The 56126-nt window shown below is 75.2% G+C and carries 52 protein-coding genes and 1 pseudogene (2 of these 53 cut by a window edge); 27 read left to right on the forward strand and 26 right to left on the reverse strand.

All coding sequences use genetic code 11. The features are described from left to right. Positions 1 to 244 carry the 5' end (the start) of an HAD family hydrolase gene (locus AAG589_RS01290; protein WP_430565443.1) on the reverse strand. The gene continues 599 nt to the left of window position 1, outside the view, so 244 of the gene's 843 nt are visible here — the first part of the coding sequence; the start codon lies at positions 242 to 244; the stop codon falls past the left edge of the window. Positions 245 to 339: 95 nt separating this feature from the next. Between AAG589_RS01290 and AAG589_RS01295 the strand changes: the two genes are divergently transcribed. Next, positions 340 to 984, forward strand: coding sequence for a maleylpyruvate isomerase family mycothiol-dependent enzyme (locus AAG589_RS01295; protein ID WP_430565444.1), 645 nt, complete (start codon positions 340 to 342; stop codon positions 982 to 984). Between the two features lie 17 nt (positions 985 to 1001). On the opposite strand, the gene AAG589_RS01300 is transcribed toward AAG589_RS01295, so the two are convergent. The 3 genes from AAG589_RS01300 to AAG589_RS01310 all read right to left on the reverse strand — a co-directional run bounded on the left by AAG589_RS01300 (position 1002) and on the right by AAG589_RS01310 (position 4472). Further along, positions 1002 to 2618: a UxaA family hydrolase gene (locus tag AAG589_RS01300; protein WP_430565445.1), complete on the reverse strand. Its 1617-nt coding sequence runs from the start codon at positions 2616 to 2618 to the stop codon at positions 1002 to 1004. Then, positions 2615 to 3643 carry a LacI family DNA-binding transcriptional regulator gene (locus AAG589_RS01305; protein WP_430565446.1) on the reverse strand — a complete coding sequence of 343 codons (1029 nt, stop codon included), beginning with the start codon at positions 3641 to 3643 and terminating at the stop codon, positions 2615 to 2617. The genes AAG589_RS01300 and AAG589_RS01305 overlap by 4 nt, the downstream gene beginning before the upstream one ends. Before the next feature lie 118 nt (positions 3644 to 3761). Continuing rightward, positions 3762 to 4472 (reverse strand): rhamnogalacturonan acetylesterase, encoded by a 711-nt coding sequence (locus tag AAG589_RS01310; RefSeq protein ID WP_430565447.1) that lies wholly within the window; start codon positions 4470 to 4472, stop codon positions 3762 to 3764. A gap of 148 nt (positions 4473 to 4620) precedes the next feature. Between AAG589_RS01310 and AAG589_RS01315 the strand changes: the two genes are divergently transcribed. From AAG589_RS01315 to pntB, 3 genes are read left to right on the forward strand one after another with little or no spacing between them, the layout of a single operon-like run. Next, positions 4621 to 5043: a pyridoxamine 5'-phosphate oxidase family protein gene (locus tag AAG589_RS01315; RefSeq protein ID WP_430565448.1), complete on the forward strand. Its 423-nt coding sequence runs from the start codon at positions 4621 to 4623 to the stop codon at positions 5041 to 5043. A gap of 10 nt (positions 5044 to 5053) precedes the next feature. After that, positions 5054 to 6619 carry a Re/Si-specific NAD(P)(+) transhydrogenase subunit alpha gene (locus AAG589_RS01320; RefSeq protein WP_430565449.1) on the forward strand — a complete coding sequence of 522 codons (1566 nt, stop codon included), beginning with the start codon at positions 5054 to 5056 and terminating at the stop codon, positions 6617 to 6619. Continuing rightward, positions 6616 to 8013: a Re/Si-specific NAD(P)(+) transhydrogenase subunit beta gene (gene pntB / locus AAG589_RS01325; protein WP_430565450.1), complete on the forward strand. Its 1398-nt coding sequence runs from the start codon at positions 6616 to 6618 to the stop codon at positions 8011 to 8013. Before AAG589_RS01320 ends, pntB begins: the two co-directional genes overlap by 4 nt. A 30-nt stretch (positions 8014 to 8043) precedes the next feature. Here pntB and mqo read toward each other — a convergent pair. The 6 genes and pseudogenes from mqo to AAG589_RS01355 all read right to left on the reverse strand — a co-directional run. Further along, a pseudogene (gene mqo, locus AAG589_RS01330) lies at positions 8044 to 9624 on the reverse strand (malate dehydrogenase (quinone)); the annotation flags it as partial. Between the two features lie 88 nt (positions 9625 to 9712). Further along, the gene (locus AAG589_RS01335) at positions 9713 to 10432 is read right to left on the reverse strand and encodes a maleylpyruvate isomerase family mycothiol-dependent enzyme (RefSeq protein ID WP_430565451.1); all 720 of its coding nucleotides are present in this window, start codon (positions 10430 to 10432) and stop codon (positions 9713 to 9715) included. After that, complete coding sequence (locus AAG589_RS01340) at positions 10429 to 11103, reverse strand: pyridoxine/pyridoxamine 5'-phosphate oxidase (protein ID WP_430565452.1); 675 nt, start codon at positions 11101 to 11103, stop codon at positions 10429 to 10431. Before AAG589_RS01340 ends, AAG589_RS01335 begins: the two co-directional genes overlap by 4 nt. Further along, the gene (locus AAG589_RS01345) at positions 11100 to 11669 is read right to left on the reverse strand and encodes a TetR/AcrR family transcriptional regulator (RefSeq protein ID WP_430565453.1); all 570 of its coding nucleotides are present in this window, start codon (positions 11667 to 11669) and stop codon (positions 11100 to 11102) included. The genes AAG589_RS01340 and AAG589_RS01345 overlap by 4 nt, the downstream gene beginning before the upstream one ends. Before the next feature lie 20 nt (positions 11670 to 11689). Then, positions 11690 to 12133 carry a DUF2809 domain-containing protein gene (locus tag AAG589_RS01350; protein ID WP_430565454.1) on the reverse strand — a complete coding sequence of 148 codons (444 nt, stop codon included), beginning with the start codon at positions 12131 to 12133 and terminating at the stop codon, positions 11690 to 11692. An 11-nt stretch (positions 12134 to 12144) separates the two neighbouring features. Further along, on the reverse strand, positions 12145 to 13386 hold the full coding sequence (locus AAG589_RS01355; protein WP_430565455.1) for a GNAT family N-acetyltransferase: 1242 nt from the start codon (positions 13384 to 13386) through the stop codon (positions 12145 to 12147). Positions 13387 to 13465: 79 nt separating this feature from the next. On the opposite strand from AAG589_RS01355, the gene AAG589_RS01360 reads away from it, so the two are divergent. After that, positions 13466 to 14827, forward strand: a complete 1362-nt coding sequence (locus tag AAG589_RS01360; RefSeq protein ID WP_430565456.1) for an MFS transporter — start codon at positions 13466 to 13468, stop codon at positions 14825 to 14827. Here AAG589_RS01360 and AAG589_RS01365 read toward each other — a convergent pair. Both AAG589_RS01365 and AAG589_RS01370 read right to left on the reverse strand, forming a co-directional pair. After that, entirely contained in the window at positions 14811 to 15275 is a 465-nt protein-coding gene (locus tag AAG589_RS01365; protein ID WP_430565457.1) for a GNAT family N-acetyltransferase, read from the reverse strand. The genes AAG589_RS01360 and AAG589_RS01365 overlap by 17 nt on opposite strands. Positions 15276 to 15303: 28 nt before the next feature. Next, on the reverse strand, positions 15304 to 17055 hold the full coding sequence (locus tag AAG589_RS01370) for an HNH endonuclease signature motif containing protein (protein ID WP_430565458.1): 1752 nt from the start codon (positions 17053 to 17055) through the stop codon (positions 15304 to 15306). A gap of 288 nt (positions 17056 to 17343) precedes the next feature. Between AAG589_RS01370 and AAG589_RS01375 the strand changes: the two genes are divergently transcribed. Both AAG589_RS01375 and AAG589_RS01380 read left to right on the forward strand, forming a co-directional pair. Continuing rightward, a complete protein-coding gene (locus tag AAG589_RS01375) occupies positions 17344 to 18357 on the forward strand; it encodes an NAD-dependent epimerase/dehydratase family protein (protein WP_430565459.1) in 1014 nt (337 codons plus the stop codon). A gap of 171 nt (positions 18358 to 18528) precedes the next feature. Beyond that, entirely contained in the window at positions 18529 to 19296 is a 768-nt protein-coding gene (locus tag AAG589_RS01380; protein WP_430565460.1) for an SDR family NAD(P)-dependent oxidoreductase, read from the forward strand. Between the two features lie 76 nt (positions 19297 to 19372). Here the strand turns inward: AAG589_RS01380 and AAG589_RS01385 are convergent, their stop codons facing one another. Genes AAG589_RS01385 through AAG589_RS01395 form a run of 3 tightly spaced genes read right to left on the reverse strand, consistent with a single transcriptional unit; the run spans position 19373 to position 21074 of the window. Beyond that, on the reverse strand, positions 19373 to 19873 hold the full coding sequence (locus AAG589_RS01385; protein WP_430565461.1) for an SRPBCC family protein: 501 nt from the start codon (positions 19871 to 19873) through the stop codon (positions 19373 to 19375). After that, positions 19870 to 20235 (reverse strand): ArsR/SmtB family transcription factor, encoded by a 366-nt coding sequence (locus AAG589_RS01390; protein WP_430565462.1) that lies wholly within the window; start codon positions 20233 to 20235, stop codon positions 19870 to 19872. Before AAG589_RS01390 ends, AAG589_RS01385 begins: the two co-directional genes overlap by 4 nt. A gap of 44 nt (positions 20236 to 20279) precedes the next feature. Next, a complete protein-coding gene (locus AAG589_RS01395; RefSeq protein ID WP_430565463.1) occupies positions 20280 to 21074 on the reverse strand; it encodes a DUF2599 domain-containing protein in 795 nt (264 codons plus the stop codon). A gap of 71 nt (positions 21075 to 21145) precedes the next feature. Here AAG589_RS01395 and AAG589_RS01400 point away from each other — a divergent pair, with 71 nt between their 5' ends. After that, positions 21146 to 22015 carry a siderophore-interacting protein gene (locus AAG589_RS01400; protein ID WP_430565464.1) on the forward strand — a complete coding sequence of 290 codons (870 nt, stop codon included), beginning with the start codon at positions 21146 to 21148 and terminating at the stop codon, positions 22013 to 22015. Between the two features lie 30 nt (positions 22016 to 22045). On the opposite strand, the gene AAG589_RS01405 is transcribed toward AAG589_RS01400, so the two are convergent. From AAG589_RS01405 to AAG589_RS01415, 3 genes are all read right to left on the reverse strand, one after another. Beyond that, a complete protein-coding gene (locus AAG589_RS01405) occupies positions 22046 to 23194 on the reverse strand; it encodes an aminopeptidase P family protein (protein ID WP_430565465.1) in 1149 nt (382 codons plus the stop codon). Positions 23195 to 23258: 64 nt separating this feature from the next. After that, positions 23259 to 24182: an NADP-dependent oxidoreductase gene (locus AAG589_RS01410; RefSeq protein WP_430565466.1), complete on the reverse strand. Its 924-nt coding sequence runs from the start codon at positions 24180 to 24182 to the stop codon at positions 23259 to 23261. Positions 24183 to 24234: 52 nt separating this feature from the next. Further along, entirely contained in the window at positions 24235 to 25218 is a 984-nt protein-coding gene (locus tag AAG589_RS01415; protein ID WP_430565467.1) for a GlxA family transcriptional regulator, read from the reverse strand. Between the two features lie 119 nt (positions 25219 to 25337). On the opposite strand from AAG589_RS01415, the gene AAG589_RS01420 reads away from it, so the two are divergent. Beyond that, positions 25338 to 25940: a cysteine hydrolase family protein gene (locus AAG589_RS01420; protein ID WP_430565468.1), complete on the forward strand. Its 603-nt coding sequence runs from the start codon at positions 25338 to 25340 to the stop codon at positions 25938 to 25940. 7 nt (positions 25941 to 25947) lie between these two features. On the opposite strand, the gene AAG589_RS01425 is transcribed toward AAG589_RS01420, so the two are convergent. Together AAG589_RS01425 and AAG589_RS01430 are read right to left on the reverse strand one after the other, a co-directional pair. After that, positions 25948 to 27162, reverse strand: a complete 1215-nt coding sequence (locus AAG589_RS01425) for an amidohydrolase (protein WP_430565469.1) — start codon at positions 27160 to 27162, stop codon at positions 25948 to 25950. After that, on the reverse strand, positions 27159 to 28382 hold the full coding sequence (locus AAG589_RS01430) for a YncE family protein (RefSeq protein WP_430565470.1): 1224 nt from the start codon (positions 28380 to 28382) through the stop codon (positions 27159 to 27161). Before AAG589_RS01430 ends, AAG589_RS01425 begins: the two co-directional genes overlap by 4 nt. A gap of 50 nt (positions 28383 to 28432) precedes the next feature. Between AAG589_RS01430 and AAG589_RS01435 the strand changes: the two genes are divergently transcribed. The 3 genes from AAG589_RS01435 to AAG589_RS01445 all read left to right on the forward strand — a co-directional run bounded on the left by AAG589_RS01435 (position 28433) and on the right by AAG589_RS01445 (position 31010). Then, entirely contained in the window at positions 28433 to 29077 is a 645-nt protein-coding gene (locus AAG589_RS01435; protein ID WP_430565471.1) for a GntR family transcriptional regulator, read from the forward strand. A gap of 122 nt (positions 29078 to 29199) precedes the next feature. Then, positions 29200 to 30384 carry a sensor histidine kinase gene (locus tag AAG589_RS01440; protein ID WP_430565472.1) on the forward strand — a complete coding sequence of 395 codons (1185 nt, stop codon included), beginning with the start codon at positions 29200 to 29202 and terminating at the stop codon, positions 30382 to 30384. After that, entirely contained in the window at positions 30381 to 31010 is a 630-nt protein-coding gene (locus AAG589_RS01445) for a response regulator transcription factor (RefSeq protein ID WP_430565473.1), read from the forward strand. Before AAG589_RS01440 ends, AAG589_RS01445 begins: the two co-directional genes overlap by 4 nt. A 4-nt stretch (positions 31011 to 31014) precedes the next feature. Here AAG589_RS01445 and AAG589_RS01450 read toward each other — a convergent pair whose 3' ends face one another. After that, positions 31015 to 33576 (reverse strand): ATP-dependent DNA ligase, encoded by a 2562-nt coding sequence (locus AAG589_RS01450; protein ID WP_430565474.1) that lies wholly within the window; start codon positions 33574 to 33576, stop codon positions 31015 to 31017. 20 nt (positions 33577 to 33596) lie between these two features. After that, positions 33597 to 34016: a VOC family protein gene (locus AAG589_RS01455; protein WP_430565475.1), complete on the reverse strand. Its 420-nt coding sequence runs from the start codon at positions 34014 to 34016 to the stop codon at positions 33597 to 33599. A 50-nt stretch (positions 34017 to 34066) separates the two neighbouring features. Between AAG589_RS01455 and AAG589_RS01460 the strand changes: the two genes are divergently transcribed. Continuing rightward, positions 34067 to 34843: an SDR family NAD(P)-dependent oxidoreductase gene (locus tag AAG589_RS01460; protein WP_430565476.1), complete on the forward strand. Its 777-nt coding sequence runs from the start codon at positions 34067 to 34069 to the stop codon at positions 34841 to 34843. A 20-nt stretch (positions 34844 to 34863) separates the two neighbouring features. Here the strand turns inward: AAG589_RS01460 and AAG589_RS01465 are convergent, their stop codons facing one another. Next, positions 34864 to 35355, reverse strand: a complete 492-nt coding sequence (locus AAG589_RS01465; RefSeq protein WP_430565477.1) for a DinB family protein — start codon at positions 35353 to 35355, stop codon at positions 34864 to 34866. Positions 35356 to 35482: 127 nt separating this feature from the next. Here AAG589_RS01465 and AAG589_RS01470 point away from each other — a divergent pair, with 127 nt between their 5' ends. Further along, entirely contained in the window at positions 35483 to 35761 is a 279-nt protein-coding gene (locus tag AAG589_RS01470; protein ID WP_430565478.1) for a glutaredoxin family protein, read from the forward strand. A 4-nt stretch (positions 35762 to 35765) separates the two neighbouring features. Here the strand turns inward: AAG589_RS01470 and AAG589_RS01475 are convergent, their stop codons facing one another. Then, positions 35766 to 36617: an ABC transporter permease gene (locus AAG589_RS01475; RefSeq protein WP_430565479.1), complete on the reverse strand. Its 852-nt coding sequence runs from the start codon at positions 36615 to 36617 to the stop codon at positions 35766 to 35768. Then, the gene (locus AAG589_RS01480; RefSeq protein ID WP_430565480.1) at positions 36614 to 37576 is read right to left on the reverse strand and encodes an ABC transporter ATP-binding protein; all 963 of its coding nucleotides are present in this window, start codon (positions 37574 to 37576) and stop codon (positions 36614 to 36616) included. Before AAG589_RS01480 ends, AAG589_RS01475 begins: the two co-directional genes overlap by 4 nt. A gap of 112 nt (positions 37577 to 37688) precedes the next feature. Here AAG589_RS01480 and AAG589_RS01485 point away from each other — a divergent pair, with 112 nt between their 5' ends. The 4 genes from AAG589_RS01485 to ku are packed head-to-tail and all read left to right on the forward strand — an operon-like array spanning position 37689 to position 40810. Continuing rightward, positions 37689 to 38819 (forward strand): sensor histidine kinase, encoded by a 1131-nt coding sequence (locus AAG589_RS01485; protein WP_430565481.1) that lies wholly within the window; start codon positions 37689 to 37691, stop codon positions 38817 to 38819. Then, entirely contained in the window at positions 38816 to 39496 is a 681-nt protein-coding gene (locus tag AAG589_RS01490; RefSeq protein ID WP_430565482.1) for a response regulator transcription factor, read from the forward strand. The genes AAG589_RS01485 and AAG589_RS01490 overlap by 4 nt, the downstream gene beginning before the upstream one ends. A gap of 40 nt (positions 39497 to 39536) precedes the next feature. Then, a complete protein-coding gene (locus AAG589_RS01495) occupies positions 39537 to 39758 on the forward strand; it encodes an SCO4848 family membrane protein (RefSeq protein WP_429732194.1) in 222 nt (73 codons plus the stop codon). A 50-nt stretch (positions 39759 to 39808) separates the two neighbouring features. Next, complete coding sequence (gene ku, locus AAG589_RS01500) at positions 39809 to 40810, forward strand: non-homologous end joining protein Ku (RefSeq protein ID WP_430565483.1); 1002 nt, start codon at positions 39809 to 39811, stop codon at positions 40808 to 40810. Positions 40811 to 40854: 44 nt separating this feature from the next. Here the strand turns inward: ku and AAG589_RS01505 are convergent, their stop codons facing one another. After that, the gene (locus AAG589_RS01505) at positions 40855 to 41409 is read right to left on the reverse strand and encodes a TetR/AcrR family transcriptional regulator (protein ID WP_430565484.1); all 555 of its coding nucleotides are present in this window, start codon (positions 41407 to 41409) and stop codon (positions 40855 to 40857) included. A 113-nt stretch (positions 41410 to 41522) separates the two neighbouring features. Here AAG589_RS01505 and AAG589_RS01510 point away from each other — a divergent pair, with 113 nt between their 5' ends. The 9 genes from AAG589_RS01510 to AAG589_RS01550 form a co-directional block, all read left to right on the forward strand. Further along, complete coding sequence (locus AAG589_RS01510) at positions 41523 to 43079, forward strand: MFS transporter (RefSeq protein ID WP_430565485.1); 1557 nt, start codon at positions 41523 to 41525, stop codon at positions 43077 to 43079. Positions 43080 to 43170: 91 nt separating this feature from the next. Next, on the forward strand, positions 43171 to 44928 hold the full coding sequence (locus tag AAG589_RS01515) for a metallophosphoesterase family protein (protein WP_430565486.1): 1758 nt from the start codon (positions 43171 to 43173) through the stop codon (positions 44926 to 44928). Positions 44929 to 44948: 20 nt separating this feature from the next. Further along, on the forward strand, positions 44949 to 45659 hold the full coding sequence (locus AAG589_RS01520; RefSeq protein ID WP_430565487.1) for a metal-dependent transcriptional regulator: 711 nt from the start codon (positions 44949 to 44951) through the stop codon (positions 45657 to 45659). 90 nt (positions 45660 to 45749) lie between these two features. Further along, positions 45750 to 46958, forward strand: coding sequence for an MFS transporter (locus AAG589_RS01525; RefSeq protein WP_430565488.1), 1209 nt, complete (start codon positions 45750 to 45752; stop codon positions 46956 to 46958). Positions 46959 to 47018: 60 nt separating this feature from the next. Next, entirely contained in the window at positions 47019 to 47678 is a 660-nt protein-coding gene (locus AAG589_RS01530; protein ID WP_430565489.1) for a vitamin K epoxide reductase family protein, read from the forward strand. A gap of 57 nt (positions 47679 to 47735) precedes the next feature. Continuing rightward, positions 47736 to 50705: a leucine--tRNA ligase gene (gene leuS, locus AAG589_RS01535; protein ID WP_430565490.1), complete on the forward strand. Its 2970-nt coding sequence runs from the start codon at positions 47736 to 47738 to the stop codon at positions 50703 to 50705. A 1-nt stretch (position 50706) separates the two neighbouring features. Beyond that, a complete protein-coding gene (locus AAG589_RS01540) occupies positions 50707 to 52287 on the forward strand; it encodes a DUF3375 family protein (RefSeq protein WP_430565491.1) in 1581 nt (526 codons plus the stop codon). Further along, on the forward strand, positions 52284 to 53081 hold the full coding sequence (locus tag AAG589_RS01545; RefSeq protein ID WP_430565492.1) for a DUF4194 domain-containing protein: 798 nt from the start codon (positions 52284 to 52286) through the stop codon (positions 53079 to 53081). Before AAG589_RS01540 ends, AAG589_RS01545 begins: the two co-directional genes overlap by 4 nt. Then, a protein-coding gene (locus AAG589_RS01550) for an ATP-binding protein (protein ID WP_430565493.1) crosses the window boundary here: on the forward strand, positions 53078 to 56126 show its 5' portion. Its footprint extends 365 nt past the window's final position; the window shows 3049 of its 3414 coding nt (coding positions 1-3049); its start codon is at positions 53078 to 53080; the stop codon falls past the right edge of the window. Before AAG589_RS01545 ends, AAG589_RS01550 begins: the two co-directional genes overlap by 4 nt.

Genomic DNA, 56126 nt, shown 5'->3' on the forward strand with positions numbered 1-56126 from the left:
CCACCGCGCCGTCGAGCCGCACGAAGGCTCCCGCCGTCGCCACGACGCCGTCGAAGCCCGCCGTCAGCAGCGACGGGGGAAGCATCGACTCCGGCCGACCCGTGCACAGCAGCACCCGGTGGCCGGCCCGCCGGGCGGCCCGCACGGCCTCCTCGTGCGCGGGCGGCACCACGCCGTGGTCCGCGTAGGTGCCGTCCACGTCCAGGAACGCGACCCGCGCCCCGTCACTCTTCGAACCCGACACGTGGGCAGTCCTCCAGCTCGTGGGCGTCGTGGGCACCGTCGAGCCTAACCGTGCCGCGGCCGTGCACTGTCGGTGTCCCGTGCTTGGCTGCGGGCGTGACGACGAGCACCGAGCGCGCCCGGACCTGGTCGATGATCCACACGGAGCGTGCGGCGCTCGCCGAAGAGCTCACCGTCCTCGACGACGCCGCGTGGCACGCGCCGTCGTTGTGCGGCGCGTGGTCGGTCCAGGACGTCGTCGCGCACCTCACGGCAGGCGCGAGCACCGGCCGGTGGGCGTGGCTGCGCAGCATCGTCGGGGCGCGGTTCGACGCCGACGTGCACAACGCGCGGAGGCTCGCCGAGCACCGGGGAGGCACGCCGGCCGAGACGCTCGAACGCTTTCGCGCCGTGGTGACCAGCACCGTCGCCCCGAGCGGGCACACGGCCGCGTGGCTGGGCGAGGTCGTGGTGCACGGGCAGGATGTCCGTACCCCGCTCGGCATCCGGCGCGTCCCGCCCGTGGCCGCGACCACCGAGGTCGCGCGCTTCTTCGTCGCGCGCGACTTCACCGTCTCCGGCCGTGCCGTCGCGCGCGGCCTGCGGCTGGAGGGGACCGACGGCCCCTTCGCGCACGGCGACGGGCCGCTGGTCCGGGGCAGCACCCTGGCGCTCGTCATGGTGCTGGCGGGTCGGAGCGCACTCTGCGACGAGCTGTCGGGCGACGGGCTGCCGCGGGTCCGCGAACGGGTCGAGGCCTGAGCCGGCTCAGCGCGGCGTCACGTGACCGCGCCGAGCTGCCAGGGCACGAACTCGTCGGCGCCCAGGTCGAGCTCCTCCGAGACGGTCTGCTCGCCGGACGCGACGGCGAGGATCTTCTCGAACAGCTCCTCGCCGACGGCCTCGACGGACAGCCCGGTCTCGACGATCCGGCCGGCGTCGAGGTCCATGTCCTCGCTCATGCGGCGGTAGGTGTCGGAGTTGGTGGCCACCTTGATCGACGGTGACGGCTTGCAGCCCAGCACCGAGCCTCGCCCCGTGGTGAAGACGACGACGTTCGCGCCGCCGGCGACGATGCCGGTGACGGACACCGGGTCGTAGCCGGGGGTGTCCATGAACGTCATACCGCGCTCGGTGACGGGCTCGGCGTACTCGTGCACCGCCACGAGGTCGGCGGTGCCGGCCTTGGCGACGGCGCCGAGGGACTTCTCGAGGATGGTCGTCAGGCCGCCGGCCTTGTTGCCGGGCGACGGGTTGTTGTCCAGGGTGCCGCCGCCGGCCGCTGCGTAGCCCTGCCACCAGTCGAGCCGGTCGAGCAGGCGCCGGCCGACCTCCTCGGAGACGGCGCGGCGCAGCAGCAGGTGCTCCGCCCCGAACACCTCGGGCGTCTCGGCGAGGATCGACGTGCCGCCCTGCGCCACGAGCAGGTCGGACGCGTGCCCCAGCGCCGGGTTGGCGGTGATCCCCGAGAACCCGTCGGAGCCGCCGCAGTTCAGCCCCAGCACGAGCTCCGAGGCCGGCGCCTCCTCGCGGCGCAGCGCGTCGATCTCCGGCAGCATCTCGGTGATCGCGGCGACGCCCGCGCGGACGGTGGCGCGGATGCCGCCGGTGTCCTGGATGGTCAGCGTGCGCACGGGCAGGTCGTCGCGCAGCTCGAGCCCGTCGAGCACCGACGTGGCCGGCAGCATCTCGCAGCCGAGCCCGACGACGAGCAGGCCCGCCATGTTCACGTGGCTCGCGTACCCGCGCAGCGTGCGCAGCGTGACCTGCGCGCCCTCGGACGTGGGCACCAGCCCGCAGCCGGTGTCGTGGGTGAGCGCGACGACACCGTCCACGTGCGGGTACGCGTCGAGCACGGGGCCGCGGAACTGGTCGGCGATCATGCGGGCGGTGGACGCCGAGCAGTTCACCGACGTGAGGATGCCGACGTAGTTGCGGGTGCCCCAGCGGCCGTCCGACCGGCGGTAGCCCTGGAACGTCCGGCGCGCGGTCGGGGCGGGCAGCGTGGTGCGGGCCGTGCCGAACTCGTACTCGCGGGCGGCGTCGTCCATGCCCAGGTTGTGCGTGTGGACGTGGTCGCCGGGCGCCACGTCCCGCTTCGTCCGCCCGATGGACTGGCCGTACTTGCGCACCTCCGTGCCCGTGGCGACGGGCCGCACCGCGAGCTTGTGCCCGCGCGGCAGCGTCGAGCGCGTGGTCGCCTCGGAGCCGTCGGGCAGCCGCACCGTGGTGCCGGCGGGCACCTGGCGCGTCGTGACGGCGACGTCGTCGGCCGGCCGCAGCAGCAGCGCGACGTCGGCGAGGTCGACGACGCCCGGCAGCGGCGGCTCGGCCGTCGCGCCGGGGGCGGGAGCCGCCGCGAGCGGCAGCAGCGGGTGGTGCGGGGCGGTGCTCATCGGATCGCGACCTCGGGATCTGTGACGGAGGGACGGGAGTCGGGAAGGGCGGGTGCCGCCGGCGCGGTGGACGCGCGCACCACCAGCTCGACGGGCAGGCGGCGGTGCTCGGGCGCGGGGGAGCCGCCGGCCAGCAGGTCGACGGCGACCCGGCCGGCCCGAGCGAGCGGCACGGCGACGGTGGTCAGGGCGGGCGTGACGAGCGCCGCAGCGGCGACGTCGTCGAACCCGACGACCGAGACGTCGTCGGGCGTCGCGACGCCGCGGGCGTGCAGCCGGGCCAGGACGCCGAGCGCCACGAGGTCGTTGAAGCACAGCACCGCGGTGGCGCCCGCGGCGAGCGCGAGGTCCGCGGCCTGCACCCCGCCGCCGTGCGTCGGCCGGAAGCTGCCGAGGTCGAGCACCGCGTCGCCGCGTGCGGCCGTCGAGAGGGCGTCCAGCGCCGCCCGGCGCTCGCCGTCCGACCACGAGCTGCGGGGGCCGCCCGCGTACGCGACGACGTCGTGGCCGAGCGCGCGCAGGTGGTCGAGCGCCTGCCGGACGCCGTCGGCGATGTCGAAGGACACCGACGGGACGTCGGGCGCCTCGCGGTTCACCAGGGCGACCGGGCCGCCGGCCGCCCCCAGGAGCGGCGGGAGGGCGTCGGCGGGCAGACGCGGCGAGCAGAGCACGAGCCCGTCCACGCGGTCGCCGAGCCGGGTGATCACGTCGGGCTCGACCGTCACGTCCTCGTCGGTGTCGGCGACCAGGACCTCGCGGCCCGTCTCCCGCGCCCGCGACTGCACGCCCTTGGCGACGGCGGCGAAGAACGGGTTGGCGAGGTCCGGCACGACGAGGCCGACGGTGCCGGTGCTTCCGGTGGTCAGGGCCCGCGCCGCGGGGTGGGGGCGGTAGCCGAGCGCCGCGGCCGCCCGGGCCACCTGCTCGCGGTTGGCCGCCGACACGTGCGGCGCGTCGCTCAGCGCGCGCGACGCGGTGGCGAGCGAGACGCCCGCCTCGCGCGCGACGTCGCGGAGCGTGGCCACGGGACCTCCGGGGATCGAGGGAGTGCCTGGAACCGGTTCCAGCGCGTTCCACACCCTACCCGGTGGTTGAGCCTGTCGAAACCCGGTACCGGGTTTCGACAGGCTCGACCACCGGTGGTCAGGCGGGCTCGTCGTCGAGCCAGCGGATCCACTCGTCGGGCACGTCCTCGTCCAGCCGCCGCACCTCGTGGCTCTCGAGGACGCCCGCGGCGAGGAGGCCGGTGGCGACGAGCCGTGCGACGACCCCGGCGCCGGGCGGGTTGAAGTGCGTGTCATCGCGCCGGCCGTCGTCGGCGTGGAAGAAGTAGTGCAGCGTGCGCTCGGGCCCCAGCTGGTCCCAGAGCGCCAGCGAGTCGCGCTGCACGTCCACGAGGGGCACGTCCTCCCGCGCGGCGAGGGCGCGCATCGCGTCCGGGTACTCGCCGTGGGCGGGGACGGCCCGGCCCTCGTCGTCGAACCGGCGCCGCTCGACCGACGTCGCGAGCACGGGCTGCGCGCCCGCTGCGCGCGCGACGTCGAGGAACCGGGCCAGGTGCTCGGCGTACGACGTCCACGGCTCGGTGTGGCGCTCGGGGTCTTCCACCTTCGCGTCGTTGTGGCCGAACTGGACCAGCAGCACGTCGCCGGGCCGCAGGTCGCGCGCGACGGCGTCGAGCCGCCCCTGGGCGACGAAGCTGCGGGTGCTGCGCCCGTTGCGCGCGTGGTTGGCCACGGCGACGGCGTCGTCGAGGTAGTAGGGCAGGGCCATGCCCCAGCCGGTCTCGGGCGCGGCGGCGCGGCTCTTCGGGCCCGCCGTGGAGTCGCCGGCGAGATGGACGGTGCGGGGCATGCAGACCTCCGGGATCGTGACGGGCAAGCGCTTGCCGGCCACCTTAGCCGGAGCGCGACACGGTGAATCGCGTGCGTCCGCGCACGTCCACGGCGTAGCGTCGGCGCCGAGCGACCAAGCCAGCGAAGAAGTCAGCGAGGAGTCACCGATGCCCCGTCCGCCGTTCCCGGCCCCCGTGCTCGACCTGCTGCGCCGCCCCCAGCCCGCCGTGATCGGCGTCGTCCGCCCCGACGGCAGCCCCGTGACCGCGGCGACGTGGTACCTGCTCGAGGAGGACGGCGCGGGCGGATGGCACGTGCTGGTGAACCTCGACGCCACCCGCAAGCGGGCGGAGCACCTGCGGGCGAACCCGCACGTGAGCCTCACGGCGCTGGACGACGACTGGTACACGCACGTCACCGTGCTCGGCCGGGTCACCGCCTGGCGCGACGACGCTGACCTCGCCGACACCGACCGCATCGCGCGGCACTACACCGGCGACCGGTACGCGGTCCGTGACCGCGCCCGCGTGACCGCCGTGGTCGAGGTGGACCGCTGGACGGCCTGGGGCGCCCTGCGCGACGCCCGCTGAGGGAGGTGCCATGCGCATCGGAGCTCCCCGCGCGGCCGGCGCGGACCCACGCCTCGTCGCCGTCACCCCCGACGCCGCGCGCCGGCTCGTCGCGCTGGGGCACGACGTCGTCGTCGAGCCCGGGCTGGGTGACGGCGCGCGCCTGCCCGCGCACGACTATGTGGCGGCGGGCGCGCGCGTCGCGGACCGCGCGGACGTGTGGGCGGCGGACGTCGTCGTGACGCTGCACCCGCCCGGGCCCGCGGAGCTCGACCTGATGCGGCCGGGCGCGACGCTCGTCGCGCAGCTCGCCCCGGCGTCGAGCCCCGACCTGCTCGCGGCGCTCGCCGCGCGCGGCGTGACCGCGCTGGCCCTCGACGCGGTGCCGCGCATCTCCCGCGCGCAGGCCCTCGACGTGCTGTCCGCGCTGTCCAACGTGGCCGGCTACCGCGCGGTGGTCGAGGCGGCCGAGGAGTTCGGCGGCATGTTCGCCGGGCAGGTGACCGCGGCCGGGAGCACGCCGCCCGCGCGCGTCTTCGTCATCGGCGCGGGCGTGGCCGGGCTGGCCGCGATCGGCACCGCGGTGAGCCTGGGCGCCGAGGTCCACGCGTTCGACGTGCGGCCCGAGGCCGCCGAGCAGATCGAGTCGCTCGGCGCCCGCGTGGTGCGGGCCCAGGACGCCGTCCAGCAGGTCAGCGCCGACGGGTACGCGAGCGCGCAGAGCGCCGACCAGGAGGCCGCCGCCCTGCGCGCGTACGCGGAGCAGTCCGCGCAGGCGGACGTCGTCGTCACGACGGCCCTCGTGCGCGGCACGGCGCCCACCACGATCACGCGCGCGATGCTCGACGCGATGCGCCCCGGGTCGGTGGTGGTGGACCTCGCGGCGCCCGGCGGCGGCAACTGCGAGGTGACGGTGCCGCGGGAGCGGGTGGTCACCGACCGCGGAGTCGTCGTCCTCGGGTACACCGACCTGGCCGCACGGCTGCCGCAGCACAGCTCGCGGCTGCTCGGCACCGTGGTGGTCAACCTGCTCACGCTGCTCACCCCCGCCAAGGACGGGCGGATGGTCCTCGACCTCGAGGATCCCGTGGTCCGCGGCATGACCGTGGCCCACGAGGGCGCGGTGACCTGGCCCCCGCCGCCCGTGGCCGTCTCCGCGGCGCCGCCCGCGCCGGCCCCGGAGCCGGCTCGCGTGGCCAGCGAGGCAGACCTCGAGGCCGAGCGCCGTCGTCGCACGACGCGCCGCACGGTGCTAGGAGCGCTCGGCGCCGTCGCCGCGGGCCTGCTGATCGCCGCGTCGCCGCCGGACGCCGTCGGGCACCTCACCGTGTTCGCGCTGGCGGTCGTCGTGGGCTTCTACGTGATCTCCAACGTCACGCACGCCCTGCACACGCCGCTCATGGCCCAGACCAACGCCATCAGCGGCATCATCATGGTCGGCGCGCTGCTGCAGATCGGGGACTCGTCGCCGCTGGTCACGACGCTCGCCGTCCTCGCCGCCGCGCTCGCGAGCGTCAACGTGTTCGGCGGGTTCCTCGTGACCCGCCGGATGCTGGGCATGTTCCGCCGTGACACTTCGGGCAGGGCGGCGCCATGACGGTGACGTCGGTGGCGCTGGCCGCGTACGTGATCGCCGGGCTGCTGTTCGTGCTGTCGCTGGCCGGGCTGTCGGCCCAGGAGTCCGCGCGCCGTGGCACGGTGCTCGGCATGCTCGGCATGGGCCTGGCGATCGTCGCGACGGTCGCGCTGGCGCTCGACCGCTCGGAGCGCCCGTGGCCGGTGACCGCCGGCCTGATCCTGCTGGTGCTCGTGGTGGGCGCGGCCGTGGGGTCGTGGCGGGCGAGACGCGTCGAGATGACGCAGATGCCGGAGCTCATCGCCCTGCTGCACTCCTTCGTCGGGCTCTCGGCCGTGCTGGTCGGCTACGGCTCGTTCCTCGCCGCGCCGGCCGGCGGCGGCGACACCGTGCACCGCGTCGAGGTGTTCCTCGGTGTCCTCATCGGCGCGGTCACGTTCACGGGCTCGGTCGTGGCCTTCGGGAAGCTGTCCGGGCGGCTGCCGTCGGCGCCGCTGACGCTGCCGGGCCGCAACCTCCTCAACCTCGTGGCGCTGCTCGCGTGCGCCGCCCTGCTCGCCTGGTTCCTGGCGGGCGGGGGAGCGTGGGCCCTGCTGGCGATGACGCTCGTCGCGCTCGCCCTGGGGTGGCATCTCGTCGCCGCGATCGGCGGTGGCGACATGCCGGTCGTGGTGTCGATGCTCAACTCGTACTCCGGCTGGGCCGCGGCGGCGGCCGGGTTCACCCTCGGCAACGACCTGCTCATCATCACGGGCGCCCTCGTCGGCGCCTCCGGTGCGATCCTCAGCTACCTCATGTGCAAGGCGATGAACCGGTCCTTCTGGTCGGTCGTCCTCGGCGGCTTCGGCACGGGCGCGACGGGCGGCCCCGACGCGGGCACCCAGGAGGCGGGGGAGGTGCGCGAGACGTCGCCCGACGAGGTGGCGGCGCTGCTCACCGCGGCGCGGTCCGTCGTCGTCGTGCCCGGGTACGGCATGGCCGTGGCGAAGGCGCAGCACCCGGTGGCGGACCTGGCCGAGCGGCTCCGGGCGCGCGGCGTGACCGTGCGGTTCGGGGTGCACCCGGTGGCGGGGCGGCTGCCCGGCCACATGAACGTGCTCCTGGCGGAGGCGCGCGTGCCCTACGACGTGGTGCTCGAGATGGACGAGGTGAACCCCGACCTGCCGGGCACCGACGTCGTGCTCGTCATCGGCGCGAACGACACGGTGAACCCGGCGGCGCAGGACGACCCGTCCTCGCCCATCGCGGGCATGCCCGTCATCGAGGCGTGGAAGGCGCGCGACGTCGTGGTGTTCAAGCGGTCGCTCGCCACCGGCTACGCGGGCGTGCAGAACCCGTTGTTCTTCCGGGAGAACACCCGGATGCTCTTCGGCGACGCCAGGGAGCAGGTGGACAAGATCGTCCAGGCTCTCTGACGCCGCCGAGAGGGGAGTCGGGTCAGGTACTCAGATCCGCGAGTCCGCCTGCGAGTCGTAGACCGCGGCGTCGAGGACGCCGTCGGCGTGCAGGTAGGACGGGGACTCGGGGGCGGGCGTCGCGTCGATCGTGCTGGCGTCGGCGGGCACGCCGTCGATGCTGGGCATGAAGCTCGCGAGCTCCGCGCGCCACTTGGTGAACCGCCACGGGAAGCACCGCTCGAGCAGGTCGACCATCGCGGAGGCAGCGGTCGAGGCGCCGGGCGATGCGCCGAGCAGGCCGGCGATGGAACCCTCGGCGCCGGTGACGATCTCGGTGCCGAACTGCAGCACGCCCTTGCCGTCGGCGTCGCGCTTGATGACCTGCACGCGCTGGCCGGCCGTCAGCTTCTCCCAGTCCTTGGGGTGGGCGGTCGGCATGAACTGCTGCAGCGCCTGGAACTTCGTCTCGGGCGCGGCCATGAGCTGGCCCACGAGGTACTGCGTGAGGTCGAGGTTCTTGAGGCCGGCGCCGAGCATCGACGTGACGTTGTTGGCGCGCAGCGACGTGATCAGGCCCAGGTACTTGCCCTTCTTGAGGTACTTGGGGCTGAACCCGGCGTAGGGGCCGAACATCAGGTACGTCCTGCCGTCGACCACGCGGGTGTCGAGGTGCGGCACGGACATCGGCGGGGCGCCGACGTCGGCCTTGCCGTAGACCTTGGCCTGGTGCTGGGCGACGAGCTCCGGGTTGTCGGTGCGCAGGAACTCGCCGGAGATCGGGAAGCCGCCGAAGCCCTTGATCTCGGGGATCCGGGCCGACTGGAGCAGGGGGAGGGCGCCGCCGCCCGCGCCGACGAAGACGAACTTCGCGGTGACGGTGCTGGTGCGGTTGCTGGCGTTCCAGGCGCGGTCCTTGACGCGCAGGCGCCAGCGGCCGTCCTTGGTGCGCTTGAGGCTCTTCACCTCGTGCTGCAGCTTGAGCTCGGCGCCGTTGGCGACGAGGCCGTCGATCAGCTGGCGGGTGAGGTTGCCGAAGTCGACGTCGGTGCCCGACGCCGCGCGCGTGGCGGCGATCGGCTCGTCGGCGTCGCGCTCGGTGGTCAGCAGGGGCGCCCAGCGGCCGATGGTGGTGCGGTCGGTGCTGTACTCGAGGTCGCGGAAGAGGGGGTGCACGCGCAGCGTCTCGTACCGGCGGCGCAGGTAGTCGACGTTCTTCTCGCCGCGCACGAACGTCATGTGCGGGGTCTTGCTGAGGAACGAGTCGTCCTTCAGGCGCCCCGTGGCGAGCAGGTGCTGCCACAGCTCGCGCGAGATCTCGAACTGCTCGTTGATCGCCACCGCCTTGGTGATGTCGATCGAGCCGTCCTTGCGCTCGGGCGTGTAGTTGAGCTCGCAGAGCGCCGCGTGCCCGGTGCCCGCGTTGTTCCACGGGTTCGAGGACTCCTGCGCGACGTCGTCCAGGCGCTCGTAGATGCGGATCGACCACGACGGCTCCAGCTGCTGGAGCAGCGTGCCGAGCGTGGCGCTCATGATTCCGCCGCCGATGAGGACGACGTCGACGTCGGCCCCTGTGGGGGCCCCAGCAGTCGTAGCACTCGAAGTCACCGGCTCACCATACGCCGCGCGTGAAAACTGTCACAAAGAATGAGAGCAACCTCACACGGGGCTCTGACCTGCAGTGACGTGGGTCACACCGCCTTCTCGGCGCCGCCGCAGGTCAGGGCTTCGGCGCCGTCGACGACGGCCACGGGCCGAGCTCGGGCAGCGGCACGGCGTCGCCGTCGCGGAGCGCCGAGACGGGGCCGGACGGGGCGCGGCCGGCGAGCCAGGCCGCGACGTCGCGAGGGTCGCCGGCGAGCTCCAGCCCGTCGCTGGCCCCGGCGTCCGGGTCCGGCAGGCGGACGGCGAGGAAGTCGCGCAGGTGCGCGCAGAACGCGTCGTCCCACGTCTCGTACCCCAGCGACGCGTCGCCGAGGCCGGCCGTCGCGTCGACCGCGTGGATGCGCGCCTCGCGCCACCAGGCCAGGAGGGCGTCGGCGAGGACGCCGTCGCGGTAGGCGACCGGGGCCTCCCAGAGCGCGTCGCCGGGCGCCGGCCAGGCCGCGAGGAGGCGGGCGCGCGAGGCCTCCAGCGCCGCCGCGTGCTCCGATGCGGTACGGCCCGCGCCCGTCTCGATGGCGGCATCGCGCCCCGCCCGCCCGCCGTCGTACGGCTCGATCGTGGCACCGCGCGCGGCGTGCTCCGCCTGCCGGGCGAGCGCCGCGCCCACGTTCGCCACGTGCGACAGCACGTGACCCCGGCTCCAGCCGTCCAGGGGCGACGGATCGGCGCCTGCGCCCTCGGGCAGGGAGCGCACGACGTCGATCAGCGCGGCGAGCGCGGCGTCCGCGTCGGTCAGGGCGTGCGCGAGGTCGGTGCGGTCGGTGTCGGTGGTCATGGCCACAGCAGCTCCTTGGTCCAGGTGGGCGCACCGGGGGCGTCGGTGCGGTAGCGCAGGCGGGACTGGCCCCGGTCGTCGCTCGCCGCCCAGAACTCGACGCTCTCGGGCGCGAGCACCCAGGCGGTCCAGGCGGGGGCGACGGCGTCGGGGTGCTCGCGGGCCTCGTCGAGGCGGCCGGAGAAGGCGTCCCAATACGCCTGCCGCGAGCCCAGCGGCTCGCTCTGGTGGCCGACCAGCCCGGCGGCGCGGGAGCCGTCGGGGCGGGCGCGGAAGTCCGCCGCCCCGGCGTCGGGGCCGGCCGAGGAGGCGCGGCCGGTGACCCGGACCTGTCGACCCAGGTCGCGCCAGAAGACGGTGAGCGCCGCGTGGGGGTTCTCGGCGAGGTCGCGGCCCTTGGGGCTGGTCGCGTGCCCGGCGAACCACCAGCCGGCCTCGGTGACGTCCTTGATCACGAGCGTGCGGGCGTGCACGTGGCCGTCGGCGTCGGCCGTCGAGAGCGTTGCGGCGTGCGGGGCGCCGACGCCGGCGGCGAGCGCGTCGTCGAACCACTGCGCGAAGAGCTGCTGTGGCGTGGCAGGGGCGGCGGCGAGGTCGTCCAGGTCGACGCCGAACGGCGGCAGCCCGGGCGGGAAGGTGGGCAGGGCGCGCAGGCGCTCGCGGAAGGTCACGCGGTCTCCTCGGGGTCGTCGCGAAGGATAGTGACGAAGCCGCGCACCGCGGCGCGCATCGCGTCGGGGTCGCCGGTGGCACGGGCGAGCACGTAGCCGCCCTGCACGATCGCGACGGCGGCGTGCGCGCGGTCGCGGGCGGCGTCGTCGGACAGGCCGGTCTCGCGCAGGGTCGCGGCGACGGCGTCGAGCAGGCGGACGAAGTAGGCGGTGACGACGTCGCGCAGGCCGTCGTCGTCCATCACGGCCTGGTCGCTGGTGAGGCGGCCGATCTTGCAGCCGGCCAGGGCGTCCCGGGGACGCTCGAGATAGGCGACGACGCGGTCCAGGGCCGGCGTCGCGCCCTCGAGGTCGCGACGAGCCGCGACGAGCGCGCTCTCGACGGTGGCGCCGACGGCGGCGGCGGCGAGGTCGTGCTTGGTGGGGAAGTGGTGGTACAGGCTGCCCTGCCCCACGCCGCTGGCGGCCAGGACCTGGCGCGGGCTGGTGGCGCCCACACCCTGGGCGGCGAACATCTCCTGCGCGGCGGCGACGAGCCGGTCGCGCGCGTCGGTCGGCGTGCTCATGCCGGCTACCATACCTACCTCTAGGTATGGTGGCCATCCCGCACTCGGCCCCGAGAGACGCCGCGCGCGACGGCGGCGCCCGCGACCGCGCCGAGCGCCGCGCCCACCGCGGACCAGAGCAGGCCTGCGGGGGAGAAGGCGGCGTCGAGCACCGGGGCCAGTGGCGGCCACCGGTCGGCGAGGGCCTGCGGCCACGGCGTCAGGCGCAGCAGCTCGACCGCCGCGCAGAGCCCGAACCCGACGGCAGCAGCCATGAGCGCCCGCGTCCGCGGCCGGACGACGAGGACGAGGACCGCGACGAGGGCCGCCGCCAGGACTTCGCCGAGCGGGCCGCCGACCGGCTCGGGCAGCCGGTGCTCGGCCAGGCGCCCGACGCGCGCGACGACGACGGCGAGCAGGAGCAGCGCGAACCGGGGCGCGAGCGCGCGGGCCAGGGTGGTGGACGCGGGGGCTCGACCGGGCACGGCAGAGCGCCTCAGAAGTAGTCGCGCACGTGCACCTGGCGGCCGCCCCAGAGAGCGTCCCAGACGGCGTCGTGCGCGGCGGGCCCCCAGGCGCTGCCCGCGAGCCGGGCGTTCGCCGTCGACTGGGCGCCCGCCCACGTCACGGCCAGCCCGGCGGACGTGAAGGTCAGGCGGTCGCCCGGCACCGCGTCGTCGTCGGGCATGACGCGTACCGCGCCGTCGGCGGCCTCGAGCGTCCACGCGCCCTCGAGGTCCGGCGCCCGCCGGTCGGCGACGGCGAACGGCACCCGGGCCGTCACCGGCGCCACCCGGGCGGCTCCGAGCGCGCCCGGCACGTCGAGCAGGCGCAGCATGTACGGTCGCGGCGCCGAGGTGGCGGCGTGGTCGGGCAGCACGAGGCGCGCGACGTCGACGCCCGACCACCCGCCCGACGTGCAGACCTGCACCCAGCCCGCGACCGATGCGAACGAGGCGAGCACCCGCCACAGGACGCGGGCCGCGTCGGGGGTGAGCGCGACCAGGTCGTCGACGTCGATGGTGTTGGTGCGGTCGTCGCCCGGGCCGCGCGACCAGCTCGCGAAGCCGAGCACCTCCTCGTCCGCCCCCGCGCCGCGCACGGCGAGGCTGACGCCGGTGTACTCGGAGCCGGGGCCGACCATCTCGTCGGGCTCCATGGTGAACGGCGCCTCGTGCCGCGAGAGCGGCCCGTTCTGGGCGGACGCCCACGCCTCGTAGACCCGCCGGACGGCGGGGACGTCGGCCGCGGTGGCACGCCGCGCGCGCACGTCACCGGAGGGCCGGGGCACGGTGGCGAGCGCTGACATCGGGATGCGCACGTCCTCGAACGCGCCCACCACCTCGTAGCCCAGCCCGCGGTAGATGCCCGCCGACGACGGGTAGAGCGTCGAGACGACGTCGCCCAGGGAGCGAGCCTCCGCGAGCGCGGCCTCCATGAGCGGCCGCAGGAGGCCGGAGCCGCGGCGCTCGGCGGCGACGGTGACGCCGGCGAAGCCCGCCGTCGGCACCCGGGCGCCGTGGAACCACGACGTGAACGACCGCACGCCCAGCCCCGCCACGACCTCGCCGTCGTCCGTCGCGACCCACGGACGGCTGTTCGGCGACGGCCACGAGTCCGGATCGGGCTCCGGGGACGGGTGGGGCGAGACCCCGAACGCCTCGGCGCCGAGCCGGCGGGCGGCCGGGACGTCGGCGAAGGTGCTGCGGCGGAACTCTGGTCTGGCGTCGCTGCTCACGACGGCGACGCTAGCGCCCCGCGCCCTGCGCGTCACCGGCAATCCGGCGTTCGACGGTGCGGCGCCGTACCGTGAAGCGGTGAGCCCGCCCGTGCCCGACGCGACGCAGGCCCGGCTGCGCAGCCGCGTCCTGGTGGTCGCGATCCTGGCGTCGTTCGTGTCGTTCCTCGACGGCACCGTCGTCAACGTGGCGCTGCCCGCGATCGGCGACGAGCTCGGGGGCGTGGGGGACGCCCGGCTCAGCCTCCAGCAGTGGGTGGTGGACGGCTACCTCGTCACCCTCGGCTCGCTCATCCTGCTCGCCGGCTCGCTGTCGGACCTGTACGGGCGCAAGCGGGTGCTCGTGGCCGGGCTCGTGGGCTTCGCCGCGGCGTCCGTGCTGTGCGCGATCGCGCCGACCGGCCCGGTGCTGGTGGGGGCCCGCCTGCTGCAGGGCGTGGCCGGCGCGCTGCTCGTGCCGAGCTCGCTGGCGCTCATCATCTCGACGTTCGAGGGCGAGGCGCAGGGGCGAGCCATCGGGCGGTGGACCGCGTGGACCGGCACGGCGATGATCGTCGGGCCGTTCGTCGGCGGCGGCCTGGTCGACCTGCTGTCGTGGCGCTGGGTGTTCTGGATCAACCTGCCCGTCGTCGTGGTCACGCTGCTGCTGCTGCGCCCCGTGCCCGAGGTGCGGCCGGACCCTGGGCGGCGGCTCGACGTGCCGGGCGCGGTGCTCGCCGCCACGGGGCTCGCTGCGGGGGTGTACGGCCTCATCGAGCGGACCTGGGCGGCGGTCGCCGTCGGCGCGGTGCTGCTGGTCGGGTTCGTGGTCTACGAGCGGCGGGCGCGCGACCCGATGATGCCGCCGCGGCTGTTCGCGGCCCGCAACTTCGCCTGGGGCAACCTCGCGACGTTCGCCGTCTACGGGGCGCTCTCGCTCGGCGGGTTCGTGCTCGGCCTGTTCCTGCAGCAGGTGGCGGGCTACTCGGCCACGGCCGCCGGCGTGGCGCAGCTGCCGTCGACGCTCGCGATGCTCGCCCTGTCGACGCGGTTCGGCACCCTCGCCGCCCGGTACGGGGCGCGGTGGTTCATGACGATCGGCCCGGTGGTCGCGGGCGCCGGCTACCTGTTGCTGCTCACGATGGACGCGAGCGCCACGTACGTCACGCAGGTGCTGCCGGGGCTGCTCGTGTTCGGCCTCGGCCTGTCCATCACCGTCGCGCCGCTGACGTCCGCGATCCTGGGCGCGGCCCCGCCCGCGGACGCCGGCATCGCGTCGGCGGTGAACAACGCCGTCTCACGCGTCGCCGGGCTGCTGACCGTCGCCTTCGCGGGGGTCATCCTCGGCGGGGTGCTCGACGTCGCGTCGTTCCACCGCGCGCTGCTGGTCACCGCGGGCCTGCTCGTGCTCGGCGGGCTGGTGAGCATGGTCGGGATCCGGGACGTCAGAGCTGCAGCTTGAAGCCCTCGTGCGACTGCGCGTAGCCGAGCGACCGGTAGAACCGGTGCGCGTCCGGGCGCTGCTTGTCGGACGTGAGCTGGGCGAGGGCGCAGCCGCGCTCGCGGCCACGCTCGTGGGCATGCTCCATGAGCGCGCGACCCAGGCCTCGGCCGCGCAGCGTGGCGTCGACGCGCACCGCCTCGACCAGGAGGCGTGTGGCTCCGTTGCGCGAGATGCCGGGCACGAACGTCAGCTGCATGACGCCCACGACCGCGCCGTCCAGCTCCGCCACGACGAGCTCGTCGTTCGGGCTCGCCTCGATCGCCTCGAAGCCGGCGACGTGGGCCGGGCCGAACGTCCCCGTGCGGGCCGCGGCGACGGCGTCGTCGGCGATGAGCTCGACGACGCGCGGCAGGTCGTCGCGGGTCGCGAGGCGGAAGGTGACGGCGGAGGCGGGGGAGTCGGGCACGGCGGGACGGTAGCAGGCGGGCTCCGGGTCAGAACGGCGGGTCGAGCCAGGGCGGGCTGGCTGGATCGGGCGGGGGCGGGGCCGCCGGAGGCGGCACGTCGGACGGGGCGTCGCGATCGTCGTCGGGTGGTTCGTGGCCACAGGGCATGGACCGGTGGCGGGTGACGTCGATCGGGTCCGGACGAGTGACGTGCCGCCGGCCGGTGGGGGACGTCCATTCGAGGGTGCCGCCCCAGCCGACGTGGCTGCCGTCGGTGCGGGTGGTGCCCACCTGTCTGACCCGCCAGGTCGTCTGGTGCTTGACCACATGGTGTCGACGGCAGAGCACGGCCAGATTGGTGGCGGCCGTGGCGCCGCCGTCGGCCCAGGCCGTGGTGTGGTCGAGGTCTGAACCCTGGGCGGGGCGGGTGCAGCCCGGGAAGCGGCAGGTGGCGTCCCGCGCCTGGACCAGGTGCTTGAGGTCGGTGGGAACCGTGTAGGCGGTACGGCCGACGGACAGCACGGCACCGGACTCGGGGTGGGTGAGGATCCGCCGGAACGACGGTGCGAGGGCCGCGAGCCGGCGGGCGGTGTCAGGGTCGATGGGCACGTGCCCGTCGAGGGTGGCGGGGGCGTCGGCGAGGCCGAGCAGGCTCAGCACCGGGACCGTGACGGTGACCTGCGGTCGGACGGAACGTGCCAGGGTCGCCAGCGTGGTGGAGATCGTCGCGCCGGGCGCGGGTGTCGGGACACGATCCGTGGTCTCGACGGGCTCGACCGTCGGGACGGCCTCGACGTCGAGGGTGCCGTCGTCGAGCAGGAGGGCGGCGAGGGTGTCGGCGCGGGCCTGGTCGAGGGTCCGTGGGTCGTCCTCGGCCCGGAGGTGTCGGGCCGCGCGGGTGAGGCGGTCGTGTGCGGCGTGCGCGAGGGGCGCGGGCAGGTGGGCGACGAGCCACGCCATGCCGTCGCGTCCCTCGTCGAGAAAGACGGCGCGTCGGTCCGCTGCCTCGGCGTGGCGGACGTCGGCGGGCGTGGGGTGCGAGATCTCGCGGGCGTGAACCGCCCTGCGGCTGAGCTGCGTCGGTGTGCAGGTGATCATGCCCGTGCTCGGGTCGAGCGCGGCGGCGAGCACGGATCGTTCGACCGCTGCGGCGTCGTCGGGGGCCAGGTCGGCGAGGTGCTTGCTGATCGCCGCGGCGTGCGCCCACGACAGGCGGCCGTCGCGCAGGGCGGCCAGGGTCGCGGGAGCCTTGCCGGTCAGCGTGACGGCATGGTCGGCGAGGGCGCCCGCGGCGTGCTCCCCGAGGTGCAAGGTGGTGGCGATCTCGGCAGTCACGGCGCGACGGGCGAGCTCGAGCCTGCGGGCGGACGGTGCACGTCTGGCCGTGGGGTCGTGCTGGTCGAGCAGGTCGGTCTCCAGCGCCTCGGCGAGTCCGGCGGCCCGCGCGAGAAGGGCGGCACGTTCGGCGTGCACGGCGGCGAGCCGGGCGTCGTTCGCGGCAAGCTCGTCCAGCACAAGGTCCAGGTCCGCCAGCGACGGCCGCGGCGGCCGGGCGTCGAACGCTCCCGGGGCGTCCTGGCGAACCTGCCCGGTGTCGGTGTCGCACGTCGTGGCGTCGTGCCCCGCGGACGCGCGGACGCGCTCGGACTCTTCCGCGAGCAGCTCGCTGATCGACGGTGTCCACGACCAAGGCATCGCGGCGATCCGGTCGGCTGTCGCCTGGAGATCCATGGACGTGCTCGCACCGCTGCCCGCGCTGACATCGGCGCCGGTCGCAGGGTCGGGGTGCGTCGTCGTCATGCCTCGAGGCTAGCGATACTCGAACATGTGTTCTACCCCTTGGTGACATCTGTGGACAGCCGATCGGAGTGGTCAACGGACCCGGGTCGGCACCGCCCCGGGCGACGTTGCCGGCCACGACGGACGCGGGCTTGCGCGCGGCCTGATCCCCAAGGCGGTCGCGGAACGTCTCGCGGAAGTCGAGCCGTGGCCACCGGGCCTCGAGGCCGGGGCCGCTGACGTCCCGGGGCGTTCTGCCGCGGGCAGAAGGTGGGGCGCGCGGCGTCTGCGTACGCCAGGCTGGGGCGCATGAGGCTGCTGGTGCTGGGTGGGTCGGTGTTCCTGTCGAGGGCGGTCGCGGCGGACGCCGTGTCGCGCGGCCACGAGGTGGTGGCCGCGAACCGCGGTCGGTCGGGTCCGGTGCCCGACGGCGTGCGGCACGTGCGGCTGGACCGCGCCGACGCGTTCCCGGAGGCCCTGGCCGCGGAGGGCTTCGACGCCGTCGTCGACGTCTCGCGCACGCCGTCGCACGTGCGCCGCGCTGTGGCCGCCCTGCCGGACGCGCACTGGGTGTTCGTGTCGACCGTCAACGTGTACGCGGACGACGGCGACCCGGGCGGGCCGGGCGTCGGGCGGCTGCGCGAGCCGGAGCCCGGCGACGTCGACGGGGCGGAGAACCCGGAGGCGTACGGCGCGATGAAGGTCGCGTGCGAGAACACCGTCCGCGAGGGGGCGGCGTCGGCGGCCGTGGTGCGCCCCGGCCTCATCGTCGGGCCGGGCGACCCCAGCGGACGGTTCGCATACTGGCCGGCGCGACTGGCCCGGGTGCTCGACGGGGCCGCCGACGTGCTGGCGCCCGGCGACCCGGCTGCCCCGGTCCAGGTGATCGACGTGCGCGACCTCGCGGCCTGGGCCGTCGACCTCGCCGAGCGCCGCGCCGAGGGGACGTTCGACGCCGTCGGCCCGGTGACCCCCATCGGCGACCTGCTCGCGGCGGCGGCCCGCGGCGTCGGCGCCGAACCGCGCTGGGTGTGGGCGGACGACGCCACCCTGGCGGCTGCCGACGTCCGGCCGTGGTCCGGGGAGCGGTCCCTGCCGCTGTGGCTGCCGCGGCCTGAGTACGACGGGATGCCGGCGCACGACGCCGGCCCCGCGCTCGCCGCCGGGCTGCGTCCGAGACCGGTCGAGGACACGGCCCGCGACACGCTGGCCTGGCTGCGCGCGACTCCGGACGCGCACGTCACCGGCCTGACCGCGGCGGAGGAGGCCGACGTCGTGGCCGGGCTGCGCAGGGCCACCAAGGATTCTGACTCCGGCGTCTAGTGCGTCACTTTCGGGCCCGGTCGGAGCCCGACGTCCGACGCGCGGGCTTACGGTCGAAGGGTCAGCGCCCCTTCCCTCACGAGGGCGACGGGGCGGTCGTTCGTCCCGTCCGGGCCGTCGTCGCGCACCAGCGTCACCGCTCGTCGGGGCGTGGTGCGAAGGAGTACGGACATGGCGGCAGGCAGCAGTCTCGCGGGTCGGGTGGCGCTCGTGACGGGCGGCGGTTCGGGCATCGGCGAGGCGGTGAGCAAGGAGCTCGCGGCCCACGGCGCCCAGGTCGTGGTCACCGACATCCGGCTGGACGCCGCGCAGCGCGTGGCGGACGAGATCAAGGCCGCCGGCGGCGAGGCCGCGGCGTTCGAGCAGAACACCGCGGTGAAGGAGGACTCGGCCAAGGCGGTCGAGTTCGCGAAGGCCACGTTCGGCGGGCTCAACTACGCGGTGAACAACGCGGGCATCGGCGGCAAGCAGGCGCCGGCGGGCGAGACCGACCTGGACGACTGGGACCGCGTCATCGGCATCAACCTCAACGGGGTGCTGTACGGCATGCGGGCGCAGATCCCCGCGATGCTCGAGCAGGGCGCGGGCGAGAGCGCGATCGTCAACATGGCGTCGATCCACGGCACGGTCGCGGCCCTCGGCAGCGGCGCGTACACGGCCGCCAAGCACGGCGTCGTCGGCATCACGAAGAACGCCGCCGCCGAGTACGGCCCGCAGGGCCTGCGCATCAACGCCGTCGGCCCGGCGTACATCAAGACGCCGCTGGTCGAGTCCAGCCTGCCCGCCGAGGCGCGCGACGCGCTCGTCGCCAAGCACCCGCTCGGTCGCCTCGGCGAGCCCGAGGAGGTCGCCAGGGTGGTGCGATTCCTGCTGTCCGACGACGCGTCGTTCGTCACCGGTGCGTACTGGCTGGTCGACGGCGGCTACACCGCCGTCTGACCGGGGACGCCGGTCGAGCCTGTCGAGGCACGTCGCCCCGGAACGCTCCGGAGGTCTCGACAGGCTCGACCCGCGCTCAGGCCCGGGCGAGGTTGGCGGCGAGCTCGTCGACGAGGTCGAAGCCCTCCTGCATCCCGCCCTCCATGCCCGACTCGACGATCGCGTCGCGCACCTCCTTGCTCGGCGCGCGGGTGACGAGCGTGAGCGTGGTGGCGCCGTCCTCCTCGACGAACGTGTACGTGTTGAGCGTGGCCGCGGAGTCGCCGTCGGGCATCCCCTCGTAGACCTCCGTGTGCACGAGGCGCTCGGGCGGGACCACCTCGGTGAACTCGCCGTGGAAGGCGACCTCGAAGCCGCCCTCGGCCTGCATGGCGTAGCGGTAGGTGCCGCCCGGGCGCGGGTCGATCTCGACGCTCGTGACGGTGCCTCGCTTGCCGGCCCACCAGCGGGCGATCAGCTCGGGCTCGGTGAACACGCGCCAGACGGCGGCCGCGGGGGCGGCGAACCGGCGCACGACGTGGATGTCGGTGTCGTTCGGCAGCGTCAGGACGGCGGTGCCGGTGGTGGTGCTGGTCATGATCGATCTCCTCGTTCGTCCGGTCGGGCATCGGGTGACTCGTCCATCTCGTCGAGCAGCTCGTCGATGAGCTCGAACCGCTCCTCCCACATCCGCTGGTACCGGCCGACCCAGGCGTGGATCTCCTGCAGGGGCCGGGCGTCCGCGCGGTAGAGGCGACGACGGCCGTCGTCGCGGACCTCGACCAGCCCGACCTCCCGCAGCACCTTCAGGTGCTTGGAGACCACCGGCTGGGCGACGTGGAGCAGCTCGACGAGCTCGCCGACGCTGCGCTCCTGCAGCGCCAGGGCGTCGAGGATCTCGCGGCGCCGGGGCTCGGCCACCGCGTTGAACGCGTCCGTCGTCGTCGCTGCTCGTGCCATGCGACCAAACTATGCCGATATCGGAATATGTCAAGGGGTGGGCGTCAGGGCGTCGGGTTGCAGCGCGCCGCCATCGTCGCGACCAGCCCGACGTCCGGCCGCCACGGCTCGAGGTTCCACGAGTCCTTGTCCGGCGCGCCGATCGCGTGGCACTCGAGCTGGTCGTGCATCGTCGCGGAGTCGACCCCCGGGTCGGCGGCCACGAGCTCGGCCCAGACCAGGTCCGTTCCCGCCTGCCCCGCCTCGCGCGCCCAGTCCGTCGGCACGACGGCGAGGGACCGGCCGCCCTCGCGGTCGCCCCAGTCGGTCCCCGCGACGGCGGCCGTGCCGAGCACGGTCGTCACCTCGTCGTGCTCGGCCGTGGCAGAGGTGGGGCGCAGCTCGAGGTGCGTGGCGTCGACGGCGACCAGCCGCGCCCCGCGCGGCGCGGACAGCCCGCCGACCGGGCCGTCGTCGTCACGCACCGTGACGCTGCCGTCGGGGTGCGGCTCCAGCGTGCCCGCCGAGGTCAGGGCGAGCCGCGCCACGGCCGCGCCCGGGCCGTCGCCCGCGTCGGCGAGCGCCGCGGCGTCGACGGTCAGGGTCGCCGTGTCGGCTCCGGCGTCGGTCGAGACGTCGAGCGGCGGGTCGTCGCCCGGTGGGGGCGGTGCCGTCACCTCGAGGGTCACGTCGCCCGCCGCGAGCTCTGCCCGGACTGGCGGGGCGCCTGTCGTCGGCGTGGTCGGCGACGGGGTGTCGGGCGGTCCCTCCGTCGGCGCGGGGGCGGCGGGCGTGCACGCGCCGAGGGTCAGCAGGAGGGCGAGCGTCGGCACGACGCGCGACCGGGGGCGGGGAGGCACGACTCCCAGTCTGGGTCATGGGGCGGGCCGGGGTCTGGTCAATCGAGTGAGGGTCGCCTAACCTTATCGACGTGAGCACTCGCGCCCTGTCGAAGCCGGTGGACCCGCACGTCCTCGTCGCCGAGGTCGTCACGACGAAGCGGCTGAGCCCGCACCTGCAACGGGTCACGCTCGGCATCGAGGACATCGACCGCCTCACCCTGGTGGGCGACGACCAGTGGTTCCGGCTGTTCCTGCCGCGCCCCGGCCAGGACGCGCTGAAGCTGCCGACGCGCACGTCGAACCTCGGCTGGTACGCCCAGTACCTCGCGACGCCGCGAGCCCGCCGCCCGCTGGTGCGCAACTACACGATCCGTGCGGCGCGGCCCGAGCTGCGGGAGATCGACGTCGACTTCGTGCTGCACGGCCACGACGGCCCGGCCGCGGCCGACGAGCCGCTGGGGCCCGGCGCGGGCTTCGCGTTGGCCGCGCAGGCGGGGGACCGCGTCGGCATCCTCGACCAGGGCACCTACCACCGCCGGCAGGCCGCGTGCGAGTGGCGGCTGCTCGTCGCCGACGAGAGCGGCCTGCCGGCCGTCGCCGGCATCTGCGAGTCGCTGCCCGACGACGCGCGGGGCGTCGCCGTCGTCGAGGTGCCCACCGCCGACGACCGGCAGGACTTCCGCGTGCCGGACGGCGTCGATCTGCGGTGGGTCGAGCGCGACCGCGCCGCCGCCGACGACCCGGTGCTCGGCGAGGTCCCCGGCCGGGCGGCGCTCGCCTTCGTGCGCGACTCGGTCCGTGAGGCCGAGCTCCCCGCCGGCGCCGGGTACGCGCTCGTCGCGGGGGAGCAGGCGCTCGCGGCGGGCGTGCGGCGGCACCTGGTGAACGACCGGCAGTGGCCGAAGGCGTCGGTCGACTTCGTCGGGTACTGGCGGCACGGCAAGGCGTCGCCGAGCTGATCCCGGCGGGCCGGCGCGGGGCGGAGCGGGCTACTCGACGACGACGACCTCGTGGGGCGACGTGTTGAGCCGCACGCCGGCATCCGGGGCGTCGGCCAGGCCGGGCACGCCGGCCGGGAACGCGACGACGATGTCCTCGATGCGCACCCCGAACTCGCCCGGCAGGTAGATCCCCGGCTCGACGGAGAAGCACATCCCGGCCTCGATCGGGGTCTCCTCGCCCTCCACCATGTACGGCGGCTCGTGCGTGGTCAGGCCGATCCCGTGGCCCGTGCGGTGCACGAAGAACTCGCCGAAGCCGGCGTCCGCGATGACGGCGCGCGACGCGCGGTCGACGTCCTGGCAGGTCGCGCCCGGTCGGACGGCGTCGACGCCGGCCTGCTGCGCCGCCCGCACGACGTCGTGCACCTCCTGCTCCCGGGCGGTCAGCGCGCCGACGTGCACGGTGCGTGTGGTGTCCGAGCCGTAGCCGTCGGCGAGGCCGCCGAAGTCCATCACCACCATGTCGCCCTCGCGGACGACCCGGTCGCCCGCCTCGTGGTGCGGGTCCGCGCCGTTCTCGCCCGCGCACACGAGCGTGAAGTCCACCTGCTCGTGGCCGTGGGAGCGCAGGAGGGCGTCGAGGTCGTCGGACACCTCGCGCTCCGCCCGCCCGGCGAACCGGCGGGTGACGATCTCGGCGAACACGGCGTCCGCCCCGGCGCCCGCCGCGGCGAGGCGCGCGACCTCCTCGGGGGACTTGGCCGCGCGCAGCATCGGCAGCACCGTGGTGACGGCGGCGTACGACGACGCGGGCAGCGCCCGCTGCAGGCCCAGCACGTGCAGGGCCCACGCCGCGTCGCTGATCGCGTAGCGGCCGTCGGGGCGCAGCAGCCGGGCGGCGACAGCGTGCTCGTCCTCGCCGTCCGACCAGGCCACCGCCTCGATACCCCCGACGGCGCCGATCTCGAGGTCGTGGGCCTCGAGCTTCGGGACGACGGCGACGGCGTCGTCGCCGGTGTCGGACGCGGGGATGGCGAGCAGCGTGAGCCGCTCCGTGTCCGCGGCCGGCGTGTAGCCGAGGAAGTAGCGCAGGTCCGGGCCGGGCGTCACGAGGACCCCGGCGAGGCCGGCCTCGGCCGCCTGCGCGGCGGCCCGGCGGCGACGGTCGGCGTACACGGCAGGGGAGAAGGACGTCATGCGCCCAGCGTGCCGCCTCGGGCCGGGACCTGCACCACGGTCGGGTGCGCCGCCGCGCGCGCGGTCAGACGTGCACGACGATCTTGCCGCGCCCGTGGCCGGTCTCGCTGGCGCGGTGGGCGTCGGCGGCGTCGGCGAGGTCGAAGACCTGGCCCACCTCCACGGCGACCTTGCCGGCGTCGATCAGCGCGCCGAGCGCCTCGAGGTCGGCGCTGGACGGCCGGACCCAGACGTAGTGCCCGCCGTGCTCGGTGCGCGCCGTCGCGTCCGTGATCGACGTGACCGTGCCGCCCGGGACGAGCAGCGCGTCGCTCGTCGCGACGGCGTCGCCGCCCGCGTAGTCGAGCGCGACGTCGACGCCGTCCGGCGCCAGGGCGCGGACGCGGTCGGCCAGCCCGTCGCCGTAGGTCACGGGCTCGGCGCCGAGGGAGCGCAGGTAGTCGTGGTTCGCCTCGCTCGCGGTGCCGATGACGCGCGCGCCGAGGCTGCGCGCGATCTGCACGGCGAAGGAGCCCACGCCGCCGGCCGCCGCGTGCACGAGCACGGTCTGGCCCTCGCGGACGCCGGACCGCAGGATCGTCTGGTAGGCGGTGAGCCCGGCGAGCGGCACGGCCGCAGCCTCCTCGAAGCTCAGCGACGCGGGCTTGCGGGCCAGGGTCCGCACGGGCGCCGCGACGAGCTCGGCGAACGTGCCGCCGTGCACCCAGTCCTTGCGGACGTACCCGTAGACCTCGTCGCCCACCTGGAACTCGGGGGTGTCGAGGCCGACCTGCTCGACGACGCCCGCCACGTCCCAGCCCGGGACCACGGGGAACTGCGTGTCGAACAGGCCGTCCAGGTAGCCCTGGCGGACCTTCCAGTCGACGGGGTTGACGGACGCGGCGCGCACACGGACGACGACGACGTCCGCCCCGGGGCGGGGGTCCGGCTGGTCGGTGAGCTCGAGGACGTCGGCGCCGCCGTACTGGCTGTAGGTGATGGCTCGCATGCTCGGCACAACAGGGACCGGGCCGCGAGGCTTCCCGCCGCCCGGAGCTGGGTCAGCCGGCGAGCCGGAAGCGGGCGCGGTACTGCGCCGGGGTGGTGTCCAGGCGGCGCCGGAACGCCCGGGTGAGGGTGTCGGTGGTGCCGAACCCGCAGGCGGTCGCGACGCGCTCCAGCGTGTCGTCGGTGGTCTCGAGCCGCTGCCGCGCCACCTCCACGCGGACCGACTCGACGTAGGCCGCCGGCGTGGTGCCCAGCTCGGTCGTGAAGAGCCGGGTGAGCTGGCGCTCGCCCACGTGCGCGTGCGCGGCGAGGTCGGCGACCGTCAGCGGCGCGGCGACGTTCCGCAGCACGTGGTGGCGCAGGTCGTCGACGCGCCGTGAGGTCTCCCGCGGGTCGGTGGAGACGGAGAACTGGCTCTGCCCGCCCGGCCGCTTGAGATACATGACGAGCTGGCGGGCGACCCGGAGCGCCACCTCCTGGCCGTGGTCGTCGGCGACCAGGGCGAGGGTGAGGTCGAGGCACGCCGTGAGGCCGGCGCCCGTCCAGGTGTCGCCGTCGCGCACGAAGATCGGGTCCGGGTCCACGCGGACCCGCGGGTGCTCGTCGGCGAGCTGCCGGGCCGTCGACCAGTGCGTGGTCGCGCGCATGCCGTCGAGCAGCCCGGCGTCGGCGAGCACGTGCGCCCCGACGCAGACGGACGCCAGCCGCCGGGTGCGCGGGGCCAGCTCACGCACGCGCGCCACCACGTCCGGGTCGACGACGGCGCGCACCCGGCGCGCGTCGTCGAGCACGACCGCGCCCGGCACGACGAGGGTGTCGACGGCGCGGCCCGCGAGGTCGTCGAACGTCGCGTCGGGCAGCACGCGGACGCCCGCGGACGTGGTCACGGGGTCGAGCGTCTCGGCGGCGAGCATCACCTCGTACCGGGGAGGTTCGGCGGTGACGCGCGGCACGAGGGAGAGCACCTCGGCCGGCCCGGTGACGTCGAGCAGGTCGACGCCGTCGAACAGCGTGACCACGACGAGTCGCTCGGTCATGATGACTGCCGCCTCGATGTCTGAATCTGCAGGTTGCACGACATTGCCGACACGATACCCGGATGCCTAGCGTGGTCGGCGGCGTCGCACGGCGCCTTCTCGACCTCGAAAGGGCACTCATGACCAGCACGAACCTGCGCGAGCTCGGCGGCAGCGACCAGCGGCCGGCCGGCCTCGCCGACGCGACGCTGATCCTCGTCGACTACCAGAACACGTACACGCGCGGCGTGATGGAGCTGGAGGGCTGGGCGCCGGCGCTCGATGTCGCCGCGGACGTCCTGGCGCGCGCCCGGGCGGCCGGGGCCACCGTGATCCACGTGCAGCACGACGGCGGCGCCGGCTCGCCGTACGACCTGGCCACCGAGCTCGGGCAGATCCACCCGCGCGTCGCGCCCGCCCCGGGCGAGGCCGTCGTCACCAAGACCGCGCCGGACGCGTTCCGGGGCACGGAGCTGGGCGACCTGGTGGACGCGGCCGGGCACGCCGACGTCGTGGTCGTGGGCTTCATGACGCACATGTGCGTGGCCTTCACCTCCCAGGGCGCGGCGCTGCGGGGCAACCGGCCGACCGTGGTCGCCGAGGCATGCGCCACCCGCCCGCTCGCCACCGCGGTCGCCCCGGTGTCCGCCGAGCACCTCCACCACGCCGCGCTCGCGACCGTCGCGGACGCGTACGGCGTCGTCGTGGCGTCGGCCGACGACCTGGCCGGGCAGGCTCGCTAGCGCCCGGTCAGACCAGCACCTCGCCGTCGCGGGCGACCACCCGGCCGCCCGCGACGACGAGCGCCCGGCGTGGCGCGCGCACCACGGCGTCGGGCACGTTCTCGGCGTCGACGAGCACCACGTCGGCCGGCGAGCCCGGCACGAGGTCGTGCACCTCGCGGCCCACGAACTCGGCGGCGTCCGCCGACGCGACGCGGGCCGCGGCGACGAGCTCTTCGTCGTACCGCAGGCCGGAGAGGCGCGCGAGCTGCGTGGTGAGCGCCAGAAGGTCGCCCGTGCCGTACGGGGACCACAGGTCGCGGATGCCGTCGGTGCCCAGGCCGACCGGGACGCCGGCCTCGCGCAGGGCGAGCAGCGGCAGGGGAGCGGCGCCGATCGGGGCGACGGTCGTCATGGTGATCCCGGCGTCCGCCATCGCCGCGACGAGGTCGGCCTGTCGCGACCCGGAGAGCTGGCCGACCGCGAAGCCGTGCGCCACGTTGACCTTGCCCTGCAGCCCGGCCCGGAGGGTGCGGTCGACCATGAGCTCGATCTGGAACGCGCCCAGCTCGCCCCCGTCGTGCAGGTGGACGTCGATGCCGACGCCGCGCCGCTCGGCGATCTGGAACAGCCCGTCGAGGTGGCCCACCGGGTCGCGGTCGATCGAGGCCGGATCCAGGCCGCCGACGTGGTCGGCCCCCGCCGCGGCCGCACGGTCGAGCAGCTCCAGCACGCCCGGGCGGCGCAGCACGCCGTCCTGCGGGAACGCGACGATCTCGGCGTGCACGGCGCCGCCGAGCGCGGCCACGGCCTCGCGGACCACCTCGATGCCGCGCAGCCCGACGCCGAGGTCGACGTCCACGTGCGTGCGCACCGCCGTCGTGCCGGTGCGGACCGACTCGCGCAGCACCGCCAGCGTGACGTCCACGCCGGGGATGCCGAGCTCGTCGCGGTGCGCGCGTTCGTAGGCGATCCGGCCCGCGACGCCGCCCTCGCCGCCGTAGCTGACCCACGGCTTGCCCCACCACGACTTGTCGACGTGCGCGTGCGCGTTGACCAGGCCGGGCAGCGCCAGCAGGCCCTTCCCGTCGACGGCGCCGGGGGTCGCGGCCGCCGTCGGGTCGTGCGGCACGACGGCGGCGATCGCCCCGTCGGCCACGTGCAGGTCGGCGGGCTCGCCGCCCCACGGGCGCACGTTCCGGATCGCGGAGACGGCGGCGGTGCTGGTCGTGGTGTGCGTCATGGGCGCTCCTCCTCGTAGGGGACGACGGCCTGCGGTCGTCCCGGGATGGTGATCTCGTAGCTCTCGTCGGCGCCGTCGAGCGCCGCGTCGAGCGGGACGACGGTGGCGCCGTCCCAGGCCTCCTGCTGGGTGTAGCCGCCGGCGAGCACGCCGTACGCCGCGCCGGCGTCGTCGTGCCAGACGGCCACCGTCTCGTGCCGGCGCTCGGTGGGCAGCACGACGTCGGCACCGTCCGGGTCGACCACCTCGATGCTCGGGCCCGACCTGGCGTTGCCGAACGGGCCGTTGCCGGCGATGACGAGCGTGCCGTCGTCGGCCCGGGCCACGCCGTGCTGGTGGGAGTCGGCCGTCAGGTCGGTGGTCGTGACCTCGCCGCTGTCCGGGTCGACGTGGGCGAGGGTGCGGCCCTGGTACGGCAGCAGCAGGTCGCCGCCCGAGTCGAGGACGGCGTAGTGCGGCTTCTCGAACGAGGCGAGGCCGCCCTCGCGGCCGAACGGGGCCACCTCGATCGCGCGGGCCCGCTCGCGCTCGGGGTCGACGACCGTGACGGTGAACCCGTCGTGGTCGACCGTGTACACCTCGCTGCCGTCGTCGCTCACGAGGACGTCGAAGGGGCGCAGCCCCACCGGCACGGAGGAGACGACCTCGCCGGTGTCGGCGTCGAGCGTCTCGAGGGACGCCGCGTCGCCCGTGCTCACGGCGACGTGCACCCGCTCGCCGTCGGGGGAGACGGCCAGGCCGAGGCCGCCGCGCCGGTACTCGCCGGACGCGATGCGGGTCGCCGGGTGCTCGTACGCGAAGAGGTCGGTGCGCTCGCGGGCCTCGAGGTCCACGACCGCGACTCCCTCGGCGGTAGAGACGTACGCACGGCGGGAGTCCTCGTCCACCGCGACGTCCCACGGCGCGGCGCCCACCGTGATCTCGTCCACGACGGCGTTGCCGCGGCGGACGGACGGGTCGACCACGGCGAGCGTGTCGCGCTCGGCCTGCGTGGCCAGCAGCAGCTGCCCACGCCCGCGCCCGGCCTCGCGCGTGCCGTCGTCGGTCGGGTTCGGCTCCGGGGCCGTCGCCGGCGGTCGTGTCGCGACCGCCGACGGCGCGGGGTCGGGTGCGGCGGGCTCGTCGGGTGCGGCGCACGCGGCGAGGGTCAGCAGGGCGCCCGCGCCCAGGGCTGCGCCGGCCGCGCGGGCGGGGCGGCGTGGGGAGCGGGGCGTCGTCACGGGCAGATGGTATGCCATTTGGTCCTCCGGGTGGCTGGCAGGATGAGCGCATGTCCTCCGAGCTCTCGGCCGCGTTCGAGCCCGAGTCCGTGCGGGTGGCGCGCGTCGTGCGCGAGCAGATCGTGGACGGCACGCGGGCGCCGGGCAGCCGGCTGGTCGAGCGCGACCTGGCGGCGGAGCTGGGGGTGAGCCGGATCCCTGTCCGGGACGCGCTGCGCACGCTCGTCGGCGAGGGTCTCGTGACCCCGCGCCCGCGCACCTGGGCCGTGGTCCGCGAGTTCAGCGACGCGGACGTCGCCCACCTGCACGAGGTGCGCGAGGCGACCGACCCGCTGCACTTCCGGCTCGCGGCGCAGCGGCGCTCGCCGGAGCAGCTCGCGGCCCTGACGGAGGCGTGGGAGCGGGAGGACGCCGCCGCGAGGGCGGGCGACGGCCCCGCGGCCCGGCGGGCCGGGGCGGACTTCCACGAGCGCGTCGTCGAGGCGGCGGGCAACCCGGTGCTCCTCGAGCTGCACCTCGTGATCGCCAGCCGCGTGCGCTGGCTGCTCGGGCAGCACGTCGACCTGCAGGCGATCGCCGACGAGCACCGCGAGCTCCTCGACGCCGTCCGGGACGGCGACGGCGAGGCCGCCGCCCGCCGGGCGCGCGAGCACCTGGGCACCAGCAGGGCGGCGGCCCAGGAGCGCCGGGCCTGAGAGACGGGACATCCGACCAGGCTCGTCGTCGGCCGTCCCGTGCCGCATCGGGCCTCCGGGGCGGGTCCGCTCATCCGAACGGATGAGGTGCGGATCGGGCGCCCCCGGCTAGCGTGCTTGTCGTGCCGGGATCCCTCACGCGTGGCGTGCACCTCGCCTTCGCCGCGCTCGTCGCGACGTCCGCCGCGCGCTACCTCACCAACCACGGCCCGGGTGGCCGGTGGTGGCTGGTCGTGGCGCTCGTCGTGGTGGTCGCGGCCGCCTACGCGGCGCTCGTGCTGCTGGCCCGGCGGCCTGGCTCGACGGCGCGGAGCGTCCTGCTCGACGTCCTGCTCGGCGTCCTGCTCGTCGCGTGGGGCGCGCTCGTGCTCGTCGCGCCGAGCTTCGCGTGGTCCGCGATCCCGCTGTTCTTCGTCTGCCGCACGCTCGTCCCCGTGCCCGCCGCGCACGTGCTCGTCGCCGCCGTCGCGGTCGTCACCGGCGTCGCGCTGTTCGACCTGTCCGGCCGCAGCGACTGGGCGGCCGCCGTCGCCCCGCTCGTGGTGGCCGTGCTGCTCAGCCTCGCGTACGACGCGATCGTGCGGCAGGCGGGCGAGCGCGTGCGGCTGCAGCGCGAGGTCGCCGTCCTCGCCGAGCGCGAGCGCATGGCCCGCGAGATCCACGACACCGTGGCGCAGTCGCTCTCGTCGGCGGTGCTGCGGCTCGAGGCCGCCGACCAGCGGTGGGACGCCGACCCCGACGCCGCGCGCGACGACGCCCGGCAGGCCGCCGTCGCCGTGCGCGCCAGCCTCGGCCAGACGCGCGACCTCGTGCACGACCTCGTGGACCCGTCGCCCGCGGCGGGCGGCGTGGCGCCGGCCGACGTCGAGGCCGCGATCCGGACGGCGGCACGTCGGCACGTCCCGGACGCCGAGCTCACCGTGGTGGGCGACCCGGTGCCCGTGGGCGCCGAGACCGCGCACGCGCTGGCGCGCATCGCCCAGAGCGCCGTCGCCAACGTGCACCGCCACGCCGGCCCCGCGCGGCTCGGGCTCACCGTCACCTACCTGCCGGACGCGGTCGCGCTCGACGTGTTCGACGACGGTCGCGGCTTCGACGTCGACGAGGTCGCGGCCCGGACCGCCGGCGCGGGCGCCCCCGGGCGGCAGGGCGGGTTCGGGCTGCGGGCCATGCGCCAGCGGGTGGAGCAGCTCGGTGGCACGATCACCGTGGAGAGCGGCCCCGGCGAGGGGACCGTCGTGGGGGTGCAGCTGCCGCTGGCGGCGGGCCCGACGGCGACCGTGCGAGAGGACCAGGAGAGCGCATGAGCGACCCGATCACCGTGCTGCTCGTGGACGACCACCACGTGGTGCGCGCCGGGCTGCGCGCCCTGCTCGACTCCCAGCCCGACATCAGCGTGGTCGGAGAGGCGGGCACCGCCGACGAGACCCTCGACGCCGTCGACCGGCTCGCGCCCGCCCTCGTCGTCATGGACCTCGAGCTGGGCGCGGACGAGGACGGCGTGGCCGCCACCCGCCGCATCCGCGCGGCCCACCCGGGCGTGCCGGTGCTCGTGTTCAGCGCCTACGACACCGACGCCGACGTCGTGCGCGTCGTCGACGCCGGCGCCATCGGCTATGTGCTCAAGGACGCGCCGCCGGCGGAGATCTTCGCCGCCGTGCGCGGCGCCGTCGCCGGGCGCAGCGTGCTGTCCCCGCCGGTCGCGTCCCGGCTCATGCAGCAGGCGCAGAACCCGGGCAGCGCGCTCACCCCGCGCGAGGCCGAGCTGCTCACGCTCCTGGCCCAGGGGCTGAGCAACCGGGAGCTCGGGCGGCGCCTGTTCATCTCGGAGGCGACCGTCAAGACCCACCTCGCGCACGTGTACGCCAAGCTCGGCGTCGAGTCGCGGGCGGCCGCCGTCGCGCACGCGCTGCGTGGGCAGACGGTGCGCTGACGGCTCACGCCTCCACGGTCACGTCCTCGGGCCGCTTGTCCTCGCGCCACCCGCGCCACACGGAGTGCCGCAGGCGCGGGCCCTCGTCCCCACCGTCGTCCGCCGCGCCCAGGTCGGCGGGGTCGCTCGTCCAGTCGCCGTAGGACACCTCCGCCACGCGCTCGGGGGCGGCCCACCGCGCGTGCACCGTCTCGGCGCGGGGCACGCCGTCCAGCGGGGCCTCGTCCACGGGGTGCAGCCGGCGCACCACGGCGCGCCGGTCGGCCTCCGTGAAGCCCGTGCCGACCTTGCCCACGTAGCGCAGCGTTCCGCCGTCGTCCGGCACCGCGAGCAGCAGCGAGCCGGCCACCCGGACGTCCTCGCGGCCCGTGCCCGCGTGCAGCGGGCGCCAGCCGACGACCACGACCTCCTGGGTGCGGGCGTGCTTGATCTTGAGCCAGTCGCGCGATCGCCGCCCCGGCGTGTACGTCGACCGGCGTCGCTTGGCCACCACGCCCTCCAGGCGCATGAGCCGGCTGGCCTCGAGCGCCTCGTCGAGGGTGCCCTCCAGGGCGTCCGGCACGTGCACCGGCCGCCGCGGCGACACGACGCGCGCCAGCTCCGCCCGGCGCTCGGTGTAGGGCCGGTCGGTCACCGCGCGCCCGCCCACGACCAGCGCGTCGAAGAGCACCAGGTCGACCCCCACGCCGCGGCGTGCCTTCTCGACGTCGCGCGGCCTGGTGAGGTTGGCGCGCTGCTGCAGGCGGCGGAACGACGGGCGGCCGTCGGCGTCGAGGGCGACGATCTCGCCGTCGAGCGCCAGGGGCAGGTCGTCGGCCGAGACCATGTCCGCGAGCGCCCGGAGCTCCGGGAACGTCACCGTGAGGTCCTGGCCGGAGCGGGACGTGAGCCGCACCGTGGGCTCGCCGTCGCCGGGCAGTACCTCCGCCACCGCGCGGAACCCGTCCCACTTGACCTCGAACGCCCAGTCGGCCGGGTCCAGCCGCGCGAGCTCGCCCGGCGGGGCCGTGGTCGCGAGCATCGGGCGCGGCGCCTCGGCCGGCGCGGCGTCGACGGTCGGGCGGGACGGTCGCTCCTTGCCGGCAGGGACGCCGTCGTCGGCCGAGCTGCCGGTGCCGCCCGTGTCGTCGTCGCCCGGCTGGGCCTTGGTGCGGTGGATGAGCCACGAATTCTGGTCGTCGCCCCCGCGACCGCCGGTGCGGATGAGGGCGAGCCGTCGCGAGCCCCGTCGCTCGCTGTGCAGGACGGCGATCACCTCGTCCTCGCGCCACTTCTCGAGGTCGTAGGTGCCCGCGTCCCAGATGGTCACCTCGCCGCCGCCGTACTCCCCGGCGGGGATGGTGCCCTCGAACGACCCGTACTCGAGCGGGTGGTCCTCGGTCTGCACGGCCAGGTGGTTCTGCTTCGGGTCGGTGGGCTCGCCCTTGGGCAGCGCCCAGCTCACGAGCACGCCGTCGTGCTCCAGCCGGAAGTCCCAGTGCAGCCGGCGGGCGTGGTGCTCCTGGATGACGAAGGTCGGCCCCCCGCTGGTCGAGCCCGTCGAAACCCGGTTCCCCTCTCCCTCCGGTTCGAACGGCTCCGGCGTCCTCTCCGGGTCCCGCTTGGCGCGGTAGGTCTCGAGCTTGTCGAAGGTGGCCATGCGCTCGGGCGTGGGCTCGAGCTGGGCCAGGTGGCCCGCGGCCAGCGGCTCCAGGAGGTCGCCGTCCCGCTCCAGCCGCTCGACCACCTCGGTGAAGGTGAGGTGGCGCAGGTCCGGGTCGTCGAGCTCGTCCCAGCTGCGGGGCGCGGCGACCGTGGGCTCGTCGCGGCCACGCAGCGAGTACGGCGCGATCGTCGTCTTGGACCCGTTGTTCTGCGACCAGTCCACGAGCACCTTGCCGGCGCGCAGCGACTTCTTCATGTCGCTGACCACGAGGTCCGGGTGCTCGGACTCCAGGTGCCTCGCGAGCTCGTGCGCCACCGCAGAGACGGCGTCCGCGGTGAGCGACTCGTCGTGCCCGACCAGCGCCGCGTACAGGTGGATGCCCTTGGAACCGCTGGTCACGGGCAACGGGTCGAGGTCCATGCCGCGCAGGATGTCGCGCGCCAGGCGCGCCACCTCCGCGCACTCGGCCAGCCCCGCGCCCGGCCCGGGGTCGAGGTCCAGCACCAGGCGGTCGGGCGGCAGCGGCGTGCCCGTGCGGCCGAACCGCCACTGCGGCACGTGGATCTCGAGGGTGGCCGTCTGCCCCAGCCAGGTCAGCGTGGCGAGGTCGTTGACCAGCACGTAGTCGTTGGTCGACGTGCGGTGCTTGATCGAGCGCCGCGGCACCCACGACGGCGTCGACGCGTCCAGGTTCTTCTGGAAGAACATCTGCCCCGCGACGCCGTCCGGCCACCGCTTGCGCGTCGCCGGCCGGTACGACGCGTGCCGCAGCAGCGCAGGCGCCACCTGCGCCAGGTACTGGAGCACCTCGCCCTTCGTCGTCCCCGTGGCCGGGTAGTAGACCTTGTCCAGATTGGTCAGCTGCAGGCGTCGGTCGTCGACCGTGACGGTCTGCGGCTTGCTCGACGACGTGCGTGCCATGCGGTCATCGTCGCGCGAGGTCAGCGCTTCCGCAGCACCTTGACCTGGTGCCCCTCGGGGTCGAGCACCCACGCGTACCGCAGCCGCCCGTCCGGGCCGTCCATCGGCGCGCGCAGCGAGCGGCCGCCGGCGGCCACGGCGCGGTCGTGCGCGCCGTCGACGTCCGTGACCCACAGCGCGACCTCCGCGGAGCGGCCGCCGGGCGGCGCCACCCCCAGGTCGGCGATCTCGTTCGCCACGTCGACCGCGTCGAAGCCCACGCGCACGCCCGCGCCCTCGACCTCGATCTTCACCGGCGTCCCGGTGGGCGGGTACCGGAACGCCCGGCGCAGGCCGAGCGCCTCGAAGAACGACGCGCACCGCTCGACGTCGGAGCAGAAGAGATTGACCTGGACGCCCGTGACCTCGCCGACCGCGTCGTCGGCCCTCGTGTCCGTCATGGAGCGACCGTACGGCCGGGCGCCGACATCGCACGTGGCACAGTGTCCGCGTGACCGACGCCTACCTCGCCTCCCTGTTCTCCCTCGACGGCCGGGTCGCGCTGGTGACCGGCGGCAGCTCCGGCATCGGCCGCGCGATCGTGGGCGCGCTGGCGCGCGCCGGGGCGCGCGTCGTCGTCCTCGCCCGGCGCGAGGCGGAGCTGGACGCCACCGTCACCGAGCTGCGTGCCGACGGCTGCACGGTCGACCGCGTCAGCGCGGACCTGTCGACGCGCGACGGCGTCCGGGCGGGCGCGGAGGAGGCGGCAGCCCTCTTCGGCGAGCCCGACGTCGTGGTCAGCTCCGCCGGGATCAACCTGCGCCCGCCGCTGGGCGAGACGGACGACGCCACCTGGGACGCGACGATGGCAGTCAACCTCGAGGCGCCGTACCTGCTGGGGCAGCGGTTCGGGCCCGGCATGGCCGAGCGCGGCTTCGGCCGCCTCATCCACGTGTCGTCCCAGCAGGCGCACCGCGCGTTCGTGCAGTCGGGCGTGTACGGGGTGTCCAAGGGCGGGCTGGAGTCGCTGGCGCGCTCGCAGGCGGAGGCCTGGTCGCACCGCGGCGTCACGGCGAACACGCTCGTGCCCGGCTTCGTCCTCACGCCGCTCAACGCGCGCCTGCAGGCCGACCCCGGGCGGGTCGAGGCGCTCGCGGCCCGCACGATGGTCGGTCGCAACGGGCTGCCCGACGACTTCGCCGGCGCCGCGGTGTTCCTGGCGAGCGGGGCGTCCGCGTACGTGACCGGGCAGTCGCTGTGCGTGGACGGCGGATTCTCGGTCCACTAGGCGATCGCGGCCCACGGGAGTCAGCGTCCGGTCGAGCCGTCGATCAGCTCGCGGAGGATGTCCGCGTGACCGGCGTGGCGTCCGGTCTCCTCGATCATGTGGGTGAGCGCCCAGCGGAGGCTGGGAGCGGGCCGGCCATGAGCAGGGCGGGGGACGGGCGCGCCGAGGTCCGTGCACCCGTCGATCACCGCGTTCGCCTGGTCGACCGCCTCCCGGTAGCGCGCCACGACGGTGGACACGTCGTCCGTCGGGGCGGCCCGGAACGTCGCGGGCCAGTCGGTGGTCCGCTCCCCGAGGAACGTCGCGCGCTCCACGCAGGTGAGGTGGTGGAGCAGCCCGAGCAGGTTCGTGCCCGAGGGCACGCCCGCCGTGCGGACCTGCGGTTCCGGTGCGTCCCCGACCTTCGAGGCGACCGACGTCCGGAGGTAATCGAGAAACCCGCGCAGGACCTCGGCCTCGCTGCTGCCGGTGCGGGGCGGCGGGGTGTCGCGGCGGTGCTGGCGACGGGGCATCGAGTCTCCTTCGGGGTGGCCGGCGGTCGTCGCTCAGTCTGGCCTGAAGCCGGTCCGGCGGCGCGGGCTGGTCTTCGTCCCCGACCTGATTGCTCCGCCCTAACCCCGTGGGGGTATGGTGCTGCGCATGACCGAGGACACCATCACCGACATCCGCCGCCCGCAGACCCTCACGATGTACGGGGCGACGTGGTGCGGCGACTGCCGTCGCGCCAAGCGCGTGCTCGACACCCGCGGCGTGGAGTACGTGAACGTGGACCTCGTCGCCGACCCGACGCGGGCCGACGACGCCGAGGCGATCAGCGGCCGCAAGAACATCCCCGTCGTGGTGTTCCCCGACGGCGAGTTCTTCGTCGAGCCCACCGACGCCGAGCTCTCCGCGAAGCTGGACGCCGTCGGCCTCTGACGGCTCACTCCCAGCGGAACCACGCCGCGGCCGCGCCGCCCGCGAGGACGGTGGTCGCGCCGAGGCCGACGAGCGCGGGCACCGGCATCGCGACGCCCGCCCACGCCGCGCCGAGGGCGTCGACGGCGCCGCCGAACGGCAGCCAGCCGCCCAGGGCGGCGAGGGCGTCCGGGAGGTTCTCCCGCGGGCCGAACAGCCCGCCGAGCGCGCCCAGGGCGAAGAACGCGACGAGGCCGATCGCCACGGCGGACCCCGGCGTCGGCGCGACCGCCGCGACGAGCATCCCGACCGCGTACATCGCGCCGATCGTCAGCGCCAGCGCGCCCGCAGCCACCCACGGCTCGGCCGGCGGCGACGCGCCCAGCCAGACGAACGCGACGCCGAGCGCCAGGGCGATGCCCAGCAGGATCTGCGCCACGCCGACGACGGCCTGCGCCCCGAGCACCATCGCCGGCGAGGCGGGGGTGACGCCGAGCCGCTTGAGGATCCCCGTGCGCCGGTAGTAGGCGAGGAAGCTCGGCATGTTGATCACCCCGACCGTCGCGACGACCATCGTCAGCGTGAGCGGGAGCACGTAGACGTCCAACGCCGTGCGCCCGCCCGTCCCGGGCACCACCTGGTCCAGGCCCGGCGCCAGGCCGTTCATCACCAGGACGAGCAGCGGCATGCCGAGCGGGACCACGAGGCCGGCGGTGTCGCGGGCCACCATCCGGGCCTCGGCGGCCGTGAGCGCGAGCCACGCCTCCGCGCCCGGCCGCACCGCGCGCGGTGGCATGCCCGGCTCGGGCAGCTCCAGCACGCGGGGCGTCCCGTCGTGGGGTACGTCGTCGCGGAGCGTGGTGCGGTGGGCGGTCATGAGGCCTCCAGGGCGCTTCCGGTGAGGGCGAGGAACGCGTCGTCCAGGGTGGGACGGCGCAGCTGTGTCTCGGTCGCGACGACGCCCGCCTCGGCGAGCGTCGCGCCCACCGCGTGCAGCAGGTCGTCGTGGGACGGGTCGGCCGGCGTCGTCGTCCCGGTCGCGGCGGCGGTGACGGTGAGCCGCGGGCCGGCCGCGTCGACGTGCTCGACGGCGGGCAACCGGGCCAGGAGGTCGGCGGCGCGGGGGTCGTCGGTGCGCAGGGTGACGGAGGGTCGCAGCCCGGCCCGGTCGACCAGCTCGGCGGCGGTGCCGCGCGCGACGACGCGGCCGGCGTCGAGGATCGTCACGTGGTCGCACAGCCGCTCCACCTCCTCCATGAGGTGGCTGACGAGCAGCACGGTGACGCCGTCGGCCCGCAGGTCCTCGACCAGCGCCCACATGCTGCGGCGCGCCTCGGGGTCGAGGCCGGTGGTGAGCTCGTCGAGGACGACGGCGCGCGGCGCCCCCACGAGGGCGAGGGCGACCGAGACCCGCTGCTGCTGCCCGCCCGACAGCTTCTCGAAGCGGGTGTCGCGCGAGGCGCCCAGACCGACGAGCTCGACCAGCAGGTCGGGGTCCAGCCCGCGCGGGTAGAACGACCGGTAAAGGCGCACGAGCTCGCGGACGGTCAGCGCACCGTGCAGGTACGCGCCCTGCAGCTGCACGCCGAGCACGCACCGCACCCGACGCCGGTCGGCGCGCGGGTCGAGGCCGAGCACCCGCACCCGGCCCGCGTCGGGGGCCCGGGCGCCGGCCAGGAGCTCCACCATGGTCGACTTGCCCGCCCCGTTGCGGCCCAGCACACCGGCGACCTCGCCGGGCCCCACGGACAGGCTCACGTCGTCGAGGGCGACCACCGGCGGCCGGCCGCGTCGGCGGTACGTCTTGCGCAGGTGCTGCGCCACGAGTGCGGTCATGGCGGCGACGCTACGGAGGCGGCGTGGGCCGGCGCGCGTGCCGCCGGTCACGACCTGCACCCGTGACTTCCGGCACGGGTCACGACGCCCCGCGGGCCGTTAGCGTGGTGCCGTGCGCCGGCTGGGACCCGAGGAGACGTCCGGGCTGACGATCCTCGTCGTCTGCCTGGCCGTCGTCGTGCCCGTGCCGTTCGTGGCCGGGCCGGAGCGGATGCTCGTGCCGCTGGCCGTCTGGGTCCTGGCCGCGGCCGCCTGGCTCGCCGCGACCGCCGTCGCCGTGCTGCGCCCGCCGCGCACCCGGGCCGCCTACGCCGGCCTCGCGGCCCAGACGCTGCTGACCGGGGCCCTCGTGATCACGGTGCCCGGCATCGGGTGGCTGCCCATCCTCCTGGTGGTCGGCGCGGCGCTGAGCACCTACGTCGGACCGACGCGGGTCACGGCGGCCGTGATCGCGACGAACACGGCGGCCCTGCTCGTCGCCTACCTGCTCGCCCCGGGGCAGCCGCGGGTCGTCGAGATCCTGCTGGCACTGGGCCTCTACCTGCTGCTGCAGGTGGCGAGCGCCGCGGTGAGCGTGGCGCTGCAGCGCGAGCAGCGCATGCGCACCGAGCTGACCGTCGCGCACGCCGAGCTGGCGGCCGCGGCCGTGCTGGACCAGGAGGCGACCCGCGCGTCGGAGCGGCTGCGCATCTCCCGAGAGCTGCACGACCTCATCGGCCACCAGCTCACCGTGCTCACCCTGGAGCTGGAGTCCGCCGCCCACCTGCCCGGCGAGCGCGGCGCCGAGCACGTCGAGCGCGCCCGCGTCGTGGCCCGCGAGCTGCTGGGCGACGTGCGCGCCACGGTCGGCGAGCTCCGGCGCCGCGCCCCCGACCTGCGCGAGGCCCTCGACGAGGTCGCCGCCGCCGTGCCCTCCCCGCGGGTCGAGGTGCGCGTCGCCGAGGACGTCGTCGCCGACGAGGAGCAGACCGCCGCCCTGGTGCGCGTCACGCAGGAGGTGGTGACCAACGCCGTCCGGCACGCCGAGATGGCCACGGTGCTGCGCATCGAGGTGAGCGCGGGCGACGACGGCGCGCTGACGTTCGTGGCCCGCGACGACGGCCTCACGTCCGGGCCGGTGCGCCTCGGCCACGGGCTGGCCGGCATCGTTGAGCGCGCCGAGGCGCTGGGCGGCGGCGCGACCTTCGACGCGACGTCGGGGTTCACCGTCGAGGCGCGGCTCGCCGGGCGGGCTGCGTCGTGACGGGCGTGGTGCCCGGGACGGCCGCTGCGGCGCCGGACCCCGTGCGGCTCGTCCTCGCCGACGACCAGACGCTCGTGCGGCACGGCATCCGCAGCCTCCTGGAGATCGCCGGGGGCATCGAGGTCGTCGCCGAGGCGGACGACGGCGCGGCGGCGGTCGCGGCGGTGCGGCAGCACGAGCCGGACGTGCTGCTGCTCGACCTGCGCATGCCCGGCCGCGACGGGATCTGGGCGCTGGAGACGCTGCAGGCCGAGGGGGCAGGCGTCGCCGTGCTCGTGCTGACCACCTTCGACGACGACGCGCTCGTGCTGCGTGCGCTGCAGGCCGGGGCGCGGGGCTACCTGCTCAAGGACGTCACGTTGGAGCAGCTCGCGGGCGCGGTGCGCACCCTGGCGGGTGGCGCGACCCTGGTGCAGCCCGCGGTCACGGCCCGGCTCCTGCGCGCGGTCCGCTCGGGTCCCGCGCCCGCGGACGGCGTCCCGGCCGACCTCACGGAGCGCGAGCGCGAGGTGCTGCGGCTCCTGGCGCAAGGGTGGTCCAACCGCGAGATCGCCGACGCGCTGTACCTGGCCGAGGGCACGGTGAAGAACCACGTCTCGAACGTGCTGCTCAAGCTCGGCGCCAGGGACCGCACGCGGGCCGTCCTGCTCGCGCTGCAGACCGGCCTCCTGGCCTGAGCGGTCCGGGGTCGCTCCCGCGCGGGGCATACTCGACGCCGTGGAGATCCCCGTCGTCTGGTCCGTCGTCCTGCTCGTCGCCGCCCTGTGGAACCTGGCCGTGTGGCCCTCGTTCTGGCGGCGCGTGACCAAGGACCCCCGCGCCCGCGACGCCGCCGGGCGCCCGACCCGCTTCTTCACCGTGCACGCGGTGCTGGTGGGCGTCTCGATGGTGCTCGCCCTGCTCGTCGGCGTCGTGGGCGTGCTCGGCCTGGTGGGCTGACCCGGCGCCGTGCCCTGGCGCGTGTCCGCAGGTCGCGTGACGATGGTCACATGAGGGCGATCTGGAAGGGCGCCGTGACGTTCGGCCTCGTCAACGTGCCGGTCAAGCTGTACAGCGCGACCGAGGACCACGACGTGCCGCTGCACCAGGTGCACGACGCCGACGGCGGGCGCATCCGGTACCGGCGCGTGTGCGAGCTGGACGGCGAGGAGGTGCCGTACCAGCACATCGACCGCGCCTACGACGACGGCGAGCGCACCGTGGTGCTCACGAAGGACGACTTCGCGGCGCTGCCGGCGGAGGCGAACCGGGAGATCGAGGTCGTCGAGTTCGTGCCGAGCGACCAGATCGACCCGATCATGCTCGACCGCACCTACTACCTCGAGCCGGACTCCAAGAGCCCGAAGGCCTACGTGCTGCTGCGCCGCACGCTGGAGGAGACGGACCGCACGGCGATCGTGAAGTTCGCGCTGCGCCAGCGGACCCGGCTGGCGGCGATGCGCGTGCGCGACGAGGTGCTGGTGATGCAGACGCTCCTTTGGGCGGACGAGGTGCGCGAGGCCGCGTTCCCGTCGCTCGACGGCTCGGTCACCGTCTCCGACAAGGAGCTGGCGATGTCGGGGCAGCTCGTCGCCAGCTACGAGGCCGACTTCGCGCCCGAGGAGTACGAGGACGAGTACCAGGCGCAGCTGCGTCAGCTCATCGACGCCAAGATCGAGCAGGGCGACGCGCTCGACACGTCGGAGACGTTCGGCGAGCAGCCGGAGAAGGAGGACGCCGACGTCATCGACCTGATGGAGGCCCTGCGGCGCAGCGTCTCGGGGTCGAAGGGCGGGTCGACGGGGAGCTCGCGGTCCGGCTCGAAGGGCGCGTCCGACGAGAAGGCGCCGGCGAAGAAGGCCGCGGCCACGAAGCCGGCGGCGAAGAAGTCCGGCACGTCGTCGACCGCGAAGAAGCCGGCCGCGAAGAAGTCGTCCGCCAAGAAGCCGCCGGCGACGAAGGCTCCGGCCAAGAAGTCGTCGTCGAAGGCCCCGGAGCGCAAGACGGGCTGAGCCCGGTCGACGGCCGCCGTCGCCGGCCGACGACGACGGCGGCCTCACGCCGGCGTGCGCCCCGAGGAGCGTGCCGCGGCGGCCTCGCGGACGAGGACGAGGAGGTCGTCGATGTCGCCGTCGTCGAAGTTGCTCGCACCGAACGACGCGAGCGCGTAGAGGCCCTCGCCCATGAGGGAGACGGCGCGGGCGAGCACCGGGTCGCCGACCTCCTCGCGCACGGTCTCGGTCCAGGCGGCCTGCGCCTCGTCCAGCACGTCGCGGGCGCGCGGGTACGCGCCCTGCGCGAGGCGCGACGCGGCGAGGTAGACGAGGCCGAACTGCCCGTCGATGACCGTGGACGTGCGCAGGAGATAGTCCGCGGCGCCCTCGGGCGCGCCCCGCATGATCTCGACGTCCGCCGAGGTGAGCTCTGCGAGGTGGTCGAGGAGGCCGTCCACGAGGGCGTCCTTGGACGGGAAGTGGTACAGCAGCCCGCCCTTGGACACCCCGGCCCGGTCCGCGACGGCCTCCAGCGTCGCGGAACGCTCCCCGGACTCGACGAGGAGCTCGGCGAACGCGCGCAGGACCTTGGCTCGGGCAGCGGGGGGAGGCGGCATGTCGACCAGCCTAGTGGCGGAGTGTTACTGTACCGGCTGGACGGTGCGGAAGTTCGGCATCACCATGTCGCCCCGGCCGTCCGCAGCGTGTGAAAGGCACCTCAGGTTCAGACATGGCTCAGACCCAGGTGACGACGCACCCCACCTCCTCGACGACGACCCGTCCTGTCCTCGCGCGCCCCGCCGGCGCCGGGCGGCGCTGGGCGGCGCTCGTCGTGCTGATGCTGCCGGTGCTGCTCGTCTCGATCGACAACACGGTCCTCAGCTTCGCCCTGCCGCAGATCTCGGAGGCGCTCGCCCCGGGCGGCACCCAGCTGCTGTGGATCGTGGACGTGTACCCGCTCGTGCTCGCGGGGCTCCTCGTGCCGATGGGCTCCGTCGCGGACCGCATCGGCCGCCGGCGCCTGCTGCTGATCGGCGCGGTCGGCTTCGCCGTCGTGTCCGTGGTCGCCGCCTTCGCGCCCACGGCCGGCGCGCTGATCGCCGCGCGCGCGGGGCTCGGGCTGTTCGGCGCGACCCTCATGCCGTCCACGCTGTCGCTGCTGCGCAACGTGTTCACCGACCGCGACGAGCGCCGGCTCGCCATCGCGATCTGGGCCGCCGGCTTCGCCGCGGGCTCCGCGGTGGGGCCGATCGTCGGCGGGCTGATGCTCGAGCACTTCTGGTGGGGCTCGGTGTTCCTCCTGGCGGTGCCCGTGCTGGCGCTCATGCTCGTGCTCGCGCCGGTCTTCGTGCCCGAGTCGCGCGACCCGGCGCCGGGCCCCGTCGACCCGGTCTCGATCGTCCTGGTCATGGCCGCGATGACGCCGATCGTGTTCGGCATCAAGACCCTCGCCAAGGGTGCGCTGCCCTCCCTCGGCCTCGCAGCGATCGCCGTCGGGCTGCTCATGGGCGTGCTCTTCGTGCGCCGGCAGCTGCGCCGTCGGAACCCCATGCTCGACGTGCGGCTCTTCACGGTGCCCGCCTTCACCGGCAGCGTGCTCGTGAACCTGTTGTCCGTGTTCTCGTTGGTCGGCTTCCTGTTCTTCGTGTCGCAGGACCTCCAGCTCGTCATCGGGCTGTCGCCCGTGCAGGCGGGACTGGTGCTGCTGCCGGGCACCGTGGCGATGGTCGTCGCGGGGCTGGCCGTCGTGAAGGTCGTGCGCCGCGTGCGGCCGTCGCACGTCGTCGCCGCGGGCCTCGCGCTGTCCGCGGTCGGCTACCTCGTCACGGCGCTCGTCGCCGGGCGCGGCGAGGCCGGCTGGCTCGGGCTCGCGTTCGTCGTCCTCGCGATCGGCGTCGGCTCGGCCGAGACGGTGTCGAACGACCTCATCGTCTCGACCGTCCCCGCGGCCAAGGCGGGCGCGGCGTCCGCGATCTCCGAGACCGCGTACGAGGTCGGCGCCGTGCTGGGCACCGCCGTGCTCGGCGGGATCCTCACCGGGTCGTACCACGCGAACGTCGTGGTGCCGTCGGGCGTGGGTGCCGCCGACGCGGCGTCGGCGGCCGAGACGCTCGGGGGCGCCACCAGCGTGGCGGCGGACCTGCCTGCCGGCCAGGCGCAGGCCCTGCTCGACTCCGCCCACGCGGCGTTCGGCAGCGGCGTCGTCGTGACGTCCGCCATCGGCTTCGTGGCGGTGCTCGTCGCGGCCGGGATCGCGCTGACGACCCTGCGCGGCACGGAGGCCTGAGGTGTCCTGAGCGCAGGGTCACACCCCGCGACGGCGGCGCCACCGGCGAGGACGGTGGCGCCGCCGTCCGTGTTCGGCGAGGGTGGACGCGATGAGCGACCAGCACGACGAGCCCACCCCGAGCGACTCCCCGCCGGACGCTCCGGTCGAGGCACCCTCGGAGAAGGCCGCGGAGACGGACGCAGACGCGACGTCGTCCGGCGCGAGGGCCGGGCGCGCCCGCCGGACGCCGCCGCGCTGGCTGCGCTGGACGCTCGCCGGGGTGGCCGCCGCGCTGGCCTGCCTCGTCTTCGGGGTGAGCACCGCCACCGCGGAGCTCGGCTTCGGGCCCCACGAGGCCGTGTACTCGGTGACCAACGACAGCCTCGTCGTGGTCGACCTGGGGCCGCTGGGCACCCTCGAGATCGACTCGCCGCTCCCGCTGGGGCTGGGCGTGGACGTGGTGGTCAAGGAGATCCCCGCCGACCTGACGACGGTGGGCGCGGCCAACACCCTCACCGCCCTGAGCCAGGACCTCGAGAGCTACCTGCAGTTCTTCTCCAGCCCCGACGTCGCGGTCCGCAGCGTTGCGCTCGCGCTGGTGGAGAACGCCCTGTGGCGCTCGCTGGGCGCCGCCGCGGTGCTGGTCGTCGCGGGCTTCGCCGTGCGGTGGCTGCTGGGGCCGGCGCGACGGCGCGAGCTCGCCGACGCGATGGCCCCCCGGACGGGCGAGATCACCGCGGGCGTGGCGGTCGTCGCCCTCGTCGTGACGACGGTCTCGTCCGGCGCCGTCGGCAGCACCTCCCAGGGGCAGCCCGCGTCGCCCGTCTTCGCCGGCACGGCGCTCGAGGGAGCGCGGATCACCGGGCGCCTCGCCGGCGTCATCGACACCTACGGCGGGCAGCTCGTGAAGCTGTACCAGGACAACGAGGACTTCTACGCGGACGCGGACGACGACCTGTCGGCGGCCTGGGACGCCCGGCCCGCCTCCGAGGCGGCGGCCTCCGCGGCCGACGCCGGCACCCTGTTCGCGTCGCCCGGCCCCGCCGAGCCCACCGCGCCGGCCGCGCCGCCGCGCGTCGCGCCGAGCGGGGGCGGCGAGGACGGGCCGGTGACGCTCGTCGTCATCTCCGACCTGCACTGCAACACCGGCATGACGCCGCTGATCCGCACGACGATCGAGCGCTCCGGCGCCGACGTCGTGCTCAACGCGGGCGACACCACCATGAACGGCACCTCGGTCGAGAAGGTGTGCGTGGACTCGTTCGCGTCGGCCGTGCCGCGCGGCGTGCCGATGGTGGTGGCGGACGGCAACCACGACTCGCAGGTCACGTCGGGGCAGGAGGCCGCGCACGGCCAGAAGATCCTCGACGGCCAGGTGATCGACGTCGAGGGGGTGCGGATCCTCGGCGACCGGGACGCGCTCGAGACGCGTGTCGGCGTGGGCACGAACGTCGCGCGCGAGCGGACCCCGGAGCAGCAGGCGTCGGACCTCGCCACGACCGCCTGCGAGGATCGGGACGGCGTCGACCTGCTGCTCATCCACACGCCGCCCGTGGGGCTGGACGCCCTCGAGACGGGGTGCGTGCCGTTCCAGGTGTCCGGCCACACGCACCGCCGGTCCGGGCCGGAGCAGGTGGGCCAGGGCATCCGGTACGTCAACGGGTCCACCGCCGGCGCGGCGCCCAACCAGCCGACCGTCGGGCCGCTGCACGGCACCGCCGAGATGACCGTCCTGCGCTTCGACCCCACCACGCGGCGGATGCTCGACGTGCAGGTCGTGAGCGTGACGCCCGACGGCGCGGCGACCGTGGGGGAGCGGGAGCCGGTGCCGGAGGTCGCGCCGCCCGCCGCCGACGCCGCCCCCTAGGCCCGGATAGGCTCGGGGCCGTGCCCGAAACCTCGTCATCCGCACCTGCCGTCGACCCGGACGAGCTCACCCCCGTCGCCCAGGACTACCTCAAGGCGGTCTGGTCGGCGCAGGAGTGGTCGGACGAGAAGGTCACCACGGGGCTGCTGGCGGACCGGCTGGGCGTCGGGCCGTCCACCGTCTCCGAGACGGTGCGCCGCCTGACGACGCAGGGGCTGCTGGGCCACGAGCCGTACGGCGGCGTCTGGCTCACCGAGCTGGGGCGCCGCTACGCGCTGGTCATGGTGCGCCGGCACCGGCTGCTGGAGACGTGGCTGGTGCGCGACCTCGGGTACGCCTGGGACGAGGTGCACGACGAGGCCGAGGTGCTGGAGCACGCGGTGTCGGAGCGCCTGGTGGAGCGGATCTCCGCGCGGCTCGGTCACCCGGAGCGCGACCCGCACGGCGACCCGATCCCGCTCGCCGACGGCCGCGTGGTGCGCCCGGACGCCGTGCCGCTGGTGGACCTCGAGGCGGGCGCCGGGGGAGTGGTCGCGCGGATCTCCGACGCGGACCCCGAGGCGCTGCGCTACCTCGCCGACCTCGGCATCGACCTGGACCTGCCGGTGCGGCTGACGTCGCGCCGGGAGTTCGCGGGGACGGTCGGCGTCACGTGGGAGGCCGACGGGCGCGAGGTCGGCGTGGACCTCGGCCTGCTGGCGGCCTCGCGCATCTGGGTGGTGCCCGCGTAGGCTGCCGTCGTTCCCCGACGACGTGAGCGCTGGACGGCGCGCCGTCGTCGCGGCCTCGCGTCGAAACGATTCGAGACCGAGGAGAGGCGAGTGGCCTCCACGACCACGCCCGCGCGCGCCGCGTCCGCGCGCGCACCCCGACCCGAGCACGTCGGGGCGGCGCTGTTCGCGCTCGCCGTCGGCGGCTTCACGATCGGCACCACCGAGTTCGCGACGATGGGCCTGCTGCCGCAGATCGGCGCGGACCTGGGCGTCAGCGACCCGGTGGTGGGCCACGCGATCACCGCGTACGCCGTCGGCGTGGTCGTCGGCGCGCCGCTGCTGACCGTCGCCGCCGCGCGGATGTCGCGCAAGCGGCTGCTGCTGTGGCTCATGGGCTTCTACACCGTCGCGAACGTGCTGTCGGCGGCGGCGCCGACGATCGAGTGGCTGGTCGCGGGGCGGTTCCTCGCCGGCCTGCCGCACGGCGCCTTCTTCGGCGTCGGGGCCGCCGTCGGCGCGGCCGTGGCCGGGCCGGGGCGCCGCGGGCACGCCGTCTCGATGATGATGACCGGCCTGACGATCGCGAACGTCGTCGGCGTGCCGCTGTCCACGGCGGTGGGGCAGAGCCTCGGGTGGCGGGCCGCGTTCGTGGTGATCGGGGTGCTCGGCGCCGTGACGCTGCTCGGCATCTGGCGCTTCGTGCCCGAGCACGGGCGGGTGGACTCCAGCGTGCGGAAGGAGCTCGGCACCCTGCGCAACGGGCCGCTGTGGATCTCGTTCGCGGCGGGCGCCATCGGTTTCGGTGGGCTGTTCGCCGTCTACACCTACGTCGCGCCGACCGTCACCAAGGTGGCGGGCATGTCCGAGAGCGCCGTGCCCTGGGTGCTCGCCGTCTTCGGCGTCGGCATGACGGTCGGCACGCTGCTGGGCGGCCGGCTCGTGGACCGCCACGTGCTGCGCACGGTGATCGGCGGGTTCGTCGCGACCGCGGTGTCGCTGGTGCTGTTCGCGCTGGTGGGGACGTCGGCCGTGGGCGCGGTCGCCGGCCTGTTCCTCATCGCCGTCACCTCCCAGACCCTGGGCCTGGCGATGCAGACCCGGCTCATGGACCTCTCGCCGCGGGCGCAGTCGCTCGGCGCCGCCCTGTGCCACTCCGCCCTGAACATCGGCAACGCGAGCGGGGCGTTCTTCGGCGGCCTCGTCATCGCCGCGGGGTACGGCTACCTCGCGCCGGCATGGGTCGGCCTCGCGCTCACCCTCGTGGGCCTGGCGATGGTGCTGGCGTTCGGTCGGCAGCGCGTGCCGCACGCGGGCTGACCTGCGCCCGGGAGGTCCGGCGCGGCCGAGCCCCCAGGATCGTGCGGTACGGTCGCGCCCGTGAGCCCGAGCGTGCGCGACGAGACCCACGACGACGACGGAGCGGCCGCGGCCGCCGTCCTGCCCGCCCCGCGTGGCCTGACCGCCCGCACGTACGGCGTGCTGCTGACGGTGCTGGGCGCGATCGGCTTCGGCGCGGCGTCGTGGCTCGCGATCGAGGAGTACCTCAAGCTGCTCGACCCGAACCGGGTCACGAGCTGCAGCTTCAACATCTTCCTCGACTGCGGGGTCGCGATGCAGTCGTGGCAGGGCACGCTGCTGGGCTTCCCCAACCCCTACCTGGGTGTCGCCGCCTTCCCGGTGGTCATCACGACGGGCGTCGTGCTGCTCACGGGCGCCACGCTGCCGCGCTGGTACCACCGGAGCCTGCTCGCCGTCACGGTGGCGGCGCAGCTGCTCATCTTCTTCCTCATGTGGTCGAGCTTCTACGCGCTGGTGCGGCTGTGCCCCGCCTGCATGGTCGTCTGGACGATCCTGTGGCCGCTGCTGTGGTTCCAGATCGTGCACGCCGTGCAGGAGGGCCACCTGCCCGCGAGCGACGGCCTGCGGCGCGCGGTCGTGCGCAACCGCGGCCTGGTGCTGATCATCGGGTACGTCGTCGCCGTGGGGTGGCTGCTGCTGGCCGTCGGCCGCCCGCTCGTCGAGTCGTTCGGCGCCTGAACCGGGCGGGTGGAAAACCGGCCGGGGCCTGCACGTCCGGCCGGTAGACTCGCCCGGGTGAGCACGCCCGACACCGCACCCTCCCGGCCCGAGGCTCCGACCGCCTCTTCCCACGAGCCCGCGCACCGCTACACGCCCGCCCTCGCGCAGCAGATCGAGGAGCGCTGGCAGGACCTCTGGGAGGAGCGGGGCACCTTCTGGGCGGCCAACCCGAAGGGTGCGCTCACGGACGGCGACGGCGAGAACTCTGCCGGCACGCCGTTCTTCATCATGGACATGTTCCCGTACCCGTCCGGGGCCGGGCTGCACGTCGGACACCCGCTGGGCTTCATCGCCACGGACGTCGTGGGCCGGTTCCGCATGATGAACGGCGAGAACGTGCTGCACGCGCTGGGCTACGACGCGTTCGGCCTGCCCGCCGAGCAGTACGCCGTGCAGACGGGGCAGCACCCGCGCACCACCACCGAGCAGAACATCGTCACCATGAAGCGCCAGATGCGGCGCCTGGGCGTGGCGCACGACGAGCGCCGCACGTTCGCCACGATCGACCCGGAGTACGTGCGCTGGACGCAGTGGATCTTCCTGCAGATCTTCGACTCCTGGTACGACGCGGAGGCCGACGGCGGCACGGGCCGCGCCCGCCGCATCGCCGAGCTGCGCGCCGAGCTGGAGTCGGGCGCGCGCGCCGTCCCCGGCCACGACGGCGACAACGCCGGCGGGGCCGTCTGGGCCGCGCTGTCCGACGACGAGCGGCGCGACGTGCTCGACGCGCAGCGCCTGGCCTACGTCGACGAGTCGCCCGTGAACTGGGCGCCCGGCCTGGGCACGGTGCTGGCCAACGAGGAGGTCACGGCCGACGGCCGCTCCGAGCGCGGCAACATGCCCGTCTTCCAGAAGTCCCTGCGGCAGTGGAAGATGCGCATCACCGCGTACGCCGACCGCCTGACGGACGACCTGGAGCTCATCGACTGGCCGGAGAAGGTCAAGTCGATGCAGCGCAACTGGATCGGCCGCTCCACGGGCGCGAACGTCCGGTTCGACGTCGTGGGCACGAGCGACGACGACGCGGCCGGCGCCGGCGCGCAGGTCGAGGTGTTCACCACCCGCCCGGACACGCTGTTCGGCGCGACGTTCATGGTCGTGGCGCCGGAGCACCCGCTGCTGGACGAGGTCCCCGTGGCCTGGCCGGACGGCACCAAGAGCGTCTGGACCGGCGGGCACGCCAGCCCGGCCGAGGCCGTCGCCTCGTACCGCCGCGAGGCGGCCGCCAAGACCGCCGTCGAGCGGCAGGCCGACGCCGGCAAGAAGACCGGCGTCTTCACCGGGCACCTGGCCGTCAACCCGGTCAACGGGGCGACGATCCCCGTGTTCACGGCCGACTACGTGCTGATGGGCTACGGCACCGGCGCGATCATGGCGGTGCCGGGCGGCGACCAGCGCGACTTCGACTTCGCCGAGGCGTTCGAGCTGCCCGTCGTCCGCACGGTCGAGCCCGCCGACGGCCTGCCGGACGACTTCGCCGGCGCCTACACGGGCGACGGCGTGGCCGTGAACTCCTCGAACGACGAGATCAGCCTGGACGGGCTGGGCGTGGCCGCGGCCAAGGAGAAGATCGTCGCGTGGCTGAGCGCCCGCGGCGCCGGCGAGGGGACGACCACGTACCGCCTGCGCGACTGGCTGTTCAGCCGGCAGCGCTACTGGGGCGAGCCGTTCCCCATCCTGTGGGATGAGAACGACCGCCCGGTCGCGATCCCGGCCGAGATGCTGCCGGTCGACCTGCCCGACGTGCCGGACTACGCGCCGCGCACGTTCGAGCCGGACGACGCCGACTCCTCGCCCGAGGCCCCGCTGGGCCGCAACGACGAGTGGGTGAACGTCACCCTGGACCTGGGCGACGGGCCCAAGACCTACCGCCGCGACACCAACACGATGCCCAACTGGGCCGGGTCGTGCTGGTACTACCTGCGCTACCTGGACCCGACCGACTCGACCGACGGCCCGTCGGACGGCACCGCCGTCGTCGACCCGGAGCTCGAGTCGTACTGGATGGGCCCGAAGCACAACCCGACGTCCGGCCCCGCCGGGGGTGTCGACCTGTACGTGGGCGGCGTGGAGCACGCGGTGCTGCACCTGCTGTACGCGCGGTTCTGGCACAAGGTGCTGCTGGACCTGGGCTACGTGTCCTCGCTGGAGCCGTTCGGCAAGCTGTTCAACCAGGGCTACATCCAGGCGTACGCCTACACCGACGCCCGCGGCGCCTACGTGCCCGCCGCCGAGGTGGAGGGCGACGAGCAGTCCGGCTTCACGTACCGGGGCGAGCCCGTGAACCGCGAGTACGGGAAGATGGGCAAGTCCCTCAAGAACATCGTCACGCCGGACGAGATGTACGAGCAGTACGGCGCCGACACGTTCCGCGTGTACGAGATGTCGATGGGCCCGCTGGACCTGTCGCGCCCGTGGGAGACGCGCGCCGTCGTCGGGTCGCAGCGCTTCCTGCAGCGGCTGTGGCGCAACGTCGTGGACGAGGAGACGGGCGCGCTGGTCGTGACCGACGACGAGCCCGACACCGCCACGCTGCGCGCGATGCACCGCGCGATCGCGGACGTGCGCGTCGAGATGGAGCACATGCGGCCCAACACGGCGATCGCGAAGCTCATCACGTACAACAACCACCTCACGTCGCTCGAGCGGGTGCCGCGCGCCGCCGTCGAGCCGCTGGTGCTCATGGTCGCGCCGATCGCCCCGCACATCGCGGAGGAGCTGTGGCAGCGGCTCGGGCACGGCGGCTCGCTGGCGCGCGAGCCGTTCCCCACCGCCGACGAGCAGTACCTGGTCGAGGACACCGTGACGTGCGTCGTGCAGGTCAAGGGCAAGGTGCGCGGGCGCCTCGAGGTGTCGCCGTCCGTCTCGGACGCCGACCTGGAGGCCGCCGCGCTGGCCGAGCCCAACGTGGTCCGCGCCATCGACGGGGCCCCGGTGCGCAAGGTGATCGTGCGCGCGCCGAAGCTCGTCAACATCGTCGTCTGAGTTGGCGACCGTCCGCCTCGAGGGCGCCCTGGCACGCAGCCAGGGCGCCTTCGGCACGCCCTCGCTGGCCCTCCTGCACCGCAAGGAGGGGCCGCTGGTCGTGGCCCTGCTGTCGCTGATCTTCACGCCGGGTCGCGCCACCGTGCCGACCGAGCAGATGCACGTGGAGGTCGAGGACCTGCTCGCCGAGGCCCGTGCCGCCGGCCACGACGTGCCCGACGACGCCGCCCGGGCGCTGTGCTCGCGCTGGGTGGCGGGCCGCTGGCTGGTGCGCGCGCTCGACGACGACGGCGTCGAGCAGTACCAGGTGAGCTCGCACGCGGCGGAGGCGCTCGCGTTCGTCGACCGCACGCAGGGCGCACGCGCCCTGGTGAGCGAGTCGCGCATCCGCACGCTGCTCGTGGCCCTGGACGGGCTCGCGCGGGACGCTCGCCCCGACCGGGAGTCGCAGCAGCGGGCCCTGCGGGAGCAGGTGGCCCGCGCCCGCGCCGAGATCGCCGAGGCGGAGGCCGAGCTGGCGCGCCTCGAGGCCGGCGGACCCGTGGTGCAGGCGCCCACGGACCGGCTGGTCGAGCAGTTCGACAACGTGGCCGCGCTCGTGCGCGAGCTGCCCGCCGACTTCGCCCGCGTGGCCGAGTCGATCGCGGAGCTGCAGCGCAGCATCGTGGTGAGCCTGCGGCAGGACGAGCGCCCCACGGGCGAGGTGCTGGGCACCTACCTCGAGGCCTCCGACTCGCTCATGCAGCGCACGCCCGAGGGCCGCGCCTTCTCCGGGGCGATGGAGCTGCTGCGGGACCCGGAGCTGCTCGGGAAGGTCGACGAGCGGGTCCGGGCCGTGCTGGCGCACCCGTTCGCCGCGGACCTACCGGCCGACCGCCGGGAGTCGGTGCGGGCCCTGTACTCGCAGCTCCTGGCCGCCGTCGACGGCGTCCTCGACGCCCAGGCGCGCGCCTCGCGGACCATCACGCAGCAGCTCACGGTGCACAACCCGCTGCGCGACCGCGAGCTCGACGCCGCGCTGCGCGAGGCGACCGCCGCCATGGCCGAGTGGTTCCCGACGTCGGGCCGCGCCGCGCGCGTCGAGCCGCTGCGCTGGCTCGAGCGCGCGCGCCTCGGGCGCTTCCGGGCCCAGCTGCACGACCTGCGCCCCGACACGCCGCCCGACGCGCTGGCCGACCTCGACGACCCCGGCCACGACACCGGCGGCGAGCCCGGGCAGGTCCTGGGTGGGCTGCGCGGCATGGGCGGCCCGCGCTACGAGGAGACCGCCGCCCACGCGGCGCGCGTGCTGCGGGACCGCGGCGACGCCACGGCGGACGAGGTGTTCGCGGCCGGGCCGGCGGAGCTGCGCCGGCCCGTGGAGCTGCTGGGCTACCTGGAGCTGGCCGCGCCGGACGCGCTCGACGCGGCGCTCGCTCCCGGCAGCGACGACGGGGTCGGCGACGTGCCGGCCGCCCGGCTGCGCCGGGTCACGACGGTGCGCGCCGACGGCAGCACGCGCGACCTGGTGCTGCCGAGGGTGCGTCTCGCAGCGCATGATGTCGCGCCCGACGACCTGCCTGACGACGAGGAGGACGCATGACCGGCACGACGACCGAGCCCGCGAACGAGCCCGCGGACGACACGGCGGACGACGGCGCGGTGTTCGTCGAGGCGCCCGCGATGGCGGACGACGACGCGGCGCTGTTCGCCGGCGACACCGGCGTGCTGCCCTACGAGGCGCGCCGCGCGCTGGCGCTCGTGCTGCAGCGGCGGTACCTGTCCGCGGCGGCGCACCCGGCGGAGTGGAAGGCGCTGCTGGCGCACCAGAACGTGCTCGCCTCCCGCTGCCACGACCTCTTCGTGGAGCTCGTCGTCGACCGCGACTACGAGATCGCGTACAAGCGGCAGGTCCGCGAGGCCGGGCTGAGCATCCCGGTGCTGCTCAAGGACGAGCCGTACAAGCGGGTCGAGACGCTGCTCATGCTGTTCGCGCGCAACCGCTTCCGGCAGGAGCAGGGCGCGGGGGAGCGGGCCGCGCACGTCGACGCCGAGGAGCTGGTCGACTACGCGCTCGGCTTCCTCGCCGCGGACGAGACCAACCTGGCGGCGCGCCGGCGCGAGGTCGACAACGCGGTCGCGACGCTCGTGCGCGAGCACGTGCTCGACGAGGTCGCGGAGGGCCGCTACCGCGTGCAGCCGGTCGTGGAGATCCTGCTGCCCGTGGAGCGGCTGCGGGAGCTGGCCGCCTGGCTGCGGGATCCGTCGGTCGAGCCCGTCGAGACCACCGACCCGCTGGTTGAGCCCGTCGAAACCCGCGTCCCTGGATTTCGACAGGCCCAATCACCGGAATCGCTGGCCGAGCCCGTGGACGAGGACGAGGAGGCCCGCGCGTGACGATCACGAGCGACCCGGCGGAGCAGGTGGCCGCGCCGCGCATGCAGCAGTCGCTGTTCGGGCTCATCCCCACGGCGTCGGACGGGCGGCAGTGGACGGCCCGTTCGATGCAGCTGGTGAGCTGGGGCGGCTACCACGGCTACCACGAGGTGCGGTTCGCGGGCACGACGACGCTGCTCACGGGCGCGTCCGGGTCCGGCAAGTCGACGCTGCTGGACGCGTACATCGCGCTGATGATGAGCCACACGACGCCGTTCAACGGCGCGTCGAACACGGCGACCAGCGGGCGGGCGCGTGGGCAGGAGCAGCGCAACGTCGTCTCGTACGCGCGCGGCAAGCTCGACGAGGAGCGCACGGCCGGGTCCGCGAAGGCCAAGGACCGGGTGCTGCGCGGGGAGACGTCGGACACCTGGTCGGCGATCGCGATGACGTGGGCCTCGCAGGCGGGCGAGCGGTTCACGGCGCTGCGCGCCTGGTACGTGCCGCGCGGCGCGCAGCGCGCCGACGAGACGGTGGCCGTGCGCGCCGTCGTCGAGGCCGACTTCAGCCTGCGCGACCTCGAGCCGCTCGCGGCGCAGCGGTTCGGCAAGGCCGGGCTCACGGCGGCCGGGCTGACGACGTTCGACACGGACAAGGCGTTCGCGACCCGCCTGCACGCCGCGCTCGGCATCGGCGCCGCGGGGGACGGCGAGAAGGCGATGCAGCTGCTCGGCCGCATCCAGGCCGGCCAGCAGATCACCACGGTGGACTCGCTGTACAAGGCGATGGTGCTGGAGGAGCCCGAGACGATCCGGGTGGCCGAGCGCGCCGTCGAGCACTTCGACGAGCTCAGCGAGGTGCGCGCCGAGATGGACACGGCGCAGCGGCAGGTGGACGTGCTGCGCCCGATGCTGGAGCACCGGGCGGCGATCGACGCCGCCGTCGCGCGGCGTCGGCTCGTGGACGCGCTCGGGCCGGACGGCGGACCCGGCGGCACCGACCCCGGTGCGGTCACGCCGTTCACCGCCTGGCGCGACCGCACCCAGCTGGACCTGCTGCGCGCGGGCGAGGCCGAGAACCGGGCCCAGCACAAGGTCGCGGCCGAGCGGGTCGCCGTCGCCGAGGAGCGGCTCGCCGCCGCCCAGGGCGAGCTCGAGCAGGTGCGGGCCGACCAGCGCCGCAACGGCGGCGACGCCATCGAGGCCGCAGAGCGTGACGTGCGCACGGCCGAGCAGCGGCTGGCGGAGGTCCGGCGCGCCCGCGCCGAGCTCGAGGGACACCTGGCGCCGCTGGAGCGGGAGGTCGGCACGCGCCGGGAGCTGGACGCCCTGCACGCCGACGCCCGTCGGTACCTCGACGAGCGCGACACCCACACCGACGCGCTGTCCGAGGCCGTCGTGGAGGCCTCCGCCCGCGAGAAGGAGGCGATGCGGTCCCTCGCGGAGCTGGAACGCGAGGAGGCGTCGCTCCGGGCGCGGCGCGGCAACGTGCCGCGCGAGCTGCACGAGGCGCGCGAGGCGCTGGCCCGGGCCGCCGGCCTGCGCCCCGAGGACGTGCCGTTCGTGGGCGAGCTGCTCGAGGTGCGCGGCGAGTACGAGCCGTGGCGCGACGCGATCGGGCTGGCCCTCGGGGGCTTCGCCGTCACCGTGCTGGTCGACGAGGCACGGCTCGACGCGTTCCGGGCCGCGATCGACTCCGTCCGCTCCCCGGTGCGCGTGCGCTTCGAGGGCGTCCCCACTGGCCTGGCGCTGCACGAGGAGACCGACCGCACGCTGTTGCCCGGCCGGCTCGAGGTCAAGGCCGGGCCGTTCGGCGGCTGGCTGGCCGGGCGCCTGGCGGAGCGGTTCGCCTACGTGTGCGTGGACGACGCCACGGAGCTGGCGCGCCACGACCTCGCGCTCACCCGCTCGGGCCAGACGTCGGAGGGCCGTCGGGGCGCGCACGGCGGCCAGGGGCGGGCGTCGGTGCTGGGCTTCAGCAACCACCGGCGGCTCGAGCAGCTCGCCGAGCAGATCGCCGCGGCCCACCAGGAGCTGCGGCAGGCGTCCGAGGCGCTCGCGGGCGCCCGGCTACGGCAGAAGGGCGAGGCCGACCACTTCGTCGCGTACAGCCACGCGCTGCGCGCCGCGTGGGAGGACGTCGACGTGCGCGGCGCCGAGGAGCGGCTCGCCGAGCGGCGGGAGCGGCTCGAGGCGCTGGTCGCGGGCTCGGACGTGCTCCGCGCGCTCAAGGCCGACGAGGACGCCCTGCGCGCCCGCGTCGACGAGCTGTACCGCGAGCGGGCCGCCGCGCAGCAGCGCGTCACCGAGCTCGGCGCCGCGTGGGAGCAGCTCAGCGACCAGGTGGACCAGGTCGCCGACGCCGTCGAGCGGGCCGACGACGAGGGCGTCGAGCTCACGGGCGAGCAGGAGCGGCACCTGGCCGAGCTCATGGCCCAGGTCGGCTGGTCCGGCGTGGCGGGCACGTCGGGCAGCGGCCTCGCGGACCTCACCACCGCCGTGGCCGCCGTCGTGCGGGAGCTGCACCACGAGCGCGACGCGGCGCAGGAGGCGGAGCAGGCTGCGCGCGCGGCGCTCGCGGCCCTGTTCGAGCGGTTCAACGACACCTGGCCCGACCCGAACCGCAGCGCCGACCCCGACGGCGCGTACGCCGACTTCCTGCGGATCTACGAGGACCTGGAGTACCAGCAGCTGTACCGGCTGCGCGACCGGTGGTCGGCGCACCTGCGGCAGATGTCCGGCGACCAGCTCACCCGGCTGAACAACGGCATCGCGCAGGCCGTCGCCGAGATCCGCGACCGCATGGAGCCCGTGAACGCGATCCTCGCGACGCTGCCGTTCCGCGACGAGGCGCACCGCCTGCGCATCACCGCCACCCCGGTCGAGGCGTCCGACGTCGTCTCGTTCCGGCGGCGGCTGCGCGAGCTGGCCACCGCCCCGGCGGGCGACGTCCCGCTCGCCGAGCACGAGCGCCGGTACGACCGGATGCGCCGCCTCATCGACCGCATCCGCCCGGACAGCCCGGAGCGACGGCGCCTGGTGGACGTGCGTGACCACGTGCGGGTGA

The sequence above is a fragment of the Isoptericola sp. F-RaC21 genome (assembly GCF_038593535.1).
Classification (GTDB): domain Bacteria; phylum Actinomycetota; class Actinomycetes; order Actinomycetales; family Cellulomonadaceae; genus Isoptericola.

Excerpts from the sequence above, each read along its gene's own strand:
- AAG589_RS01300 (WP_430565445.1), bottom strand. The coding sequence starts at position 2,618 with ATGAGCACCGCCCCGCACCACCCGCTGCTGCCGCTCGCGGCGGCTCCC.
- AAG589_RS01310 (WP_430565447.1), bottom strand. The coding sequence starts at position 4,472 with ATGCCCCGCACCGTCCATCTCGCCGGCGACTCCACGGCGGGCCCGAAG.
- AAG589_RS01315 (WP_430565448.1), top strand. The coding sequence starts at position 4,621 with ATGCCCCGTCCGCCGTTCCCGGCCCCCGTGCTCGACCTGCTGCGCCGC.
- AAG589_RS01320 (WP_430565449.1), top strand. The coding sequence starts at position 5,054 with ATGCGCATCGGAGCTCCCCGCGCGGCCGGCGCGGACCCACGCCTCGTC.
- pntB (WP_430565450.1), top strand. The coding sequence starts at position 6,616 with ATGACGGTGACGTCGGTGGCGCTGGCCGCGTACGTGATCGCCGGGCTG.
- AAG589_RS01335 (WP_430565451.1), bottom strand. The coding sequence starts at position 10,432 with ATGACCACCGACACCGACCGCACCGACCTCGCGCACGCCCTGACCGAC.
- AAG589_RS01345 (WP_430565453.1), bottom strand. The coding sequence starts at position 11,669 with ATGAGCACGCCGACCGACGCGCGCGACCGGCTCGTCGCCGCCGCGCAG.
- AAG589_RS01370 (WP_430565458.1), bottom strand. The coding sequence starts at position 17,055 with ATGACGACGACGCACCCCGACCCTGCGACCGGCGCCGATGTCAGCGCG.
- AAG589_RS01375 (WP_430565459.1), top strand. The coding sequence starts at position 17,344 with ATGAGGCTGCTGGTGCTGGGTGGGTCGGTGTTCCTGTCGAGGGCGGTC.
- AAG589_RS01380 (WP_430565460.1), top strand. The coding sequence starts at position 18,529 with ATGGCGGCAGGCAGCAGTCTCGCGGGTCGGGTGGCGCTCGTGACGGGC.
- AAG589_RS01385 (WP_430565461.1), bottom strand. The coding sequence starts at position 19,873 with ATGACCAGCACCACCACCGGCACCGCCGTCCTGACGCTGCCGAACGAC.
- AAG589_RS01390 (WP_430565462.1), bottom strand. The coding sequence starts at position 20,235 with ATGGCACGAGCAGCGACGACGACGGACGCGTTCAACGCGGTGGCCGAG.
- AAG589_RS01405 (WP_430565465.1), bottom strand. The coding sequence starts at position 23,194 with ATGACGTCCTTCTCCCCTGCCGTGTACGCCGACCGTCGCCGCCGGGCC.
- AAG589_RS01410 (WP_430565466.1), bottom strand. The coding sequence starts at position 24,182 with ATGCGAGCCATCACCTACAGCCAGTACGGCGGCGCCGACGTCCTCGAG.
- AAG589_RS01415 (WP_430565467.1), bottom strand. The coding sequence starts at position 25,218 with ATGACCGAGCGACTCGTCGTGGTCACGCTGTTCGACGGCGTCGACCTG.
- AAG589_RS01420 (WP_430565468.1), top strand. The coding sequence starts at position 25,338 with ATGACCAGCACGAACCTGCGCGAGCTCGGCGGCAGCGACCAGCGGCCG.
- AAG589_RS01425 (WP_430565469.1), bottom strand. The coding sequence starts at position 27,162 with ATGACGCACACCACGACCAGCACCGCCGCCGTCTCCGCGATCCGGAAC.
- AAG589_RS01435 (WP_430565471.1), top strand. The coding sequence starts at position 28,433 with ATGTCCTCCGAGCTCTCGGCCGCGTTCGAGCCCGAGTCCGTGCGGGTG.
- AAG589_RS01445 (WP_430565473.1), top strand. The coding sequence starts at position 30,381 with ATGAGCGACCCGATCACCGTGCTGCTCGTGGACGACCACCACGTGGTG.
- AAG589_RS01450 (WP_430565474.1), bottom strand. The coding sequence starts at position 33,576 with ATGGCACGCACGTCGTCGAGCAAGCCGCAGACCGTCACGGTCGACGAC.
- AAG589_RS01455 (WP_430565475.1), bottom strand. The coding sequence starts at position 34,016 with ATGACGGACACGAGGGCCGACGACGCGGTCGGCGAGGTCACGGGCGTC.
- AAG589_RS01465 (WP_430565477.1), bottom strand. The coding sequence starts at position 35,355 with ATGCCCCGTCGCCAGCACCGCCGCGACACCCCGCCGCCCCGCACCGGC.
- AAG589_RS01470 (WP_430565478.1), top strand. The coding sequence starts at position 35,483 with ATGACCGAGGACACCATCACCGACATCCGCCGCCCGCAGACCCTCACG.
- AAG589_RS01475 (WP_430565479.1), bottom strand. The coding sequence starts at position 36,617 with ATGACCGCCCACCGCACCACGCTCCGCGACGACGTACCCCACGACGGG.
- AAG589_RS01480 (WP_430565480.1), bottom strand. The coding sequence starts at position 37,576 with ATGACCGCACTCGTGGCGCAGCACCTGCGCAAGACGTACCGCCGACGC.
- ku (WP_430565483.1), top strand. The coding sequence starts at position 39,809 with ATGAGGGCGATCTGGAAGGGCGCCGTGACGTTCGGCCTCGTCAACGTG.
- AAG589_RS01505 (WP_430565484.1), bottom strand. The coding sequence starts at position 41,409 with ATGCCGCCTCCCCCCGCTGCCCGAGCCAAGGTCCTGCGCGCGTTCGCC.
- AAG589_RS01510 (WP_430565485.1), top strand. The coding sequence starts at position 41,523 with ATGGCTCAGACCCAGGTGACGACGCACCCCACCTCCTCGACGACGACC.
- AAG589_RS01515 (WP_430565486.1), top strand. The coding sequence starts at position 43,171 with ATGAGCGACCAGCACGACGAGCCCACCCCGAGCGACTCCCCGCCGGAC.
- AAG589_RS01545 (WP_430565492.1), top strand. The coding sequence starts at position 52,284 with ATGACCGGCACGACGACCGAGCCCGCGAACGAGCCCGCGGACGACACG.